Genomic DNA, 56,033 nt, shown 5'->3' on the forward strand with positions numbered 1-56,033 from the left:
TGGGCGCTGCGCCTCAGCGCTCCACCCCGACCTCGCGCATCAGCCCCGCGATCGGATGCTCGCCCAGCCCCTTGGCCGCGCCCAGGCGATCGCTGTCGGCCTTGTTCTGCGAGAGCTTGAAGGTCCCCTGCAGGCGCTCGACGAACAGGCGTCCGCCCTGGATACCGCGCAGCAGGGCCTCGAACTTGCCGGGCTTCATCTTGTGGCGGGTCCAGGGGGCCTTGGGTGCAAGACGAGCCTCCTCCTGGGCCGACAGGTCGTCGAGCAGCGCGATCAGCTCGGCCTCGTTCAGCGGCGCCACCGAGCCCTCGGCCTCGACGGAGAGATAGTTCCAGGTCGGCACCTGATCAGGGCTCTCGTACCAGTCGGGGCTGACATAGGCGTCGGGGCCGGTCGCCAGGGCGATGGCCGGAAAGCCTTGCGTCAGGTACGGCGTCAGGACGTTGCCGCGCGACAGGTGGAAGTCGAGCGCGATCTCGCCGTCCAGCTCGCGGATCACGATCGGCGATTGGGCCACGAACGGCCGGCCGCCCACGGAGGCGGCGATGGTCACGAACGGATGGGCCCGCAGGAAATCGAGCAGGACCGCGCGGTCCTCGACGCGGAAAGCCGGGGCCGGATGCATCAGTCGGCCGCCGCCCGCAGCAGGCCCACGAGGCGCGCCCGGGTCTCGCCGTCAGCGATACCGTCGAAGCGGCTCTGCAGCCAGTGGCGCTGGAAGGCGGAGACGACGGTGGTCGTCCATTCGTCGTACTGGCCGCTGGGCGCACAGTCGTAGCCCAAGCGCGTCAGCCCCGCCTGCAGCGCAAAGACGCCGGTCCCCTCCTCGCCCTGGCCCAGCGGCGCGCCGGGCGAGGGCGCAGGCTCGATCCACAGGCCATGGCCGCTTTCGGCGAGGCGCTTCCAGGGGAAAAGCTCGCCCGGATCGATCTTGCGGGCGGGCGCGACGTCGGAGTGGCCGAGAATACGGCTGTCGGGGATCATCCAGCGCGAGCGGATATCGGCCAAAAGGTTGATCACCGCGGCGATCTGGGCCTCCGGGAACGGGCGATAGCCGAACTCGTGGCCGGGATTGACGATCTCGATCCCGACCGAGGCCGAGTTGATGTCCTTGACGCCCTTCCAGAAGGCCGCGCCGGCGTGCCAGGCCCGGCGTTCCTCGGCCACGAGGCGCACGATGCGGCCGTCCTCCTCGACGCAGTAGTGCGCGCTGACCTTGGCGTCCGGATCGCGCAGGCGCTCGATCGCCGCCTCGCCGGTCTCCATGCCCGTGTAGTGCAGGATCACCGTGTCGGGCACGGCCTTGCGGGCGTCGAAATTGGGCGACGGGGCCTCGATCAGGGACAGGCTCATTGCAGGCGGCTCCGCAGGGACGTCAGCAGGGGCATGACCTGATTCCGCCGCAGCGCGATGATCAGAACGCCCAGCAGCGCCAGGGCCGCGCCGATCCCCATCCGCAGATCGAAGTGGTCGTTGGTGACCACCACGCCCATGCCGATCGTGAAGAGCGGCGTCATCAGGGTCAGCGGCGCGATCAGATTGGCCTCATAGCGCTGGATCAGGCCGTAATAGGCCGTATGGGCCAGGATCGAAACCACCACCGCCGAGAAGACCACCGCCGCGACGAACGGCCAGCCTGCGGCAAAGCCCGCCGCCACCTGCCCCGGCTCCATGAAGGCGCTCATCGCCGCCAGCGGCCAGACCGAGGAAAAGCCGACCCAGGCCTGGAACTGCAGCGGTTTGACGCCTTCGATCTGCTTCATCATCACCGCGCCCAGCGAACCGGTGAAGGCGGCCGCGACGATCAGCCAAAGGCCCGCCGACAGCTCGATGCCTTTGGGGCTCCACATCACCACCACCGCGCCCAGCAAGGTGAGCGCGATGCCGAGGCCCCGGCGCCAGCGGATCTTCTCACCCAGGATCAGCACCGACAGCAGGGTCGTGAACGGCACCCCGACCTGGATCACCACCGAGGCGGCCGACGGCGAGGCGGTCTGGAAGCCCATGAACAGGAGGGCGAAATTGCCGCCGCCCATCAGAAGGCCGACCAGCACCATCCGCCAGGTCGGCCTGGGCGCGGGCAGCAGCCAGTGCAAGGTCAGCGCCGCCACCAGCGCAAAGCGCACGGCCGCATAGTACAGCGGCGGCACGCCCCAATGGGCGACCACCAGCTTGGAGATGATGTTGCTGCCCGCCCAGATCAGGCAGATCAGCACCAGAAGGCCAAAGTCGCGAAGGGACATGCAACACCGCTTAAGCCCCCGCCCCTTCCGTACGCAATCAAAACCCGCATCGCCGTCGACGGGTCCCGGTTGACGTTCGGTCAAAACGGTCGTTTGTTGGTGAACAGCGTTCACATAAGCCGCGTCGGGTCAACCGTCGGGCGCACGCGTTGGGACCACGCAAGCGCGCCGCGCTTGCCACAGGGGGCGGGACACATATGGCCATGCAACATGTCGACGTACTGATCGTGGGCGCGGGGCTTTCAGGGATCGGCGCAGCCTATCACCTGCAAAAGCACTGCCCGGGCAAGACCTACGCGATCCTCGAAGGGCGCGAGGCGATCGGCGGCACCTGGGACCTGTTCCGCTATCCGGGCATCCGCTCCGACAGCGACATGTACACCCTGGGCTACAGCTTCAAGCCGTGGAAGGCGGCCAAGGCCATCGCTGATGGCCCGTCGATCCTGGACTATGTCCGCGAGACCGCGCGCGAGCACGACATCGACCGCCACATCCGCTTCAAGCATCTGGTCAAGCGCGCCAGCTGGTCCACCGAAACCGCGACCTGGACGGTCGAGGCCGAACACGACGGCAAGCCGGTCACCTTCACCTGCCGCTTCCTGCACATGTGCGCGGGCTACTATCGCTATTCGGCCGGCTACACGCCGGACTTCGCCGGGACTGAGCGCTTCAAGGGCCGCATCGTCCATCCGCAGCACTGGCCCGAAGACCTCGACTACAGCGGCAAGAGGGTCGTGGTGATCGGCAGCGGCGCCACCGCCGTGACTCTGGTGCCCGAGATGGCCAAGACCGCCGCCCACGTCACCATGCTGCAGCGCTCGCCGACCTATGTGGTGTCGCGTCCGGCCGAGGACGGGATCGCCAACTGGCTGCGCTCGAAACTGCCGGCGATGACCGCCTACGGCATCACGCGGTGGAAGAACGTGCTGTTCCAGCTGTTCTTCTACAACCTGGCCCGCAAGAAGCCCGGGAAGGTCAAGGAACGCCTGCTCTCGATGGTCCGCGATCATCTGGGTCCCGACTACGACGTCGAGACCCACTTCACGCCGCGCTACAATCCCTGGGACCAGCGCCTGTGCCTGGTGCCCGACGCCGACCTGTTTGACGCCATCAAGAGCGGCGCGGCCTCGGTGGTCACCGACCACATCGAGACCTTCACCGAGACCGGCATCCAGCTGAAATCCGGCAAGACCCTGGACGCCGACGTCATCGTCACCGCCACGGGCCTGCAGCTCCAGTTGCTGAGCGGCATGGAGGTCGTGGTCGACGGCAAGGTCGCCGACCTGTCGCAGTCGATGAGCTACAAGGGCATGATGTTCAGCGACGTGCCGAACCTGGCCTCGGTGTTCGGCTACACCAACGCCAGCTGGACGCTGAAGGCCGACCTGACCAGCGAATATGTCTGCCGCCTGCTCAACCACATGGACCACACCGGCGCCGACTACTGCGTGCCGCGCCTCGACGGTGAGGTCGAGGCCGCGCCGTGGCTGGACTTCTCGTCGGGCTACATCACCCGCTCGATCGGCCACTTCCCCAAGCAGGGGACGCGCAAGCCCTGGAAGGTGCACCAGAACTATGCGCTGGACCTGATGACCCTGCGCATGGGCAAGGTCGAGGACGGCGTCATGCAGTTTGGCCGCAAGACCGGCGCGACGGCGAAGGCCAAGCCTGAGAAGGCCTTGGAACCGGCCTGATCTGAAACGCAAGGGGCGAAGGCATGGCTTTCGCCCCTCCGCCGGGATCGGATTGAGAGGCGAAAAGCCCTGAGATGATCGGTCCGTCCTCCTATCTCGGCTGGAAGATCGACTACGCCAACCCGCCCGGCGAGCCGGCCCTTCTGGACCCCGGCTCGATGCACTGGCGCGTCTACAAGAACCCGATCGCCCTGGCGGTCGGGGGCGTGGCGGCGGTGCTGCTGGAGTTCGCCGAGCCGCGCATCCGGTCGGGAGTCTGGGACCACTCGACCTTCAAGGCCGATTCGATCGGCCGCGCCATGCGCACCGGAACCGCCGCCCTGATCGGGGTGTATGGCCCGGCGTCAGCCGCGCGACGGGTCATCCAGGGCGTCACCCATATGCATGAGCGCGTGTCGGGTGAAACGCCGGGCGGCCAAGCCTATACGGCTCTGGACCCCGAGCTTTTAAACTGGGTCGCCGCCACGGCCGTCTATGGCTTCGTCAGCGCCTATGATCGGTTCGTCGCGCCGCTGACCGAGGCGGAAAAGACCCGCTTCTACGAAGAGGCCGCGCCTGTCGCCCGCCTCTATGGCGCGACGGACTCGCCAGGCTCGGAGGCCGAATTCATGGCGATGCTGCAGGCGCTGTCGCCACGCTTCGAGCCGCATCCGATCGTGGATGAGTTTCTGGAGACCATCGCGTCCGGCAAGGCCGCCCCGGTCGTCCCAAGGCCCCTGCATCGCGCGCTCGCGCGGGCCGCCGTCTCGCTCCTGCCGCCGATGGTGCGCGAGACGCTGGCGTTAGGGCGTGCGTACGACCTCACCGGGATGGACGCAGCCGCCCTGAAGACCGCCGGCAGGCTCGCCGACAGGATCGCCCTTCGCAGCGCCCCACCCTGCCAGGCCAGCATGCGCCTGGGGCTGCCGTATGACTTCCTCTATCAGAGCGAGGCGGAGCGAAGGCGGCTGCTCGAGGCCTCTCGGCAAGGGTAAGTTCCGCTCCCGTTGCAAGTGGAGAGGACTGGAAATGAAGAACAGAGGGTCCCTTCTCGCCGGTTCGTTGGCCTGAGGTTGACGCTAGGAATTACAAATGTAGCTTACAATACGACAATCAGGAGGTCGCGATGCCAGAGGCGCTCTGGAGTGTTTTCGAGAACGCGGCGGCCCCGCAAAGGATTGTCCTGGCCCTGCTCTATGCAGCGCCTCCGGCCACGCTTGTCTCCGCCGCGTTGGCGATCAGAACACGCAGGGAAGCCTGGCGACGAATTGTCGCTGAGTTACGGATCGTAGGTCCGGCGCTTGGCCTATTCATGGCCGGCCTGAACAGCTTCCACATGGGGCAAACCATACAGAAGCTCCCGTTCGACCCCACCCTCAAGCAAGTTACACCCGGCATCTTCGAGATAGCCACATTCGCAAGCCTCGGCGCGTTCGTAGGTCTCGTCGCCGTCGCCGCGCATGTAGCGGTCTCATTCAGTACGCCCGGAGAGCGGACTTATTGAACGCCGGCGTCGGGTGGTGAGGAGACCATGCTCCCTCTCCCACAGGGAGAGGGTTGGGGAGAGGGGTTACGGTGTTCGACAGGATCGCCCTCCGCAGCGCGTCGCAACGGCAGGGCGTTCTTGAGACTGGTCGGGCATGGACCGGCAAGCCCTCTAGATGAAAGTGGCCGCTCAAGCCTCTTGAGCGCGATCAGGCCGGCTTCATCCGCAGCACCGGATCATTGTTGGCGGCGTCTTGGTTCACGATCGTGTTGTGCCCGTGGATGAAGCGCCAGACCCCTTCCCTCTCGACCGCCAGCAGGGTCAGTCGATCATGCGCCCGAGGCATCTGGCGACCATCGGGCGTGACGTAGGCGTCCTGGATCAAGGTGACCACCGCCAGGGCCGAGCCGGGGGCGATGGTGCGCGCCTCAACGCTCACCAGCTCCTGCTTGCAGTCCTTGAAGATGGTCTTGAGGAACGCGGTGTGCGCGAAGACGATCTGATCGCGCCCCCGCCAATGCATGCCCACCACGTTCACCCACGAGCCGTCCGGCCAGAAGATCTCCGCGAACCGCTCCGGCGCATTGGTGTTCCAAGCGGTGAAATAGGCCTGGATCAGGGTCTGGATCGCGTCGGTTCCCTCGCCCGCCTTCACCGTCGTCGTCGTCATCGCCAATCCCCCCGCCATCAACATCGTGCGTCTATCGATCATGTCCGCGTCCTCGCCCGCCATGCCCGCACGCTAGGACGGCGCGACGGCGGCCGATTGTAATTTTCCGACACGCGGCGGGCCGAAACCCTCAGCTGGAGCCGCTCTCGCGCGCCGGCGCCAGGGACCGCGCCAGCCGCTGGGGCGTCTCGCCGGACAGCGCGCGAAACTCGTGGATCATGTGCGCCTGATCGACATAGCCGGCCGCATGGGCGATGGCGGCCCAGCCGGTGGCGTCCCCCAACTCGTGCAGCCGCAGAGCCTCCCGGAACCGCAGGATCCGCGCATAGCGCTTGGGCGCGACACCGACCGCCGCCGTGAAGCGCCGTTCGAACTGTCGCTCGCTCAGGTCGGTCAGCGCCGCCAGTTCAGCCACCCGGACACCGCCCGTCAGCCGCGTCATCTGGCGCGCCGCCCAGGCGATGGGGTCCTCTGGCGCGCCCGAGACCAGACGCCCTAGCCAGGCTTCCGCGATGGCGACACGATGGGTCATGTCCGGCGTCGCGGCGAGCCGCTCGCTAACCTCGCCGACACGCTCGCCCAGCACCGATCGCGCGTCGTGGGCCTGGTCGGTCAACACGGTCGTCGGATGGCCAAACAGGGCGCTGAAACCCGTCGGCGTGAACTGGATGGTGAAGAGATCAAGCTGACCGGTCAGCAGCACATCCACCCGGCGGTAGGTCTGGGGCCCTACGAGCACGGCGGGCGGCGCCGTATCGACCGCCCCGGTGGCCGCCTCGCGCACCCGGTAGCGATCGGCGAGATAGAATTCCAGAAAGTGCTCGGGCCGGGCCGGCAGCGGCCGAGGCACGATCAGCACGTCCAGCCGCTGCGATCGCGCCTCAAACGCTCGGACGAAGGGGGCGAGCCATGGACTGGGGCGGTGTCTCTGGACCGTGAACACCGCCCCGCGCCCCTACCCGCCCTTGCGCCGCACGAACCGCAGCGCTGTGTGCGTGCTCGAAAACCCGCAGACCTTGGTGTCCGAGAACCCCATGCCGCGCGCCGCGCCCAGGATGTCGGTGTCCTTCAGCGGCGCGCCCTTGCCCTTGCGCGAGACGACCCAGATCGCACCCTTGTCGGCCAGGGCGCCCTTCCAGTCGTCCATGCGGTCGAGATCGGCCAGGTCCTCGGCGGCCAGGAACAGGATGTCGATATCCTCGTCAGCGTCGGTCGGCTCCACGCGGGTCAAGAGCTCTTCAAGGAACGCCTCGTCCTCGACCCCGTCGATCACCACGGTCATGCCGGGCTTCACGCCCAGCTTGTCCAGCCGCGAGGGCGGGTTGAGGATCGCGTGGACCCACTTGTCGGCCTGGCCGGGTTCCAGGGTGAAGCGCGTGCCGTCGCTCAAGACCAGGTCGTCGTCCTCGGCGCGCACGTTCTTGAGGGCGTGGCCCTGATAGATGCCGCGCACCGCGCCGCGGAAGATCAGCTTGGGCGGCTCCCACAGAAGCTTGCCCTCGCTCTCGCCGTCGGACAGCTGGCCCCAGACGCCGCTCGCCTCCTTACCCATCCTCAGGCGCCCTTGAACACAGGGCTGCGCTTCTCGAGGATCGCGTCGACGCCTTCCATGTGGTCCTCGGTGTGGTGGGCGATGGCCTGGGCCGCCGCGCTCATCTCCATCAGGGTGTCATAGCTGGCGGTCTGGCCGTGCTTGAGCAGGCTCTTGGCCATGCGCAGGGCGTGCGGCGGTTGCTGGGCGATCCGCTCGGCCAGGGCCAGGGCCTCGCCCATCAGGTCGCCGGCCGGGACGGCCTTGCTGATCAGGCCCCACTCGGCGGCCTTGGCCGCATCGATGACGTCGCCGGTGAACAGAAGCTCGGCCGCGCGGCTCATGCCGATCGTGCGCGGCATCAGCCAGGCGCCGCCGTCGCCGGGGATCAGGCCCAGCTTCAGGAAGGTGACGCCGAACCTAGCGGTGTCGGCGGCGATGCGGATGTCGGTCATGCAGGCCACATCGCAGCCCAGGCCGATGGCTGCGCCGTTCACGGCCGCGATCGACGGAACTTCCAGGCCATAGATGGCGCGGACGATGCGGTGGATGTTCTTGCGGTAGCCGTCGCGCACCTTGACGCCGTTGCCGCCGAACGCGCCTTCGCGGGCCTTCATCGCCTTGACGTCGCCGCCGGCCGAGAAGGCTTTTCCCGCGCCGGTCAGGATCACGCAGCGGATGTCCTGGTCGTCATTGATCGCCTCGCAGGCCGCCGCCACCTGATCGCCATCCCCCGGCGCGCCCAAAGCGTTCATTGCATCTGGCCGATTCAGAGTAAGGATAGCGATGTGACCGCGCTTTTCGGTGAGGATCAGAGACAAAGGGACGCTCCTGCCAAGGCTTATTTTCCCATTCCTTAGCCTGTTTTGGGCCAGAACACAGCCAAGCAAGCCATGACAACGATGGCATCTTCTCACATCACGAAAATGCGACTGGCGCGCGGGCGCGAGCCGACATTCAAATAAGTCTTGGGACGAGAAAGAAGGCTACGGCGATGACCGAGCTCGAAAAGGCCCGACACGTGCTGATCATCGAGGATGAAATCCTCGTCGCGTTCGAGGTCGAAGCCCTCCTGGCGGAACAGGGCTTCACCAGTTTCGACATCGCCGACAGCCCCGGCGACGCGCTGGCCCTTGCCCTGGCCAATCCCCCCGATCTGATCACGGCGGACTACCGCATTGTGGGCGGGACAGGCGTGGAGGCTGTCGAGGCGATCCAGCGGCGGCTCGGGCATATTCCGGTGGTGTATGTGACGGGCAACGCCGATCAGGTTCGAGACGGTCTCAAGCCCGTGGTCGACAAGCCGATCTCGCCGCGCCATCTGGCCGAAGCCTGCGCGCGAGCGTTCGCCGCCTGAGATGGCCACCGCCGCGTCACGCGCCTGAGACAGGCCCACGGGAGGACGCGATGCACCAGATCACCACCGTCGAGGCGCTTGAAGCTCTGTACCAGCCAGCGCCTGTTCCAGCCTCGACCGTGAAGGTCAGCGACCATATCACAGCGCACTACGCCGCGCTGATCCAGGCCTCGCCGTTCGTGGCCCTGGCCACCGTCGGCCCTGAAGGCCTGGACTGCAGCCCGCGCGGCGACCTGCCCGGCTTTGTCCGCATCGCCCATCCGCGCACGCTGATGTTGCCCGACCGGCGCGGCAACAATCGCATCGATTCCCTGCGCAACATCGTCCGCGATCCGCGTGTCGCTTTGCTGTTCCTGATCCCTGGCTCGGGCACGACCTTTCGCGTCAACGGCCGCGCGGTGCTGAGCGCCGATCCCGCCCTGCTGGACAGCTTCGCCGTCGACGGCAAGCCGCCCCGCACGGTGACCGTCGTGACGGTTGAGGAAGCCTACTTCCAGTGCGCGCGGGCGATCGTGCGCTCGGGGCTTTGGAAACTTGAAAGCCAGGTGGATCCCCAGACCCTGCCGACGCCGGGCGCCATGCTGGCGGCCGTCACCGCCGGCGAGGTCGGCGGCGAGGCCTATGACCGTGAGTGGCCCGGCCGAGCGGCCAAGAGCCTCTGGTAGAGATCACCGCCAAATCGAGAGTGGGGACGCTTGCCATCGCACTCACGCGCAACCTACGGTGCAGGCGCTCAATGGGGAGCGCCCTCCTAGCGGGAATGACTATGAAGAAGCTGTTCGCGTCCGCCGCCATTGCGGCCCTTGTCGCCGCCTCGCCGGCGCTCGCCGCCGCGCCCGCCAAGGCCGTTGCGCCCAAGGCTGCAGCGAAGGTCACCGGCGCCATGGCCTCCGCCCTGCCGACCATCGACATCCCGCACACCACCTTCAAGCTCTCCAACGGCCTGACTGTCATCGTCCATGAGGACCGCAAGGCGCCGATCGTCGCGGTGAACATCTGGTACCATGTCGGCTCCAAGAACGAGCCGGCCGGCAAGACCGGTTTTGCGCACCTGTTCGAACACCTGATGTTCAACGGCTCGGAAAACTTCAACGACGACTGGTTCAAGGCGCTGGAGAAGCTGGGCGCCACGGACCTGAACGGGACGACCAACAAGGATCGGACCAACTATTTCCAGAACGTGCCGACGGCGGCGCTGGACCAGGTGCTTTGGCTGGAAAGCGACCGCATGGGCTGGCTCCTGAACGCCATCGACAAGGCCAAGCTGGATGAGCAGCGCGGGGTCGTCCAGAACGAGAAGCGCCAGGGCGAGAACCAGCCCTATGGCCAAGTCTGGAACGTCATCACCGAAAGCACCTACCCGAAGGATCACCCCTACGGTCACACCGTCATCGGCTCGATGGCCGATCTTGACGCCGCGTCGCTGGACGACGTGAAGACCTGGTTCAAGAACTACTACGGCCCCGCCAACGCCACGCTGGTGCTGGCCGGCGACATCTCGGTCGCCGAGGCCAAGGCCAAGGTCGAAAAGTATTTCGGCAATATCCCCTCGGGCCCGCCGGTGACCCGCCAGAAGGAATGGATCGCCAAGCGGACCGGCTCTCAGCGCGCCGAGATGCAAGACCGCGTGCCGCAGACGCGCATCTACAAGGTGTGGAACACGCCGGGCTTCGGCGCCGCCGACACCGACTATCTGGACCTGCTGAGCGACGTGCTGGTTTCGGACAAGACCTCGCGGCTCTACAAGCGCCTGGTCTTCACCGACCAGTCCGCCACCGCCGTCGGCGCCAGCGTCAGCCCCAGCGAGATCGGCGGCCAGTTCATCGTCACCCTGACCGTCAAGCCGGGCGGTGATCCGGCCGCGGTGGAAAAGGCGTTCGACGAAGAGTTCCAGCGCCTGCTGCGCGACGGCCCCACACCCGAAGAAGTCGCCAAGGTCCGCACCAACAGCCTGGCCAATGTTGTGCGCGGCGCCGAGCGGATCGGCGGCTTCGGCGGCAAGTCCGATCTCCTGGCCCAAAACCAGGTCTTTCTGGGCGACCCCGGCGCCTACAAGCACAGCCTCGAACGCGTCCGTAACGCCAAGCCGGCCGACTTGGTGGCGGCGGGTCGCAAATGGCTGACCGACGGCGACTTCACCCTGACGGTGTCGCCCTTCCCGAATTACAAGGTCGCGACCGCAGGCGCGGACCGCAAGGTCATGCCCGAGGTCGGCGCGCAGAAGCCCCCGAGCTTCGTCAAGCTGCACCGCGGGGCGCTGTCGAACGGCCTGAAGGTCGTCCTGGCCGAGCGTCGCGATACGCCGCAGGTCCAGTTCAGCCTGCTCTTCGACGCGGGTCAGGCGGCCGAGCCCGGCGGCAAGGCGGGCGTGTCGTCCCTGGCGGTCGGCATGATGACCGAGGGCACGACCAACCGCGACAACCTGACTCTCAGCCGCGAGCTGGCGCAGTTGGGCGCCGAGGTGCGCACCGGCAACGGCCTCGACACCTCGACCGTGTCGCTGAACACCCTGACCACCACCTTGGATCCGGCCCTGGCGCTGTATGCCGACATCCTGCGCAATCCGGCCTACACGCCGGACGATCTGACCCGCCGCAAGCGCCTGTCGATCGCCGGTATCCAGCAGACCAAGCAGAACCCGAACGCCATGGCCTCGCGGATCCTGCCGGTGCTGGCCTATGGCCCGTCCAGCCCCTATGGCGTGCTGTCCACCGAGGCCAGCGTCGGCGCCACTACGCGGGATGATCTGATCGCCTACCAGAAGGCCTGGCTGCAGCCCAAGGACGCCACCCTGATCATCGTCGGCGACACCACGCTGGAACAGATCATGCCGAAGCTGGAAGCGCAGCTCGGCGGCTGGACGGGCGCTCAGGCCAAGGCCAAGCCGCCCGTCACCGTCGCGCCGAACAAGGGCGCGGTCTATCTGATCGACAAGCCCGGCGCCCAGCAGTCGATGCTGATGGTCGGAAATCTGATCCCGCCGCGCGATCCGGCCGACGAAGCCGCGATCGACGTGATGAACACCCTGTTCGGCGGCGACTTCGTCTCGCGCCTGAACATGAACCTGCGTGAGGACAAGCATTGGTCCTACGGCGCCGGCAGCTTCGTGCGCGCCGCCCGCGGCACCCGCCTGTTCCAGGCCTACGCCCCGGTGCAGACCGACAAGACCGCCGAGTCGTTCGCCGAAGCCCGCAAGGAGCTTCTCGGGATCATCGGCGACAAGCCGATCACCGCCGCCGAACTGGCCAAGGCCCAGAACAGCCTGACCCTGTCCCTGCCCGGCACGTGGGAAACCTCCGCCGGCGTCGGCGGCTCGATCTCCGAGCTGGTCAACTTCAACCTGCCCGACAGCTATCCCGAAAACTATCCGCGCGACGTCCGCGCCGTCACCCTCGACACCGCCACCGCAGCGGCGAAGAAGGTGATCAAGCCCGACGAACTGGTCTGGGTGGTGGTCGGCGATCGGGCCAGCGTCGAGCCCAAGCTCAAGGCCATGGGCCTGGAGCTGCGGATCATCGACGCTGACGGCAATCCTGCGAAATAGAGCCTCAAGCGCCGCCGCTCCCGCACCCGGGAGCCGCGGCGCACCAGAGCCGGCTACTTCCCGGTCGCAAACCGCTTGAAGAAGCTGGTCGGGAGCCACTGCGGACGTTCGGGCGTATCGGCGATTTCGCGGATCAGCGTCGCCATATAGGCGTTGAAACGCACCGCCGTCGGCAGATCGAACGGCTGGGAGAGGTCGTCCTTGGGCCCATGGTAGCGCTCGGCGCGCCACTGGCGGTCGGCTGCGGCCTCAGGCGACCCTACCGGATGGGCCAGACGACCGGCGAGCGCCGGAACACCCGTGCGGATGAAGCTGTACTGATCCGAGCGCACGAAACTCAGCTGGTTGGGCGCGGGGTCGGGCATGACGGCAAAGCCCTGGCTGGCGGCTGCGCGGCGCGCGATCGGCCCCAGCGTCGACTCCTCCTCGCCCATGACGATGATGTTGCTGGCCGGACGCGAGGGCATGAACATGTCCATGTTCACGTTGGCGACGATGGCCTTCTTGTCCACGGTCGGCCGCTCGGCGAAGTACTGTGACCCCAGCAGGCCCTGCTCCTCGGCGGTGACCGCCAGGAAGATGATCGAGCGCTTGGGCGGCGCCCCGGCCTTCAGTGCGGCGGCCTGCTCGATCAGCGAGGCCACCCCGCTGGCGTTGTCCATCGCGCCGTTGTTGATCGCATCGCCGTCGATCGGCGCCCCGACGCCCAGGCCGTCCAGATGGGCGGTCAGGACGACGTATTCCTTGGACAGGAGGGGATCAGAGCCCGGCAGCATGGCCGCCACGTTCGGCGAGGTCGCCGGGGTGGTTTCCCGCGAGACCGTCGCCTTGACGCTTTGGTTCAGCGCAAAGCCCGGCAGCGCCTTGCCGGCGTCCGCCAGCACCAGCAGGTCTTCCAGCGTCCGTCCCGAGACCGAAAACAGCTTGCCGGCCTGGGCCGGGTTCATGGCGGCGGTGAAGAACTCGCCCTTCACCGGGTTCATCGCCGGATCGGCCAGCCGCATCTGAGGATCGCCCGCGCGCAGTTTCGACCGCGCCCAGGGAATCTCGACCTGTTTGGGGTTCTGGATCGTGATCAGCCCGATCGCGCCGGCCTTCTGCAGCGACTCCCAGCGGTCGCGCGCGGCATGGGCGCGCAGCGAGGCCGACACGCCCGACGGCCCGCCGCTGAGCACGACCGCGACCTTGCCGCGCAGATCAACGCCGGCGAAGTCGTCATGGCCGGCCTCCGGCATGTGCAGGCCATAGCCCACGAACACCAGCGGCGCCTCGGGCAGACTGGCGGGCTGTGCGATCCGGGCCGTCAGCACCAGATCCTCGCCCAGCACGAGCGGCGTCGGAACGCCGTCCTTCACCAGCGTCACGCTGGAACGCTCGGCCTGGATGCGCTGGACCGCGAACGACACCGGCTGCAGATAACCTTGGGTCCCAGCCGGCTTCAGGCCGTGCGCGGCGAAGCGCTCGGCGACATAGGCCGCGGCGCGGTCGAAACCCGGCGTTCCAGCCAGACGCCCTTCCATATTGTCGTCGGCCAGCACCTTGACGTGCGCCCACCACCGCTCGGTCGCGGAGGTCTCTGCGGCATGGACGAGGGACGCCGAACCGGCGGCGACAAGGGCGGCCAACACGGCCAGGCGATGCGATGAAAGCTTGATCATGGCGCTGACTTTCCAAAAGCGCGCCTGGTCTGGCAAGAGCCGCCGACCAAACAAAAGCGGCCCTGGGCTCCCCACCCAAGGCCGCTTGAAACACATCAGTCGCCCCGAAGGGCGCGCCAAATCAGCGCTTAGTCATCACGGTGGACGCGTTCGCGACGCTCGTGGCGTTCCTGGGCCTCGACGCTCATGGTCGCCGTCGGGCGAGCTTCCAGTCGGGCCAGGCCGATCGGCTCGCCCGTCTCCTCGCAATAGCCATACGAGCCGTCCTCGACGCGGCGCAGGGCCTGGTCGATCTTGGAGATCAGCTTGCGTTGACGATCACGGGTACGGAGCTCAAGAGCCCGGTCGGTTTCCGAGGACGCACGATCGGCCAGATCGGCGTGATTCTCGGTTTCTTTCTGGAGATGGGAAACCGTCTCGCGAGATTCGCGGAGGATCTCTTCCTTCCAGGCCAGCAGCTTTTGCTTGAAATACTCAAGCTGCCGGTCGTTCATAAAAGGCTCGTCCTCGGAAGGACGATAGTCGGATTTCTCTACTAGAACTGTGGCCGTCTGCATAACGCCTCACGCCCCAATGAACTCAGCCCTCGAAGGCCGGGTGCTTATACCAAAAGGTGAGCCGCGTTCAATGAACCTCGCGTGACCGGCGCGTTCACGCGCGCGGTTTCGCTCACCGGGCTCAAAATCGCGGCGATGACACGGGTAGAACGCGCGAACGGACCGAGCGTGGCGGAGAGACCGGACGGTGCGGGTCTCCGCCCAAGCCATGCTATCCGGCCCTGGCCTGCAGCTTGGCCAGTTCGACGGCGGCGCGGGTCTCGATCTCGTTCAAGACCCCTTCCAGGCGGGGATCGTCAGTGGCCTCGCGCTGTTCGCGGATGGCGCGCGACAGGCGATCCAGCGTGGCGTGGGAGATGTCGCCGTCGATCAGGGCGATCCGAACCTCGCCCAGAATGTCGAGAATATTGTCGGCGCGACGGACCGCGCGCTTGCGGCGCTCCAAAGGACCGCCGACCGAGCCCGCAGCCTGCAGCGCGAGCAGCGCGTCGACCGATCCGACGCCGGTCAGCCCACCGACCGAGGCGGTGCTGGCCGCGCCGCTGGCGGCGTTGACCGAGGGCAGCGAAAAGCCCGACGAACCACCGGCCGGCTTGGCCCGCGACGCGCCAGTCGCCGAGACACCCCCCGTGCTGGAAACCTTCATCCGACAGCTCCAAAAGCCACGCGCGCGAGTCACTGACCTCGCCACACACATCACTATCAGTCCCGGCGCTTGAAGTATGGTTAATGCCGGGCAGAATCTGCCGTGAGGCGCCGGCGCGCCCCCGGCCTTGTCCGGAATCCCTTGAGTCACAAGGGCTTGGACACGCTCATAAAACTGGCCCGCTTCTGGCATGGGGCGGCGCGGGGACGTCTCCCCGCCACGGGACAGCCATGCCGCGTTCACTCTTTCGCACCGTTCTGACCGCCCTGGTCGCCGCCTCCTGCCTGATCGCCGCGCCGGCTCTGGCCAAGTCGCGGATCAAGGACATCGTCTCCTTCGAGGGCGTTCGCGAGAACCAGTTGATCGGCTACGGCATCGTCGTGGGCCTCAACGGCACCGGCGACAGCCTGCGCAACGCGCCGATGACCAAGCAGAGCCTCGAGGCCATGCTGGAGCGGCAGGGCGTCAACGTGCGCGACAACAACCTGAACACCAAGAACACCGCCGCCGTCATGGTCACGGCCAACCTGCCGCCGTTCTCGGCTTCGGGCTCGAAGGTCGACGTCACCGTCTCGACCCTGGGCGACGCCAAGAGCCTCTTGGGCGGCACCCTGCTGGTCACCAGCCTGCAGGGCGCGGACGGCCAGACCTATGCGGTCGCTCAAGGCACGGTGCAAACTGGTTCGGTCTCGGCCGGTGGCGCCTCGGGCAGCTCGGTGACCAAGGGCGTGCCGACGGCCGGCCGCATCGCCGGCGGCGGCGTCATCGAGCGCGAGACCGGCTTCCAGATGGTCAATATGGACATCATGCGCCTGACCCTGCGCAATCCGGACTTCACCACCGCCCGCCGCGTCGCCGACGCCATCAACGCCAAGTTCCCCGGCTGCGCCCAGGCCCAGAACCCCACGATCATCGCCACCCGCCCGCCGCCCGGCATGGACATGATCAGCTTCATGACCAACATCGAGAACCTGATGGTCGAGCCCGACGGTCCGGCCAAGGTGGTGATCGACGAGGTGGCCGGCGTCATCGTCATGGGCGACGACGTGCGCATCAGCCAGGTCGCCATCGCCCAGGGCAACCTGACGATCACCGTGCAGGAGAACCCGGCCGTCAGCCAGCCGGCGCCGTTCAGCCAGGGCCAGACCGCTGTCGTTCCGCAGTCGACCGTCAATGTCGAGGAAGAGAAGGGCAAGCAGCTTCTCACGCTTGGCGGCGCGCCGTCGCTGAAGGGCCTGATCGGCGGTCTCAACGCCCTGGGCGTGACGCCGCGCGACATGATTTCGATCCTGCAGGCGGTGAAGGCCGCCGGCGCCCTGCAAGCCGATATCGAGGTGATGTGATGAGCGTCCTCTCCGCCCTGACCAGCCTGACCCCGCGCATCGACGCCGCCGCAACCACCGCCAAACAGCTGGTGATGTCGGCCGAGGAAAAGGCCAAGCGCGCCCAGATCGCCGACACCGCCAAGACCTTCGAGGCCTCGTTCCTGTCGGTGATGACCCAGCAGATGTTCGAAGGGGTGAAGACCTCCGCGCCCTTCGGCGGCGGCAACGGCGAGGCGATGTTCAAGTCGATCCTCACCGACGCGATGTCCAAGGAAATCAGCAAGGCCGGCGGCGTGGGCCTGGCGTCCACCATCCAGCGCGAAATGCTGAAACTTCAGGGCCTGAAGGAGTAAAGTCATGGCCATCGCCGCCGTCGACGCCAACGATCGCGTCCACCAACTGATCCTTCTGACCGAGCGCCTGACCGATCTGATCGCCAAGCAGGCCGTCGCGTTCGAGACCCACCGTCCGCATGAGGCGGCCAAGTACGTCGAGGAGACCTCGAAGCTGGCCAACCTCTATCGGCACGAGTCGATGCGGGTGCGGGCCAATGTTGGACTGGTCGAGAGCGCGCGCCTGGAGCTTCGCCAACGCCTGATGCGGGCCACCGAGGCCTTTGACGCGGTCCTGGCGCGCCAGTCCCGCGCGGTCGAAGCCGCCAAGATCGTCACCGAGGGCCTGGTTCATGCCATCGCCCAGGAAGTCGCCAGCCAGCGCGCCGCACCGGCCACCACCTATGGCGCCGGCGGCATGGTCAATGACCGCCCACAGCACGGCGCGGCGATCACCCTGAACCGCAAGGCTTAAGGCTAGATCAGCGTGAACACGGCGGCGTCACGCACGGCGCCCTCGACGTCGCCGTAGTCAGCGACCGCATGGCGCGCCACCACGGACAGCCGATCGACCGGCAGCGGCGCGCGCCAGGGATCCCCGATCAGCACGGCGACGCCGGCCGTGCGGCACCGGCGCAGAAACGCCTCCGTCCGCGCCGCCAGGTCAGGGGCGTAGAAGAGGTCGCCGACCAGCACCAGATCGACCTCGGGCGGCTCTCCGTCCAAGGGGTCGGCCCGGATAATCCGCACGGCGACACCATTGGCTGCGGCGTTGAGGCGGGTCGCCGCGACGGCGTAAGGATCGACATCGATCGCCGTAACCTCCGCCGCGCCCGCCAGAGCCGCGGCGATCGCCACCAGTCCAGACCCCGCGCCCAGATCGAGCACGGTCCGGCCAGCCACCGTTTCGGGTCGATCCAGGACGTGTCGCGCCAGCACCAGTCCCCCGCCCCACGGCCGGGCCCAATAGGGCGAGCCGAAATCGGCGTCGGCCTTGGCCAGCCGTGAGAGACCGCTGCGCGGTCCGGCGCGATGCAGCCGCACCTCCGGAACGCCGGGTGTCGGTTCCAGGGGCAGATGTTCGCGAATGAATACGTCGAGGTCCAAGGTCTGGACTAAGGGCCTAGTCCCGGCCGGCGATCAACCGCTTCTTGCGGCGATGCAGACTGGCGGCGGCCACGACCAGAACCAGCGGAACCAGACCCGACAGTACGATCTCGGCGCCGCCCGGCCAGCCGTGCAGCCAGGGCTTCAGGAGGTAGCCCAGCAGACCCAGCACGTAGTAGCCGACCGCAAAGATCGACAGCCCCTCGACCAGTCCCTGCAGCTTGGTCTGCAACTGCAGGCTGGCGTCCATGCCGCGCAGGGTTTCCTGGTTCTGGCGGTCCTGGGCCAGGCCAAGCTTGGTGCGCAGAAGGTCGCCGCTGCGCGCGATCCGCACAGACAGATCATCGAGACGCCGATCAGCCGCCTCCCGCGTCCGCATGGCGGGCAAGAGGCGACGGGCGATGAACTCGCTCATGGTCGAATGCCCGGGCACGCGGCGTTCGCGCAGCGCCTCCAGCCGATCCAGCGTCAGGCGGTGATAGGACTCCGTCGCCCCGCGCCGGAACTGGTTCTTGGCGGCCCGCAGCTCGACCTCGGCCGACAGGGCCAGCAGCTGGTCAAGAACCGCCTGGCTGTCCTCGCCGGTCGCCAGCCCGCTGGTGATCGACGCCAGCCGCCCCTCGGCGCCGTCCAGCCAGGCCAGTAACTCGCGCGCCGGAGGGAAGCCGATCAGGGCCAGCTTTCGATAGTTGCCGATCTCCAGCAGGGTCTGGACCAGCCGCGAGACCTCGTCATGAGCCAGACTGTGATTGGCGACATGGATGCGACCCGTGCCGCCCTCGCGCAGGCGGAAATCCGTCCAGATCCGCGCCGCCCCGTCGAACACCTCGCACGAGACGCAGCGATGCAGGTCTATGTGACGCCCCAAAGCGACCTCGGAGGGCGACTGCGCCTCTGGCGCGGACACCGAGATTTCAACCCCGCGAAAGACTTCGCCCGGTGCGCCGTAGAGCCAGAAGAAGGTCTCGGCCGGCTGGGCCTCGAACCCCAGCTCGCTTCCCAGCGGCCCAAAGGCGAACCAGGTCCAGGTCGAGAACTCCTGGTGACGCTCCCACAGCCAGCCGCCGCCGTCATCGGCGATCAGCGCCCGTCCGAGGCCCGGATCCTGCCCCGGCGCGAACAACGCCACAAAGGCGGCCTCGGCGGCGCGCTCGTCCGCATCCACGAGGAACCCCCACTGACGCAGCCGGACCGGCGCGCGATCCAGCGGCAGCGCCCTCAGGTGCATCAGCTCGCTTAGCGCCACCCTCAGCGGATGATCTCGACCGCCGTCCATCTCGCCCTCGCCCTGCGTCGCGGATCATCGAGTCTTGCACGATGTTACCGGTCACATAGACTTAGCCAACATCGCTCGCCGCGTCACCCCCTTTGAGCACGATCCACCGTTCGATACCGATCGCCTCCAGGAAGTCAGCGTCGTGACTGACGACCAGAAGCGCGCCGTCATAGGCCAAAAGCGCTGCTTCGATCGCCGCAATCGAGGCGAGATCCAGGTGATTGGTCGGCTCGTCCAGGATCAGCAGTTGCGGCGGCGTGGCGGCGCAGAGCACGCAGGCCAGGCCGGCTCGCAGGCGCTCGCCGCCGCTCAAGGTTCCCGCCGTCTGATGCGCCGCCGTGTTGCGGAACAGGAAGCGCGCCAGGGCCACATGCGCGTCGTTGACGCTGGCGGCCGGGTTCAGTCGCCGGAAGTTCTCCAGGATCGTCTCGTCGTCCCTCAGCAGGGCGGCACGCTGGTCGAGCAGGGCCGCCGGCGCGCCGAGCCGCACCGAACCGCACGTCGGTGCGAGCTCGCCGGTGATCAAGCCGATCAGCGTGCTCTTCCCCGCACCATTGGGGCCGCTCAGCGCCAGACGCTCGGGCCCGCAGATCCGCATGGACAACCCATCGATCACCCGCCGACCGCCAGGCCAGGCGAAGCCGACATCGTCCAGCGTCAGCACCGTCCGCCCCTCGGGCAAACCGCTGGCGGGCAGCGTGAAGCCCAGCGCCAGCGCCCGCTCCACCCGGGCCTCGGCGGTGGCCCTGGCCGCCTGCGCCTGGGCTGTGAGCTTCTCTGCGAGCTTGACCTCCTTGGCGCCGCTGGTCTCCGCGCGCTCGGCCATCGCGCCGAGCAGGATCTTCGGCGTCCCGCCCCGGTCGGCAAAACGGCGTCCTGCCGCGTCGCGGCGCGCCTTCCTCTCCCGCGCGACCTGGGCCTCGCGGGCGACGCGCCGGACCTCGCGCTCGGCATGGTCGAGATCGCGCTGGGCGGCCTCGGCCTCCAAAGCCTTGCGCTCGGCATAGAGGTCATAGCCGCCGCCATAGGACCGCGCGCCCAGCGACGAGAGCTCGACGATCCGGTCCATGCCGCGCAGCAGAGCGCGGTCGTGGCTGACCACCACCGCCCCACCCCGCCAGCGCGACAGCAACCGGGCGACCACCTCGCGCGCTTCGGCGTCCAGATTGTTGGTCGGCTCGTCCAGCAGCAGGACGTCCGGCGCGGCGACCAGCAGGCGGGCCAGCCCCGCGCGCGTCGCCTGGCCGCCCGATAGCGATGCGGCAGGTCGTTCGAGGTCGAGATCGCCAAGGCCCACATCAGCCAAGGCTTGGTCTAGGCGTCCGGGCAGGTCCCAGTCGGCCTCGACGAAATCGTCCTCGTCAGCCTCGCCGCGCTCGATCCGCGACAAGCGGTCCCAAGCCGGCCCAGAGCCCAACAGGTCGACCAGACGTGTCAGGCTGGACAGGTCGGGGATCTGCGCCAGAACGCCGACCGCGCCCGCCCTGGCGATAGTTCCAGACCTGGGGGCGCGCGCGCCGGCGATCAGCGCCAGCAAGGTGCTCTTGCCCACGCCGTTACGCCCAACGAGACCGATCCGCTCGGCCCCGATCGCGAGGTTCAGATTTTCGAAGAGAAGCCGGCCGTCAGGCGTGGCGGCGGCGACAGAATCCAGGGTGATGAAGGACATGCAAGCCCACGGTCAGGGAAACGGGAAGGACGAAGCGGTCTTCCGTCTTGCTGATCATGGGAGCCTCCATCGAATGCTTAGGGGGCGGTTTCTACGCCCGCGAACCGGGTTCGACAAGCGTGGCGGCGGGTCGGCCTAGCTCGGCGACATGGTATTCAGGACGTAGAGCAATGAGCCGATGCCGCCGATGAACACCAGCATGTCGATGACGATGGAGCGCGGCTTTGGGACCCGCAAGGCGTCGAACGCCTCGTGCTTGGCTTCCTGCTTTCCGCTTTCAGCGGCCTTCTTGGCCATGATCGGCTCCCTCGGCGCGTCGGGATTTGTCCCGAGCCTGGCGGATGAAGCACGCCCAGCCTGAAGAACCCGCTTCCAAACAGGGTTGAGGGATTGCGAACAGGCCCTAGCAGCGCTCCCTTACTTCCTGGGCGCTTCGCTCGCGACGCCATCGGTCAAGACGTTGCAGAGTTTCATTTGATCAGAAAGGACGGCCTTGGCGATGGCGTCACCTTTCTGGAAGCTTGGAACAACCGCATTCGCAAAACGAAAGCGGGCGTCCGCCAAACTCTTGCGATCAACCTCGCCCCGCGCCTGCAAGATTTCGAACGTTCGCAGCAGCGACGGCGTGTAGAGCACGTTCGGAGGCGTAAAGAGCGGCGGGTATAGAAACTGCGGCGCCCCTTCACCCGGCGCGATAATCGTACTGGCCGTGACGTCTGGATCGGTCAGCAGGAAGCGCGTGACGTCACAGGCGGCCAACGCCTCCGCCCAGTTCTGGGCCTTGTTTAGGTCCAGCACGTTTAGGGCGGACTGCTCTTCGGCGATCGCAGGCGACACAAGGGCCGCGGACGTCGCGAGAACAAGGAGCAGGCGACAACTCATGGGCGCATCTTGCAGCGAAAGCCTACCCTGGCAACAGTGATGTTGCGCCCATTCGCTCAGAGGCTACGCACCGCTATCAAGGCTTGGCAAAGCGCCTTGCTGACATCTGCTGTCAGCAAGGCAGCGGCTTGAGCACGCGCGACATTTGTTCGCATCTTGTTCTTGTGTTAATCGGCGCGCTGAGCCCTACATATAGCCGCTGCGCCGCGCCCACCCGCGCGGTCCAACGTTCCGGAAAACATGGCTGAGCAACTGAACTTCATCCGCGTTCGCGGCGCCCGTGAGCACAATCTGAAAGACGTCAGCGTCGACATCCCGCGCGGCGAGCTGGTCGTGCTGACCGGCCTGTCGGGCTCGGGCAAGTCGTCCCTGGCGTTCGACACGATCTACGCCGAGGGCCAGCGCCGTTACGTGGAGAGCCTGTCGGCCTATGCCCGCCAGTTCCTGGAGCTGATGAGCAAGCCGGACGTGGATCTGATCGAGGGCCTGTCGCCGGCGATCTCGATCGAGCAGAAGACCACCAGCCGCAACCCGCGCTCGACCGTCGGCACGGTGACCGAGATCCACGACTATATGCGTCTGCTGTGGGCGCGGGTCGGGACCCCCTACTCGCCCGCCACGGGCCTGCCGATCGAGAGCCAGACCATCAGCCAGATGGTCGACAAGATCACCGCCCTGCCCGAAGGCACGCGCCTCTACCTGCTGGCCCCCGTCGTTCGCGACCGCAAGGGCGAGTACAAGAAAGAGATCGCCGAGTGGCAGAAGGCCGGCTTCCAGCGGCTGAAGATCGACGGGCAGTACTACCCGATCGAGGACGCCCCGGCGCTGGACAAGAAGTTCAAGCACGACATCGACGTGGTCGTGGACCGCGTGGTGACCAAGCCCGACATGGAGCAGCGCCTGGCCGACTCGATCGAGCAGGCCTTGCGTCTGGCCGACGGCCTGGCCGTCGCCGAATTCGCCACGCTGGAAGAGGGCGAGACCGAGCCCAGGCGCATCCTGTTCTCCGAACGCTTCGCCTGCCCGGTCAGTGGCTTCACGATCGCCGAGATCGAGCCGCGGCTGTTCTCGTTCAACAATCCGGCCGGCGCCTGCCCGGTCTGCGACGGCCTGGGCGCGAAGCTGGCCTTCGACGCCGATCTCGTCATCCCGGACAAGGACCGCACCCTGCACGGCGGCGCGGTCGCGCCTTGGGCGAAAGGTCCTTCCCCGCTCTACACCCAGACCCTGCAGGCCCTGGCGCGGCACTACGGTTTCTCGATGGACGAGCCGTGGCACAAGCTGTCGGCCGACGCCCGCGACGTGGTGCTGAACGGCTCCAAGGGCCAGAAGATCAAGTTCGTCTATGACGACAACGCCCGCAAATACGAGGTCGAAAAGCCGTTCGAAGGCGTGCTGCCGAACCTAGAGCGCCGCTGGCGTGAAACCGACAGCAGCTGGGTGCGCGAGGAGCTGGGCCGCTTCCAGTCCGACACCCCTTGCGAGAGCTGCCACGGCAAGCGCCTGAAGCCCGAGGCCCTGGCGGTGAAGGTGTCCGGCATGGACATCGCCGAGGTGTCGATGATGGCCATCCGCCCGGCTCGCGACTGGTTCGCCGGCCTGGAAGGCAAGCTCTCCGACAAGCAGATGGAAATCGCCCGGCGGATCCTGAAGGAGATCAACGACCGCCTACGGTTCCTGGTCGATGTGGGCCTCGACTATCTGAACATGTCGCGCGGCTCGGGCACGCTGTCGGGCGGCGAGAGCCAGCGCATCCGCCTGGCCAGCCAGATCGGCTCAGGCCTCACGGGGGTTCTCTACGTGCTGGATGAGCCGTCGATCGGCCTGCACCAGCGCGACAACACCCGCCTCCTGACCTCGCTGCAGGGCCTGCGGGACCTGGGCAATTCGGTGCTGGTGGTCGAGCACGACGAGGAAGCCATCCTCACCGCCGACTATGTGATCGACATGGGCCCGGCCGCCGGCGTCCACGGCGGCGAGATCGTCGCCCAGGGCAAGCCCGCCGAGATCATGGCCAACCCCAACAGCGTCACCGGCCAGTACCTCACCGGCGCCCGCGAGATCGAGGTGCCCGAACAGCGCCGGCCGTTCAGCAAGAAGAAGATGCTGCGCGTCGTCGGCGCCACCGGCAACAACCTGAAAGGCGTCACGGCCGAGATCCCCGTGGGCACCTTCACCTGCATCACCGGGGTATCGGGCGGCGGCAAGTCGACCTTCACGATCGAGACCCTGTACAAGGCCGCCGCGCGCCGTCTGAACAACGCCAGCGACGCCCCCGCCCCGCACGAGCGGATCGAGGGCCTGGAGCACTTCGACAAGGTCATCGACATCGACCAGAGCCCGATCGGCCGCACCCCGCGCTCGAACCCTGCGACCTATACCGGCGCGTTCGGCCCGATCCGCGACTGGTTCGCCGGCCTGCCGGAAAGCAAGGCGCGCGGCTATGGTCCGGGGCGCTTCAGCTTCAACGTCAAGGGCGGCCGCTGCGAGGCCTGTCAGGGCGACGGTGTCATCAAGATCGAGATGCACTTCCTGCCCGACGTCTACGTCACCTGCGATATCTGCAAGGGCAAGCGCTACAACCGCGAAACGCTCGACGTGGTCTTCAAGGGCAAGACGATCGCCGACGTGCTGGACATGACCGTCGAAGAGGCCGCCGACTTCTTCAAGGCGGTGCCGCCGATCCGCGACAAGATGGAGACGCTGAAACGCGTCGGCCTCAGCTACATCAAGGTCGGCCAACAGGCGACGACCCTGTCGGGCGGCGAGGCCCAGCGTGTGAAGCTGTCCAAGGAGCTGTCCAAGCGCGCCACCGGCCGCACGCTCTACATCCTCGACGAGCCGACCACCGGCCTGCACTTTGAAGACACCAAGAAGCTCCTGGAGGTGCTGCACGAGCTGGCCGACCAGGGCAACACCGTGGTCGTCATCGAGCACAATCTCGACGTGGTGAAGACCGCCGACTGGCTGCTGGACTTCGGTCCCGAGGGCGGCGACGGCGGCGGCGAGATCGTCGCGGTCGGCTCGCCCCAGGACGTGGCCAAGGTCGAGGCCAGCTGGACCGGCCGCTACCTGAAGGAGCTGCTGGACCGCCACGAGGAGCGCCGCAAGGCGCGGGTGGCGGCGCTGAAGGCCAAGCGGGCTTAAGGCGGCTCAGCAGGCTGGCGCGGCTTAGAGCCTGTCTGGTTTAGATGGAGTCATCTAAACTAGATAAACAGGCTCTAAAATCAAACATTTAGAGCCCTTTCAAACGCTTTAGATGATTCCATCTAAAGCTAAAGGGCTCTAGCCGCCCCAGCCTTCCGAGGCCGTCTGGCCGCCCGTCATTTCACGATAGATGGTCGGCGCCGGCGACAGCATGATCAGGGCGCTGAGCACCGCCATGAAGCCCGAGAACAACTGCTGGACGATGCCCGACGGGGTGAAATAGCTGCTGAGCGAGGTGGTGTCGGCGCGCAGGGCCCCGCCGGCCGCCGAGAAGTCGCCGGTGACGATGGCGACGGCGGCATAGACGATGATGACGATCAGCAACCACACGATCATGCTCATCACGACCGCCACCAGATAGGCCCCGAGCAGCGACCAGAAGGCCCCCTTGGTCACCGACATCGAGCGGAAGAAGACGATCTCGCCCTTGTCGAAGGTCATGGCGCTGGCCAGCGACAGACGGACCAGCAGGTAGATCGCCCCCAGGATAGCGCCCAGCAGCACGAGCACGCCCAGCAAGCCGCCGCCCACGGCGCTCAGCACGCCGGTGAGCAACGCCCCCCCGAAGAACACCGCCATCAGCAGCAGGCCCGTCAGCACCGAGACCGCGATCTGAAGGAGCTCGTCCTTGCCCACGCGAAGAAACGCGAAACGATTGTCGTCGCGACGCTGGATCATGCGGTTGAGCGCCGCCAGGGTGACCCCTTGAACGACGAGGTTGTAGGGCAGCGTCCACAGCAGCGTCGGGATCATCTGATCAGCGAGCTTGGTCATTTCCTCGGGGCTGGCGCCGTCCGGATTGCTCATCAGGGTCATCGCCGCTTCCATCTGCGCCCCGAAGAAATGGATCGTCAGGGCGTTGGCGATGATGGACACCACGGTCATCACCGCGATCCAGATTCCGACCGTCTTCAGATTCTCCCGCACCAGCCGGAAACCGGAAAAGGCCGCGTCGGAGGCCGAGAACTTCGCCATGACTTGCTCGTGGAATAATGGGACCCAGGTTCGCCCCTAGGCCTAACAAGGTTCGCGGCGGTTCAACAGGGCGTCCCGCGCGAAATCGACAACGGGCGCCTTGCGTCCAATCCGTCCACCTCTAACGTTCGTTTGAACGGCCCGCTGGACGAGGCCGAGGGAGGCCTGATGAAACTCTATGGCGAAGCCATGCCCGCGCCCAATCCGCGACGGGTGCGTATCTTCCTGGCGGAAAAGGGCGTGGAGGTTCCGGAGATCCGGATCGGCATGATGCAGGGCGGGCACAAAAGCCCCGAACACCTGGCGCGCAACAGCCTGGGCCAGGTCCCGGTGCTGGAACTGGACGATGGAACCACGATCAGCGAGACGATCGCCATCTGCCGCTATTTCGAGGTGCTGCATCCCGATCCGCCGCTGTTCGGCGTCAGTGCGCTTGAGCAGGCCCAGATCGAGATGTGGACCCGGCGCATGGAGTTTCGCCTGATGGTTCCGATCGGCATGTTCTGGCGCCACGCCCACCCGCTGACCGCGCGCCTGCTGAAGCAGAACGTCGAGTTCGGGGAATCCAACCGCGAGGTCGTCGAGAAGGGGCAACTCTGGCTGGATCGCGAGCTGTCCGACGGTCGTCCCTACCTGACCGGCGACACCTATACGATCGCCGACATCGCCGGGCAGACCGCCCTGGACTTCGCCGACTTCACCGGCCTGTCGACGCCGGCCGAGGCCAAGCACGTCCTGGCCTGGCGCGAGCGGATGGCCGCGCGGCCGAGCGCGTCGGCCTAGAAGGCTTAGGCGTGCAGGCCCGCGTCGATCTCGTCCTGGTTCAACTGGGCGAAGGCGCGGGCCGGGGCGGCCACCAGGATCACCGTCTGCAGGGTCAGGAAGACCGGGGCCAACAGCATATTGGCCAGCAGGCTGAGGATCAGCCACGAATTGCTGGCCGCCAGTCCGCTGGCGCCCAGATTGACCGCCGCCGTCAGCCACTTGCCGATCACGCCCGCCACGGCCGCGCCCAGCAGGGACAAGAGAATCCAGATCGCGATGGTCAGCACGAACATGCCCAGCAGCCGCCAGAACTGTCCGTGGGTCTGGATCCAGGCGGCGCGGATATCGATGTGGTGATGGGAGAAGGCGTGGGGCCCCAGCAGCGACAGGCGCACGGCCACCCATAGCGAGAAGCCGATCACCGACAGGGCGCCCAGGAAGGCGAACCAGGCGGCCGCCGCGCCAGACAGCAGCGAGGAGCCCAGCACCACCACCCCCGACGGGATGATCGTGCACAGCAGCGCCGTGGCCCAGGTGATCAGCGACACGATCAGCAGCTGAATCTCTTCCTTGCCCAGCCGCAGATAGGCGAAGCGATCGTTGGTCGGCTCCAGCACCGAACGGATGATCGCCGCCTGCAGCACAGCGCCCAGCAGCAGGGCCAGGGCGACCAGCAGCACCATCGCGCCGCCCAGATTCATCACCAGGTCCAGCAACTCGCGCGGGTCGGCCGAAGAGCCGCGCCCCGCCAGGACTTGCCGTCCCTCATCGCCCAGGCCGATCTTCACCAGCAGGCCCAGGATCGGCAGCATGACCAGCGAGAACGCGGCCCACGCCAGCGCGGTCAGCGGCCGGCGGCGCATGGTCTGCAGACCTTCGAGAGCGGCGTCGACAGGGCGAACAGACATTACGGCGTCCTACTGTGCCGCGCTGTGGCGGTAAAAATGGGCGAGCGCGCCGGTCCAGGCGGGCATCGCGTAGAAATAGGTGCAGGCCGCCATCACGGCGGCCACGACCGGACCTTGGCCGGGCGCGACACTCAACAAGGCGCTCAGCACGATCACCGGGATCGAGATCGCAAGGCCGATCACCAGGAGGATATGCGTCCGGCCCCGCGTGAGCGAGAAGGCGCTCAGCACGCGCACCCCGGCCTGATCGACCGTGGCGGGCGCCGACAGAGACAGGCGCAGCCCCAGCCAGATCAGGATGAACAGGCTCGCCAGCGGCACGATCGCCACAATCAGACCAGCCGGCCCGGCCTGGGCGAACGCCGCGCGCCAAGCCTCGGTGGTCGACGGATCGAAATTCGGCGCGGCGGTTCGCGCCACGCCCAGCGCCACGCCCCCGACGATCACCAGAAGGATCGAGCCGATCAGGGCGAACAGACCAAGGATCATCAACTGGGCGGCCAGAAGTCGCCACTCGTCCCGCCCCCAACGCAGCCCCTTGAAGCCGGCCGCGCGGCCGAACGCGCGACGGAACAGCGCCCCTTGGGCGACGATCCCAGCGACCAGAGCGATCACGAAGCGCGCGCCGGACGGCAGTGAACTGGCGGCGACGCTGAGCATCGCCGCCAGCGCGAGCGCGCCCCAGCAGTCGCGAACCGCGCCACCCACGTCGGAAAGGCCCGTACGCAGGGTCGCGCTGACTCCCGCCGATCCTTCCGTCATCCCGTCATGTCCCTCAGGCGCGGCGCTCATCCCGACCGGGGACGAGTCGCCGCTATCCCTGACAATCTAGGGTCTCGCCGCGCGTCTGGCGATGGCGCCGCGCGGCGAACGCTGGATTTCGAGCAACCGTAACGCTCGCGCCACGGCGGCGTCAGGTCTCCGAGGTGAGCGCGCGATGCGCCGCCGCCCAAGGCGCGAAGAAGATCGTGTGCACCACCGCGCTGAACAGCGTGGCCAAGGCGCCGATCACCGCCAGCCAGGGCCACACCTCCCGCAGGATGGTCAGAGGCGGCCGCGCCATGAACGCCTCGAAGCCGCCCCCGCCGTGCAAGGCCACGATCGACCCGCCGGCGGCGAAGATCGTCCCCAGCATCACAGTCGTCACGAGGATCTCCACGCCGATGATGAAGACGATGAGCAGCAAGGCCATGCCCAGAAGCCGCCAGCCCTGACCCTTGGTCAGGCTCCAGGACTCAAAGAGCCGGAACTGGTTGTCGACGAAGGTCATCGGCGCGGCCATCGACAGGCGCAGCGCCAGCCAGACCAGGACAATGACGGCGATCGCCGCGCCTCCCAGGGCCGTGCCCACCGCCGCCATCATGCCGTTCTCGCCGCCGCTGAAGCCCGCCACCGCCGCGAGGACCCCGATCACCATGGCCACCACGAGCCCGACGATCATCAGGAGGACTTGCTCGACCAAGAAGAGGAGCGTCAGCCACATCTCGCGCGCGCCCAAACGCAAATAGGCCCACGACGACTGGGCTGGAGTGAGAACCGCGCGGAAAACCGCCGCGCAGAACACCGCCTGCACGAAGGTGGACCACAGCCAGAACAAGAGATTGGCCGCCGTCATACCCGACTGCGCCTGCATCATCTGGCGCATGACCTCGGGGTCAGGCGCGCCCTCCTTCTGGGTCATAGCCAGTTGCACAAACTGCTGAAACTGCGGCCCCAGCGCCAGAAAGGTCAGGATCGCCGGGATGACCATCCCCACGGCCAGGGCCAGCGCCCAGCCCACCACCGCCAAAGGCTTGCGACCAATGACGCCGAAGCCGGCTGTCGCCGCCTCGGTCACGGAAAACCTCGCCATGTCCCCTCCCCATGCTCGCCAGGCGCGCAGGGCCCGGCCCAGGATCATGAGCCTACACGAGGTTTCGCCAAACGACAGCCGGGGGTATAGGGCGCGCCATGACCACGAACTCGACCTATCAGCCTGTCCACGTCATTGGCGGGGGCCTCGCCGGTTCCGAAGCCGCCTGGCAGATCGCCCAGAGCGGCGTGCCCGTCATCCTGCACGAGATGCGCAAGGACGACGCCAGCGGCAAAGTCATCACCGACGCGCACCAGACCGACGGCCTGGCCGAGATGGTGTGCTCCAACTCGTTCCGCTCGGACGACTGGCAGTTCAACGCCGTGGGCCTGCTGCACGCCGAGATGCGCAAGCTAGGCAGCCTGATCATGGCCTGCGCCGACCAGCACCAGGTGCCGGCCGGGGGCGCCCTGGCTGTCGACCGCGACGGCTTCTCCGCCGAGGTCACCAAGCGCCTGTCGCAGCATCCGCTGGTCACCATCGTCCGCGAGGAGATCGCGGGCCTGCCGCCTGCCCCTGATGGAAAGAATGGGTGGGACAACGTCATCGTCGCCACCGGTCCCCTCACCTCGCCGGCGCTCGCCCAGGCGGTCCTGGACCTGACCGGCGAAGGCCAGCTCAGCTTCTTCGACGCCATCGCGCCGATCATCCATTTTGAGTCCATCAACATGGACATCGCCTGGCGCCAGTCGCGCTACGACAAGGAAGGTCCTGGCGGCGATGCGGCCGCCTACATCAACTGCCCGATGAACAAGGAGCAGTACGAGGCCTTCATCGACGCCCTGCTGGCCGGCCCCAAGTCCGAGTTCAAGGAGTGGGAGAACGTCCCCTATTTCGACGGCTGCCTGCCGATCGAGGTGATGGCCGAGCGCGGCCGCGAGACCCTGCGTCACGGTCCGATGAAGCCTGTGGGCCTGACCAATCCGCGCGATCCGCTGGTCAAGGCCTACGCCATCGTCCAGCTGCGCCAGGACAACGCCCTGGGCACGCTGTGGAACATGGTCGGCTTCCAGACAAAGCTGAAACACGGCGTCCAGGCCGAGACCTTCCGGATGATTCCGGGCCTGGAAGACGCCCAGTTCGCCCGCCTGGGCGGCCTGCACCGCAACACCTTCATCAACTCGCCCAAGCTACTGGACAAGTCGCTGCGGATGAAAGCCATGCCGCGCCTGCGGTTCGCGGGCCAGGTCACCGGCGTCGAAGGCTATGTCGAGAGCGCGGCCATGGGCCTTCTGACTGGCCGCTTCGCCGCCGCCGACCGCAAGGGCGCGCCGATCGACGCCCCGCCGCCGACCACCGCCCTGGGGGCTCTCGTCGAGCACATCACCGGCGGCCATCTGGAGGCCGGCAACGGTCCTGGCAGCTTCCAGCCGATGAACATCAACTATGGCCTGCTGCCGCCGCTCGAAGCGCCGAAGGTCGACGAAGATGGCAAGAAGATCCCGCTGAAGGAACGCGGCCGCGCCAAGAAGCGGCTGATGAGCCTGCGCGCGCTGAAGGATCTGGACGCCTGGATGGCCTGAGGGGCGTTCAGGATTCAGCCGGGCGGCGCAGGCCGCGCGTGGCCTTGTCCTGCGGATAGTAGCGGAAGCCCTTGAGGACGATCTTGATGGCTTCCCAGTGGATCGCCACCAGGATGCCGGCGACTTGCCAGGGGTGGCCCAGCAAGGCCTTGAGGATGGCGCCGTCCGTAAGGCTTCGGCGTTCGCCGGCGAAGGTGGCGGACAGGATGACGCCAGCCTCGTCCAGCACGTCTACGCCCACGCTGACCGCTTCGGCCGGCGGCCTGGTCTCGAAGTCATAGCGCAGGTTCATCGGCAGGAAGGGCGAGACATAGAACGCCTTGCCCGCCTCCTGCTCCACCCAGCCGTCGAGGCCCAGGCGCGCGGGCATCACATAGTCGTGGCGCTGGCCGAAGGTGTTGCGCACCGCATGGACGGTGGCCACCAGACGATCCTGCGCATCGTGGCAGAAGAAGACGGTGAGCGGATTGAACCCCTTGCCCAGGATGCGCGGCATGGTCAGCACGCGGATGGACGCAACCCTTTCGGCCAGGCCATGGGCCGCCAGCTTGGCCAGAATCTCGTCCTTCAGCGACGCCTTGGGATCGTCGAGGTGATCGCGATCGTGAAAGCCGATCAGGTTCCAGGCCTTGCGCGAGAACAGGCGAAGCCGCGCGCTCAGCGCCTCGACCTCGTCGAGGTCGAGCAACAGCATGAAGACGCCATAGCGCAGGTGATGGCGCTTGGGGCGGGTCCGGTCGTGGACGACGTGGCCCGCATAGAGCGCCGAGCGGGAGGTCACGCAACCAACTCGCGGTCAGCGGCCTGATCGGCCACGTCCAGGACGATGCGGCCCGACGGGTTGGGCACCAGCCAGGGACGACGCACACCGCCCAGTTGTTCAGCGACCGCAAGACCCGCCTGCAGGCCATCCTCGTGGAAGCCCGATCCGAAATAGGCCCCGCAGAACCAGGTGCGCCGACGCCCCTGCAGCGACCACAGCCGGCGCTGGGCCAGCATGGCCGGGCCATCGAACAGCGGGTGCTCATAGACCTGATCGTGCATCAGGCCCGCGGGATCCTGCATCGGGTTCAGCGACAGGAAGTAGGGCCGCTCGACACCCAGAGGCTGGAGAATGTTCATCCAGTAGGTGACGCCGCCCTCGCCGTCCTCGCCGCGACGACCGACGTGGTTCCAGCTGGCCCATGCGCCCCGGCGACGCGGCATCAGGGCCGGGTCGCTGTGCAGCACCGCGCGGTTACGGCTGTAGCGGAAAGCTCCCAAGAGCTCGCGTTCCTCGGCGCTCGGCGCGGCCAGCATCGACAGAGCCTGGTCGGCGTGGGCGCCGATCACCACATGATCGAACGCGCGGGTCTCGCCGGTCGCATCCTCGATCTTTACGCCGTCGGGACCGCGATGGATCGCCTTGACGGGCCGCCCGGTCAGGATCGGCCCCGACACGCCGGCGGCCAACTTTTCGACGTAGCGCGCCGAGCCGCCGACAACGGTGCGCCATATCGGACGCTTGTCGATCGGCAGCATCAGGCCGTGGTTGTCGAAGAACCGCAGCAGCGCCGCCGCCGGAAACTCGCGGATATCCCGCATCGAAGCCGACCAGATCGCGGCGGCCTGCGGCAGCAGGTGGTCTTCCTGAAACGCGCGCCCGAAACCCTGGCGACGCAGATAGTCGTCGAGCCGGCAGAGGCCGCCCTGCTCCAGGTCCGCCGGGATGTTGCGGCCCTCACGATAGAAGCGCACCACGTCCAGCAGCATCTTGATGAAGCGCGGGTTGGCGACGTTGCGCTTTTGGGCCAGCAGCTTGGTGCTGGAATACTCCAGCGCGCCGCCGTCCAGCGAGACGCCGAACGACATGTCGGTCTCGGTCGTCTCGACGCCGATATGTCGGAACAGGGCCGTGAGGTTGGGATAGTTCGGCTCGTTGTAGACGATGAAGCCGGTGTCGACGGCCACGCCCTCGGCGATGATGGTGTTGGCGTGCCCGCCCAGTCGGTCGTCCGCCTCGTACAGCGTCACGTCGTGCCGGTGGGACAGGAGCCAAGCCGCGGAAAGACCTGAGACGCCAGCGCCGATCACGGCGATGGATTGGCGAGGAACAACGTTGGCCAAGACTCTCTCCCAAAGCGCCAGGGCGACGCTTGCCAAGAGTTACGCATCATCGTGACGAACGGACGCATCCGAACGGCTTGCCGGCGCGTAACCTTCCCGAACCATCTCGGAGGACGACCCATGAGCCTGGTGAAGACCGCGATCCACGCCTTCGAGGACGCGCCCATGCCCGACCTCGTGTCGCGCGCCGCCATCGACTTCCTGGTGGGCGACGCCCGTCGCCGCCTGCAGCAGGCGCCGGCCAACGCGACCCTGGCCTTCGCCAAGGAGATGGAGACGCGACCGATCGCGACCCATACGGCGAACGCCAACGAGCAGCACTATGAACTGCCCGCGCCGTTCTTCGAGGCGGTCCTGGGCCCGAACCTGAAGTACTCCAGCGGCCTCTATCCGCCCGGCGCCGTTACGTTGGCCGAGGGTGAGGCTGCGGCCCTGCGCGAGACCGCCGAACACGCGGACCTGCGCGATGGACAATCGGTCCTGGAGCTGGGTTGCGGCTGGGGTTCGCTGTCCCTGTGGATGGCCTCGCGATGCCCCAACTCGACCATCACCTCGGTGTCGAACTCGGCCTCGCAGCGCGCCTTTATCGAAGCGCGCGCGGCGCAGATGGGCCTGACCAACCTGAAGGTCATCACCGCCGATATGAACGACTTCCAGACCGATCAGCGCTTCGATCGTGTGGTGTCGGTCGAGATGTTCGAGCACATGTCCAACTGGCGCGCCCTGCTGACCCGCGTGCGCGACTGGCTGGAGCCGGACGGCCTGCTGTTCCTGCACGTGTTCACGCACAAGAACACGCCCTACCGCTTCGAGGTCGACGATCCGGCCGACTGGATCGCCCAGTACTTCTTCAGCGGCGGCGTGATGCCCAGCCACGACCTGCCCCAGCAGTTCCCCGACCTCTTCGCCGTCGAACAGGACTGGCGCTGGAGCGGCGAGCACTACGCCCGCACCGCCCGCCAGTGGCTGGAAAACTTCGACGCCCGCCGCGCCACCATCGATCCGATCCTGGCCGAGGTCTATGGCAAGCACGCCACCGTCTGGCGCCGTCGCTGGCGCCTGTTCTTCCTGGCCACCGCCGGCCTGTTCGGCCATCGCGGCGGTGAGGAATGGGGCGTCAGCCACTATCGGATGCGCCCGGTCCAGGCGGAGACAGCCCAATGATCCAGTTCGCCGTCGCCTATGTCGGGACCGCCCTGGCGATGCTGGTCCTCGACATCATCTGGCTGACCCAGATGGTCAACCGGCTCTACCAGCCTCGCATCGGCGAGTTGCTGGCTGAAAAGCCGTCGATGCCACCAGCGGTGATCTTCTATCTTCTGTACGTGACCGGCATCGTCGTTCTGGCGGTCCTGCCGGCGCTGCGCGAGGGCGGTTGGAAGCGCCTGCTGGTCCACGCCGCCGTCTTCGGTCTCGTCGCCTATGCCACCTATGACCTGACCAACCAGGCGACGCTGAAGACCTGGTCGACGACGATCACCGTGGTCGACATGGCCTGGGGCACGTTCATCACCACGGTCTCGGCCTCCGCCGGCTTCGCCGCCGCGCGCTGGTTCGCGGCGCGCTGACCACCGCCCCTCCCCTTTCATAAGTAAGTGATTTATGACTTATGAGCAGGCGCCCGCTTCGCGGTGTGGCGCTTGCGCGGGCGCCTGAGTCGGTTGTCGACCCTGGCGGCTCGCAAAAGGGGACTTGGTCGCTCCGCCTGCTAGGGTGATGCGATCAAGGGCGCGGAGCGAACGTGGCGGACGGTGTCGACATCGGGGTGAGGGCCAAGGCGCGTTGCGACGCCCTGGGGTCGCCGCCTTACAGTGAGATCGACGGCCAACTGACCCGCCGCTTCCTGACGGCCGCCCACGGCGCTGCGCTGGACGCCCTCGCGGGATGGATGGCTGAAGCCGGCATGCGCGTGCGCCGAGACGCCGCCGCCAACCTGATCGGCCGCTACGAGGGTGAGACGCCCGACGCGCCCGCCCTGATCATCGGCTCGCACATCGACAGCGTCCGCAACGGCGGCCGCTATGACGGGCCGCTGGGGATCATGCTGGGGATCGACGTGGTCGAGGCGCTGCATCGCGCCGGCCGCCGCCTGCACTTCGCGATCGAGGTCGTGGCGTTCGGCGACGAGGAAGGCTCGCGCTTCCCCGCCTCGATGAGCTGCAGCCGCGCGATCGCCGGAACCCTGGACGCCACCGCCCTGGAGATGAAGGACGCCGAAGGGATCACAGTCGCTGAAGCCTTGACCGCGTTCGGCGGCGATCCGGCCAACATCGCTTCGGCCGCTCGCCGTCCCGAGGAGGTGCTCGCCTTCCTGGAAGCCCATATCGAGCAAGGCCCGGTGCTGGAGGCCGAAGGCCTGGCCCTGGGCGTCGTCACCGCCATCGCCGCCCAGAAGCGCTTGATGGTGCGGATCACGGGCATGGCCGGCCATGCCGGCACGACGCCGATGGCCTTGCGCAAGGACCCCGGCCCCGCCGCCGCCGAGGCCATCCTGGCCCTGGAGCGGATCTGCCGCGCCGGAACCGACGGTCTGGTCGGCACGGTGGGACGCATGACCGCCCTGCCCGGCGCCTTCAACGTCATCCCCGGCGCGATTGAGTTCTCGATGGATATCCGCGCCGAGACCTCGGCCACCCGCGACGCCGCCGTCGAGGCGATCACCGCTGAGATCCACGCCATCGCCGCCGCGCGAGACCTCTCCGCCACCGTCACCCTGATGCAGGCCTTGGCCGAGAGCCCCTGCGATCCGTCGCTGATGGGCTTGCTGGACGAGAGCCTCGCCGATCTTGGCCTGCCCGCCCGCCGCCTGCCCTCGGGCGCCGGTCACGACGCCATGGTGATGGCCGCGCTTTGCCCCACCGCCATGCTGTTCATCCGCTGCGAAGGCGGGATCAGCCACAACCCGGCCGAAGCCGTCACCGAGGCCGACTGCGCCCTGGCGGCCAAGGCGATGCTGGGGTTCGTGGAGAAGCTGGCCGCCAATCCCTTGCGTCCTTCGAGGCCGCTACGCGGCGCCTCAGGATGAGGGCTTCTGTTCGCCCCACCTTCCTCATCCTGAGGTGCGCGCCGCAGGCGAGCCTCGAAGGACGCACAGTGACCACCGCCAAGACCATGCCATGACCGACACCTTCAACGAACTCGACCACCCCGCCCGCCTGCTGATGGGGCCTGGCCCGATCAACGTGCACCCACGCGTGCTGCGGGCGATGTCGGTGCAGCTCTTGGGCCAGTTCGACCCAGAGTTCACCGGTTACATGAACGAGGTGATGGCGCTGTATCGCGGCGTCTTCCAGACACAGAACCGCTGGACCTTCACGATCGACGGCACCTCCCGCGCCGGCATCGAGGCGGCGCTGGTCTCGACCCTTCAGCCCGGCGACGACGTCGTGGTGGTCAATGCCGGGCGCTTTGGCCTGCTGCTGGCCGAGATCGCCGAGCGCTGCGACGCCAAGGTCACCTTCGTCGAGGCCCCCTGGGGAACCGTGGTCGATCCGCAGGCGGTCGAGGACGCGGTGAAGCGCGTGAAGCCGCGTCTGGTGGCCTGCGTCCACGGCGACACCTCGACCACTATGGCCCAGCCGCTGGCCGAGATCGGCGCGATCTGCCGCGCGCACGGGGCGCTGATGTATGTCGACGCCACCGCCACCCTGTCGGGCATGGACGTTCCCGTCGACGCCTGGGGCGCCGACATTGTCACCGCCGGCCTGCAGAAGTGCCTGGGCGGTCCCTCCGGCTCGGCCCCGATCACGATCAGCGACCAGGCCGCCGAGCACATCTTCTCGCGTCGTCACGTCGAGAAGGGTCTGGCCGGAACCGGCGGCGCGGCGGGCGCCGGCCGGCGCATCGCCTCCAACTACTTCGATCTGGCGATGATCATGGACTACTGGTCCGAAAAGCGCCTGAACCACCACACCGAGTGCGCGCCGATGCTGTTCGCCGCTCGCGAATGCGCGCGGCTGGTGCTGGAGGAAGGCCTGCCGGCGCGCTTCGACCGCCACGCCAAGGCCGGCGCGGCCATGACCGCCGGGCTCGAAGCGATGGGCCTCTCCATCTATGGCGACAAGGCTCACAAGATGACCAACGTCACCGGCATCTGGGTCCCGGACGGCGTCGACTACGACCGGGTCAAGGCGCGGATGCGCACCGACTTCGAGATCGAGATCGGCTCGGCCTTCGGGCCGCTGACCGGCAAGATCTGGCGCATCGGGACCATGGGCGTGAACGCCCGCAAGCACGCGGTGCTGCAGACGCTCGCGGCCTTCGAGGCGGTGCTGCGCTGGGAGGGCTTCAGCGCTCCGGCCGGCGCGGGGGTGGATGCGGCGGCGAAGGTGTACGGATGAGGGCGTCGTTCAAAATCCTCCCCCCAGCGGGGGAGGTGTCGGCGCAGCCGACGGAGGGGGAAGTTCTGCTGCCCCTTCCCCTTCCCCCTCCGGCGCTTCGCGCCACCTCCCCCGCTGGGGGGAGGATTTGATGACCTACCCCCGCGACCTCATCGGCTACGGCGAGCATCCGCCGCACGCGCGGTGGCCGAACGGCGCCCGCGTGGCCGTGCAGTTCGTCCTGAACTACGAGGAAGGCGCCGAGCGCTCGATCCTGCATGGCGATCCGGTCTCCGAGTTCTTCCTGTCGGAGATGGTCGGCGCCCAGCCGATCCAGGGCATGCGCAACATGTCGATGGAGAGCCTGTACGAATACGGCTCGCGCGCCGGCTTCTGGCGCATCCGTCGGCTGTTCGACGAGTTCGACCTGCCGCTGACCGTGTTCGGGGTCGCCCAGGCCATGGAGCGCCATCCCGACGCCGTCGAGGCGATGATGCAATCGGGCTGGGAGATCGCCAGCCACGGCTATCGCTGGATCGACTATCAGCACGTCTCGCCCGACCAGGAGCTGGAGCACATCCAGCAGGCCATCGAGATTCAGAAACGCCTGACCGGCGAGCGCCCTCTGGGCTGGTACCAGGGCCGCACGAGCCCCAACACCGCGCGGCTCATCGCCGAAGAAGGCGGCTTTCTCTACGACGCCGACAGCTATGCCGACGACCTGCCCTACTGGGACGACCAGCACGGCCGGGCTCAGCTGATCACGCCCTACACCCTGGAAGCCAACGACATGCGCTTCACGGCCGCCCAGGGGTTCAACACCGGCGAGCAGTTCTTCACCTATCTGCGCGACGCCTTCGACGCCCTCTATCTGGAGGGCGAGACCGCGCCGAAGATGATGAGCGTGGGCCTGCACTGCCGCGTGGTCGGCAAGCCTGGGCGGATCGGGGCGCTGCGGCGGTTCCTGGAGCATGTGGTCAGCCACGACAAGGTCTGGGTGGCCAGGCGCATCGACATCGCGCGGCACTGGATCGCGACGCATCCGTATGGGGGGAGCGGCCAGTGATCCCCAGTCCCCAAAGCCCGTCATCCCGCGACTTGTTCGCGGGACCCATGGTTCAACTTTCGCGTGAGAGCGAGATCATCACCCCACCTGCGTCGGACAGATGGGTCCCGCGAACAAGTCGCGGGATGACGGGGTTTGAAGAGGTGAACGCATGAGTTCAGCGCCTCCCCTCTCGTTGAAGCTCCTCAACAGCATGAACCAGACCGGCTTCACCACCGCCCTGCACTTCGCCTTCGAGCTCTCGCCCTGGGTGGTCGAGCGCGCCTGGGACGCCCGCCCCTTCGCGTCCGTCGAGGCGATGCACGCGGCGATGATGGCCGTGCTCGACGCGGCGAGCACCGCCGACAAGCTGGCGCTCATCCGCGCTCACCCGGAACTGGCCGGCAAGGCTGCGATCGCCAAGCAACTGACCGCCGAGAGCAACGCTGAACAGGCCAGCGCGGGGCTCGACAAGCTGACGCCCGACGAGTTCGCGCGCTTCCATACGCTGAACGCCGCCTACAACACGCGCTTTGGCTTTCCCTTCATCATCTGCGTGCGCCTGAACGACAAGGCCTCGATCCTGACGGCCATGGCCGCGCGCCTTTCCCATGACGAGGCGAGCGAGATCGCGCAGGCCATCACCCAGATCGGCCTGATCTCCAAGCTTCGCCTGCTCGACGCGGTGACCCACTGATGGACTACGATTTCGCCGGTTGGATCGGCATGGCGCTGCGCTGGCTGCACGTGGTGGCGGGCGTGGCCTGGATCGGCGCGTCGTTCTATTTCGTCTGGCTGGACAACAATCTTCGCGATCCCAAACCCACTGAAAATGGCCCGCCCAAGGACGGCGTGAAGGGCGAGCTGTGGGCCGTGCACGGCGGCGGCTTCTACCATTCGCAGAAGTACCTGAACGCGCCGGCGCACATGCCCGAACACCTGCACTGGTTCAAATGGGAGGCCTACACCACCTGGCTGTCGGGCTTTGCGCTGCTGATCGTGCTCTACTACTGGCAGGCGGGCGTCTATCTGATCGACCCGGTCAAGCACGCCTTCAGCCAAGCCCAGGCGGTCGGCGTGGGCCTAGCCTTCATCTTCGGTGGCCTGCTGACGTACGAGGTCCTGTGTCGCTCACCGCTGGGCCAGAACGGCAGGCTGTTCGGCGTGGTGTGGTTCGCGATCCTGACGGCGGCGACCTGGGCGTTGACGCAGCTGTTCTCCGATCGCGGCGCCTTCATCCATGTGGGCGCGATCATCGGCACCTGCATGGTCGGCAACGTGTTCCTGGTCATCATCCCCAACCAGCGCAAGATCGTCGCCGCCATGCTGGCCGGTCAGCCGGTGGACCCGCGCCTAGGGGCGATGGGCAAGCAGCGCTCGGTGCACAACACCCACATGACCCTGCCGGTCATCTTCATCATGATCAGCAACCACTATCCGGCCGTCTCGGGGCATCCCAAGGCCTGGCTCCTGCTGGCCATGATCAGCGCCGGCGCGATCGCCATCCGCTACTTCTTCATCCAGCGCCACTTCGGAAAGATCCGGCACGAGTTCCTGTTCTACGGCGCCATGCTGATCTTCGGCGCCACGGCCATCGCTTCGATGAAGCCCAAGGACAAGGTCGAGATCAGCGGCGAGGTGTCCTTCGCCACCGCGCAGGGAATCATCCAGAAGCACTGCGTGGCCTGCCACGCCGCGACGCCCACCCACGCCAGCTTCTCCGCCCCGCCCTTGGGCGCGACCTTCGACACGCCTGAGCAGATCCGGACCTACGCACCAAAAATCAACGAACGCGCGGTCCTCTCGACCAGCATGCCCCTTGGCAACGAGACCGGCATGACCGATGAGGAGCGCGCCCAGCTGGGCGCCTGGATCAAACAGGGAGCCAACATCCCGTGACCGACGCCGTCCTGGACGCGCAAGCCGACGCCGCCCTCGGGTCCGCAGACGGCGCGCCGCGCAAGCGCAACGCCGAGCGCACCCGCAAGGCGATCCTCGCCGCGGCCCTCAAGGAGTTCGCCCAAGCCGGCTTCGCCGGGGCCCGGATCGAGAAGATCGTCAAGGCCGCCAAGTGCAACATCCGGATGCTGTACCACTACTTCGGGGACAAGAAGGGCCTGTACATGGCCGTCCTCGAAAGCGCCTATATGGACCTGCGGGCCCGCGAGGCCGAGCTGAAGATCGACTTTGAAAAGCCGCTGGACGGGTTCCTCGAGCTGCAGCGCTTCACCTTCGACTATTTCGAGAAGAACCCGCGCTTTGAGGGCCTGCTGCGCAACGAAAACCTGCAGCACGGCAAGTTCGCCGCCCAGTCGCGGGTGGTCACCGAGACGGCCTTCCCGCTGCGCCGCACGATCGAGGGGCTGATCGAGAGCGGCCAGCGTCAGGGGATTTTCGGGCCCGACCTCGACCCGGTGCAGATCTATGTGACCATCGCGGCCATGAGCCGCTTCCACCTGGCCAACGGCTATTCGCTGTCGGCGACGCTGAACACCGACATGAGCGCCCCCGAATGGCGCCGGGCGCGGCTGGACCACGCCCTGGCGCTGCTGGAAGGCTATCTGACGCGCGGCGCGCCCAAGCGCTAGTTGGCGGCGGGGGCCTTCAGCGGCGGACCGCTGAACTCAGCCTCGATCTCGACCTGCACCTCGTCGCCGACGCCCATGGTCGTGCCCGGCGCCGGAAGACCGTAGGCGATCCCGAAGTCCGACCGCTTGAAAGCGCCCTTGGCCGAGAAGCCGATCCGCGCGTTCGGGTCCATCGGATGGCCGGCATAGCCGCCGTTATAGGTGACCTCCAGCGTCACCGGCTTGGTGACGCCGTGCAGGGTGAGATCGCCCTTGACCTTGCCGGTGTCCGGGCCCGTGGTCTCGACCTTGGTCGACTTGAAGGTGATGGCCGGATAGGCGCCGGCGTTCAGCCACTGCGGGCCGGTCAGGTCCTTCTGGAACCCGGGCGGCGGCGCGGGCAGCGTCAAAGACGTGGGATCGATCGTCGCCTCCAGCGCACTGGCGGCGGCGTTGGCCTGGTCGAACCGCAGCTTGGCGTCGAAGTCGGCGAAGCTGGCCGTGTAGTTCGAAAAGCCCAGATGGCTGACCTTGAACACCAACGAGGCGTGGGTCTTGTCCAGCGTGTATTCGCCGGCGGGGATATCGGCCTTGGGCGGCTTGAGCGCAGCGGCGGCCGGCGCAGCGGGCGCCTCAGCCGGCTTCTCAGCGGGTTGCGGCGAGCAGGCGGCGAGCGCCAGCAGCGCCGCGATCGGCAGGAGCGGTTTCATGAAGTTCCCTCAAAGAACCCTACCCCGCGCCAGACATCCCAGCGCGGCCGCCGGCCCCCACGCCGACAAGACATCAACGTAGGGGCGATTTGGAGGTTGCAGGAAGGGGTCTTGTCAGGAGCCCTCGCTAGATAAAGTTCGTGGCGTCGATCGAGGCGAGGCCTACGCCCGCCAGCTTGACCACGTTCTCCATGCCCGCGCTGTTGGCCGTGGTCCCGGCGACGAAGACATAGACGTCCGCGCCCACCTGTACGGCGGTGTAGTACTTCATCGCGGCGCCCGACGAGACGCCGGAGACCGCTAGCGCCTGCGCCTCGCCGAAGGTCGAGGCCGTCATTTCGCGATAGGTCGCAGGCGTGGAGCCAGCCCCGAAGTCGAGGCGGTCGATAGCCTCAAAGTCGGTGATCACGTCGAGGTTGCCGCTCGTGTTGTCGAGAGCGACCGAGTCGCCCACCGCGAACTTGAAGGTGTCAGCGCTTGCGCCGCCGGTGAGCAGATCGCGCCCGCCGCCACCAATCAGCAGGTCATCATCGTACTCGCCTTCCAGGGCGTTCGCGCCAGCGTTCCCGATCAGGACATCGGCGTAGACCGACCCCCTGAGCCCTTCAATATTGATAAGCGTATCAATCCCGGCGCTGCGCGTGTCCTGAGCGACGCCAGCCTTGGTGAGATCAACCCAAACGCCCCCTGGCGCGCTACGGTAGGTCGCGAAGTCGAAACCCTCCCCACCGTCGATGACGTCGTTGCCGGTGAGCCCTTCGATGCGGTTGTCGTCCGCATTAGCGATCAGCACATCGTTACCGTGGCCGCCGATCAGGTTTTCGATCCCCCTGACTTCAACCTTGAAGCCTGGGGCGATCTCTTGAGCAATCACGATCCGCAGATCGACCTTTACATCGGCATAGGTGAAGGTTTGCAATGCGTCGACGCCGTCGCCGCCATCGACATAGTTCGAGCCACCGCTGACGGACAGCTGATCATCACCGCCACCGCCGATCAGAATGTCGCTCAAACTCCCGATCAGGAAATCATCACCCTCGCCGCCTTCGAGAACGTCCCCGCCGCCTTCGGCTCTCAGCACGTCATTGCCAGCATCGCCATAGAGATAGTTCTCAGCCATGTTGCCGATGATGAAGTCGGCGTAGATCGAACCCGTCACCAGCTCGATCGACGACAGCGTGTCGCTGATGGAGGTGTCGCCAAAGCGGCTGGTGGCGATATTGCGCGACAGATCGACCTCGACCCCGACCGCGCTCATCGCATAGTCGATCGTGTCGAAGCCCTCGCCACCGTCGATGACGTTCACCCCGGCGCCGCCGGCGAAGAAGTCATCGCCCGCGCCGCCGTAGAGCTTGTCGTCGCCCGCATCGCCCCAGATGTAGTTGCTGCCGGCGTCGCCGGTCAGCACGTCGGCGAACTTGCTGCCCCAGAGGTTTTCGACCCCGCTCAGCGTGTCCTTGCCCGCGCCGATCGTGTCCTGCGCCGTGGTCTTGGTCAGGTCGACCGTCACACCGGCCGTGGCGTCTTCGTACGAGGACCAGTCGCCGCCCGCGCCACCCTTGATCACGTCGTCGCCCGCGCCGCCGACCAGCCAGTCATCGCCGTCGCCACCGTCCAGCGTGTCGTTTCCGGCCGAGCCCCACAAGGTGTCGTGGCCCTTGCCGCCGGTGATGCTGTCGGCGCCCGCGCCGCCGGTGATCATGTTGTCGCCGGCATTGCCGATCAGCGTATCGTTGAAGGCCGAGCCGTAGAGGTTCTCGATGCTCGTCAGCCGGTCGGTCCCGCCGCCGCCGGTGTTCTGGGCGCCGCTGAGGTTGAGATCGACCTTCACGCCGGCCGTGGCGTCCTCATAGGCCGCCCAGTCCGAGCCGGCGCCGCCGTCCAGCGTGTCATTGCCGGGACCGCCCAGCATGTAGTCGTCGCCGTCGCCGCCTTGCAGGACGTCATTGCCCTCGTGACCGGCGATGGCGTCGTCGCCCGCACCGCCGCGCAGCGTGTCATTGCCCCCAAAGCCGTAGATGACGTCATCCTCGGCGCCGCCGATCAAGGTGTCAGCGCCTTGCGTACCGTTCAGATCCATCACCCACTCCCCCAAGATCACACTGCAACTTCAGCGTGACCTAGCGAGTGCAAGTCGCGGGCCGTACGACTTTCAGCCAAAGCGGGAATATTAAGGGTAAATCGTGACGCGTGTCGGGCCGGCTGTCTCGCTTTGGCACGCAAAGGCCTGTGAAATAAGGGTTTCAGCGCGGTCGCGTCGTCGCCCAGCTCAAAGCCGCGACTGGCCAGTCCATGATTTCGGCGCGATCCAGTCCCACACGCAAAGATCGAGCGCCTCTAGAACAGCAGCCCCTTACTCAGCAGCGCATGGACGCCCTTCTCGCCGTTGACGGTCTGGGTGACGCGGAAATCCACGGCCAGCGAGCAGAATTGATAGGCCTGCACCCGGGTCAGGTTCGACCGCGCGGTGATGAAGTCGATGGTCTGGCGCAGGGCCTGCTTCATGGCCAGGTCCAGGTCCTCGTGGAAGCCCATCAGGACATAGTGCGTGGGCGTCTCGGCGCGCGGCCAGGCGAAGGGCGCGATGTCCGCAGCCCCATTGGCCTTCTTGTGCAGCACGAAGGTGAAGGTCCCGGTCAGGCCCATCTCCAGGGCGTTGACGCAGACCTCGCCGTCGCCCTGCCGGCCATGGCCGTCGCCGACCGAGAAGTTCGCCCCCGGGACCCAGACGGGTAGATAGAGGGTCGAGCCGGCGACCAGCTCCTTGTTGTCCATATTGCCGCCGTGCTCGCGTGGTTCGCGGCTGGAGAGACGCCCATACTTCGCCGGCGGGGCTACGCCCATGGTCCCGAAGAACGGCGCGAGAGGCAGCTCGGGGCCCCATTCGGGCTTGCAGACCCCGCGCTGGGCGTCGACGGCGATGTGGCTGACATAGCGCTCGGGGAAGTCCTCGGGCAGGGTCCCGGCCAGCGGACGCACGGCGCAATAGCCCCAGTCGTTATTGGGCTCGATCGCCTCGATCCGCACCTCCAGAATGTCGCCGGGCTCGGCGCCGGCGATGGCGATGGGGCCGGTGAGAATATGCGGTCCGATCCTCGGCGGGTTGCTGTCATGGATCGCCTGCAGCGCCGAAGGTATGGCGTAGGGCGAGCCGGCCGGCGGCATCACCTCGACACCGCCCGAGACGCAATCGACCGTGACGCTGTCGCCCGAGTTCACGGTCAGCACGGGATCGAAGCCCGCGTCGAACATGCCGAAGCGAACGGTCTCAGGGGTGGAAGTCAGTCGGTGATGCGCCATCAAGTAAGTTCCTTCTTACAAGCGCATCTGAGCCGAACCGTGGGCGGGGGCTAAGGGCAAGCGACGACGTCCCGCCGCTTGGCGCGGACCTGCCTTCCAGGCGAGCGATCCGCCGCGCAAATGACGCGGGCTTGGGCGGATGCGGCTGGCGGGAACAGCGGGACTGGCGCGTCCGGCGAACCCGGGTGTATGAAGTTTTTTCTTACTTATGGAGTCCGCCCATGGCGCTCGATGCGGAGACGACAGCCTTTCTGGCCCTCGACGACTTCGAGATGGCCGCCTGGGCGCCGCGCCGCGCCGCCGAGCGGGGCGTCGAACTGCCCGCCCCCGCCTTGCCGGGCGTGATCGACAACCTCGTCCTGCTGAAGAGCCAGACCGCGCTGTTTGTCGCCGCGCTCGGCGAGGCGGCCGGCGAGGCCCCGGAGACGTTCCAGCCGTGAGCTTCTGCAGCGTCGTCGAGATCGCCGGCGAGGTCCGCGCCGGCCGCGTCACCGCACGCGCGGTGACTGAAGCCACCCTCTCGCGCATCCAACGCCTGGACGGCGGCATCAACGCCTTCACCGCCGTCACCGCCGAGCGCGCGCTCGCCGCCGCCGAAGCCGTCGACGCCGATCTCGCGGCGGGACGTCCTGTCGGCCCCTTGGCCGGCGTGCCCTTCGCGGTGAAGAACCTGTTCGACCTCGAGGGCCTGCCCACCCTGGCCGGATCGAAGATCCGCCGCGCCGCCGCGCCGCCCGCGCATGACGCGACCCTGGTCCAGCGTCTGACCGCCGCCGGCGCTGTTCTGGTCGGCGCGCTGAACATGGACGAGTTCGCCTACGGCTTCGTCACCGAGAACGCCCACGATGGGCCCGTGCGCAATCCGCACGATCCGACGCGGATCGCCGGCGGCTCGTCGGGCGGCTCGGCGGCGGCCGTCGCGGCGGGTCTGGTCCCGCTCACCCTGGGCTCGGACACCAACGGCTCGATCCGCATCCCGGCGGGGCTATGCGGGGTGTTCGGCCTCAAGCCCACCTATGGCCGCCTGTCGCGCCAGGGGGTTTTCCCCTTCGTCGAGAGCCTGGACCATGTCGGCCCCTTCGCGCGCTCGGTCGAGGATCTGGCCCTGGCCTACGATGTCCTGCAAGGGCCAGACCCGTCGGGCGACCCGATTTGCATCCGCGACGCCGAACCGCTGGCGGGTCGCCTCGACGCCCTGGCCGAGCAGCCCTTGCGTGTCGGCGTGCTGGGCGGCTGGTTTCAGCAAGGCGCCTTTCCGGAGGTGCTGGCGGCGCTAGGCCGGGTCGCCGACGCGCTGGAGGCGCGGGATGAGGTCACCCTTCAGAACGCCCAGGCCGCCCGCGCCGCCGCCTTCTGCCTGACGGCGTTCGAGGGTGGCGAGCTGCATCACGAGGATCTGGCCAGGCGCGCCATGGACTATGACCCCGCCGTCCGCGACCGCCTGCTGGCCGGCGCCCTGCTGCCCGCCGGCGTGGCTGAGGCCGCCAAGCGCTTCCGCACGATCTTCCGCGACGAGGTTCGCGAGGTCTTCCAGCGCTACGATATCCTGTTGGCTCCAGCGTCAGTGTGCCCCGCCCCGCCGATCGGCCAGGCGACCATGGAGATGGACGGGGTTCCGGTATCCGTGCGCAAGAACCTCGGGGCTTTCACCCAGCCCATCAGCTATGTGGGCCTGCCGGTGTTGGCCGCGCCGGTGAACCGTCCGGGCCAGTTGCCGATCGGCGTGCAGATCATCGCCCCGCCCTGGCGCGAGGACCTGGCCTTCGCCGCCGCACTTCGCCTGCAACGCGCCGGCGTGGTCGCCGCCCATCCGCCGACGGGGGCGCTATGATCGTCAACGATCCCGCCGTGCTGGCCGAGGTCACCGCCCTCGTCGACGCCTACGAAGTCGCGCTGATGGCCAACGACGTGGAAACGCTGGACGCCGCCTTCTGGGCCTCGCCGCACACGGTGCGGCTGGGCGTGGCCGAGAACCTCTGGGGCTTTGACGAGATCGCCGCCTTCCGCGTCGGCCGGGCCGGCGGCTCGCCGCCGCGCACCCGTCTGCGGACCGAGATCACCACCTTCGGGTCGGACGTCGCCGTCGCCCATGTCGAATTCCGCCGCGACGACACCGGCAGGATCGGCCGCCAGAGCCAGACCTGGATCCGCACCGCCGACGGCTGGAAGGTCGCCTCGGCCCATGTCTCCCTGATGCAGGAGAGCGCCGATCAACGGCTCGCCTCCTCTAACGAAAAGCGCTAGAGCCCTCGAATGACGACCCCGACCAAGATCATCTTCGACACCGATCCCGGCATCGACGACGCGATGGCCCTGCTGTTCATCGAGGCGAGCCCCGCCCTCGACCTGATCGCGGTGACGACCATCTTCGGCAACGCCGATATCGAGACCACCACCCGCAACGCGCTGTACCTGAAGGACCGCTTCGGCCTGACGGCCCCGATCTACAAGGGCACGGACAAGCCGCTGACGCGTCCGCGCAACCCCTCGCCCACCTTCGTGCATGGCGTGAACGGTCTGGGCGATGTGGAGCTGACGGGCCTTGTTCCCGCTCAGCCGGAAGCCAAGCCCGCCCATCAGGCGATCACCGACCTGGCCCGCCAGTATCCGGGCGAAGTGGTGCTGTGCGCCGTTGGTCCCCTGACCAACCTGGCCTTGGCCCTGCAGGCCGATCCGGAGGTCGCCACTCTCTTGAAGTCGGTGGTGATCATGGGCGGCGCGTTCGGCGTGGCCGGTAAGCCGGGCAATGTCACGCCTGTGGCCGAGGCCAATATCTGGAACGATCCGGAAGCCGCCGACCAGGTGTTCACCGCCCCCTGGAACCTGACCGCCGTCAGCCTGGACGTGACGACCCAGGTCGTGATGTCGCCCGACTATATGGACGCCCTGGCGGCCGGCGGCAGCGACGCCTGCGGTTTCCTGAACGCCATCTCCAAGCCCTATGCGGCCTTCTATGGCGAGCGGGACGGCGTGGTCGGCTGCTGCGTGCACGATGCGGCGGCGGTGGCCTATGTGATCGATCCGAGCTTGTTCACGGTGCGTCGCGGTTCGGTGCGCGTGGTCACCGAAGGCATCGCGCTTGGCCAGACCTGCCAGAAGGCCGAGGGCGAGCTGTTCGGCCCCAGCGCCTGGGACGACCAGCCGATCCAGGCCGCGACCGTGGCCGTCGACGGCGCGCGACTGCTGACGCTGTACGCACAGACGATGGCGGCGAAGTACGGTTGATTGAAAATCCTCCCCCTAGCGGGGGAGGTGTCGGCTCGAAGAGACGACGGAGGGGGAAGAGGCAAGCGTTCAGACGCTTCCCCCTCCGGTCGCGTCGCGACCACCTCCCCCGCTAGGGGGAGGATTGCTTTACGCCCGCCGCCACCGCTCCACGCCCGCCAGGTACGTCCGGGCCACCACCCGATCATCCCCCAGCACCGTCAGCGCAAAGAGCTTGTCGGCCAGGCTCTTGCCCCCCGCCAGCCGCCGCGCGATCAGCGGCGTCGCCGCCAGATCCAGCACCAGGAAATCAGCCTCCTTGCCCGGCGCGAGGTTGCCGATCTTGTCATCGAGGTCCAGCGCCCGCGCCCCGCCCAGGGTGGCCAGATACAAGGCCTGGAACGGGTCCAGCGCATCGCCGCGTAGCTGGCCGACCTTGTAGGCCTCGCCCAGGGTGTGGAGGATCGAGAAGGTGGTGCCGGCGCCCACATCGGTGCCCATACCGACCTTCACGCCGTGCGAGCAGGCCTCCTCCAGCGGGAAGAGGCCCGAGCCCAGGAACAGGTTCGAGGTCGGACAGAAGGCCACCGCCCCGCCCTTGGCCGCCAGGCGCCGGAACGCGTCGCCCTTCAGGTGGACGCAGTGGGCGAAGACCGAGCGCTGGCGCAGCAGACCAAAGCGGTCATAGACGTCCAGATAGTCCTTGGCCTTGGGAAACAGCCGCGCCGTCTCCTTGATCTCGTGCAGGTTCTCCGACAGGTGCGTCTGCATCCAGACGTCGGGGTGCTCGGCCAGGATCTCGCCGGCCATGGCCAGTTGGGCGTCGCTGCAGCTGATCGCAAAGCGCGGCGTCACCGCATAGCCAAGGCGCCCCTTGCCGTGCCAGTCGGCGATCAGGGCCTGCATGTCCTCGCGGCTGCTCTCGACGGTGTCGGTCAGGCCGTCCGGCGCGTTGCGGTCCATCAGCGACTTGCCGGCGATCAGCCGCATGTCGCGCGCATAGGCCTCGGCGAACAGGGCGTCGACCGAGACCTTGTGCACCGAGCCGAACACCAGCGCCGTCGTGGTGCCGTTGCGCAGCAGCTCGTCCAGAAAGAAGGCGGCGGTGTCGGCCGCGTGCTTGGGATCGGCGAACGCCGCCTCGGCCGGGAAGGTGTGCTGCTCCAGCCAGTCCAGCAACTGCTTGCCATGGGCGGCGATGACGTCGACCTGCGGGAAGTGGATGTGGGTGTCCACAAAGCCCGGCGTGATCAGATGGCCGGTCAGGTCCTCAAGCTCGGCGCCGCCCAGCCAGGGGGCGAGCTCGGCATAGGCCCCGCAGCCGACCACGCGGCCGTCCTCGACCAGCAACAGGCCGTCCTCGTGGAAGGCGACCGCGCCGTCCGCCGCCTTGGCGGGATCGTCCAGCAGGTGGAGGATCGAGGCTCTAAACGCTTGCACTGGACATCTCGTCGTTACGAATGCGCGCCGCTTCCTGGCGCATCAGGAGATCGGCGGCGACCGACACGGCGATAACTTCGGGCGCCTTGCTCTTCAGGTGCGGCAGGCCGATCGGACAGGTCAGGCGCGTCAGCACGGCTTCCGAGAAACCATCATCGCGCAACCGTTTCATGAACCGGGCGCGCTTGGTCTTCGAGCCGATGACCCCGAAATAGGAAAAGCCGCCGCCCGCCAGCCCGGCCGACACCAGGGCGTAGTCCAGGGCGTGATCATGGGTCAGGATCAGGCCATAGGCGTCCGCCCCCGCGCCCATTGCCTTGGCGGCCAGTTCGGCGGGCTCCAGCACGGTGACGCCGCCGATCTCGGCGGTCTCGGGGCGGCTGTCGTACCAGGAAAGGCGGAACGGCAGCGGCTCGAACGCCCGGGCGATCGCCTGGCCCACATGGCCGGCGCCGAACAGCAAGAGCGCCGGACGCGGCGCGTCGGCGCGTTCGACCAGCACATCGCCCAGTTCCGGCCGCGCGCCGCGCGCGGTGGCGGGCGCACCCGCCAGCGACACCAGCGGACCGTCGGCCTCGGTGGAGAGGATCGGCGCGATGGTCTTGGTCAGCAGCCCCGGCTCGAACCGGGTGCGGACCTCAAACGGTTGAGCCGCGTCCATGCGCTTGGCCGCGTCGGTCAGCCAGTCGCGGCTGTTGTCGTTCAGGCGCTCGAGGAACAGCCGCACCCGGCCGCCGCAGCACTGGGCCAGCAGCGGCCCCAGCGGATAGTCCTGGATCGCGAAATGCGCCTGGCCACCGTCCAGCATGCGTCGCGCCTGGTCCGCGACGCGGTACTCAAGATTGCCGCCGCCGATCGTACCCGCCTGCCCGCCGCGCCAGACGACCATCTTGGTCCCGGCCTCACGCGGGGCCGAGCCCTCGGTGGCCAGCACGGTGACCAGGGCCGCCTCGTCACGGGCGTCGAGGCGGGCGAGCGCGGCGCGGGCCCAGTTGCTCATGATCCCTCTCCTTTAGGGAGAGGGGTAGGGGTGAGGGGTTTCAGCGGATGACGGCGTAACCCCTCACCCTCCCACCGCTTCGCGGCGGGCCCCTCCCTCTCCCTATGGAAGAGGGATTCAGACATCACGCGCCCGCCTCCGCACATCCTCGCACGCCATCAGGATCGCCTCGGGCGTCGCCGGCGCGTCGAGCTGGGGGAACACCTTGTGATCCCCGACGCTGGCCACCGCATGGGTGATCGCCGAATGGACCGAGATCGCCAGCATCAGCGGCGGCTCGCCCACGGCCTTGGAGCGGTGCACCGTGGCCTCGACATTGCGCCCGGCCTTCCAGAGCCGCACGTCCAGATGGGCCGGACGGTCGCCGCAGGTGGGGATCTTGTAGGTCGAGGGCGCGTGGGTGCGCAGGCGCCCTTGGGCGTCGAACACCAGCTCCTCGGTGGTCAGCCAGCCCATGCCCTGGATGAAGCCGCCCTCGATCTGGCCCAGGTCCAGGGCCGGGTTCAGCGACTTGCCCACATCGTGCAGGATGTCGGCGCGGGTGACCTTCATTTCGCCGGTCAGGGTGTCGATCAGCACCTCGCTGCAGGCCGCGCCATAGGCGAAATAATAGAACGGCCGGCCCGTATGGGTGGCGCGATCGTAGTGGATCTTGGGCGTGGCGTAGAAGCCGGTGGCCGACAGCGAGATCCGCGCCAGATAGGCCTGGCGAACGAAGGCCTCGAACGCCAGGGTCTGGCCGCCCACCCGCACGCCGTCGGGCGTGAAGGCGACGTCGGCCTGGGCCACGCCCCACTTGGCGGCCGCGAAGTCCACCAAGCGCGCCTTGATCGTCTCGGCTGCGTTGAGGGCCGCCATGCCGTTCAGGTCCGCGCCCGACGAGGCGGCGGTGGCCGAGGTGTTGGGCACCTTGTCGGTGACGGTCGAGGTGATCTTCACCCGCGCGATATCCACCTGGAACGCCTGGGCGACGATCTGGGCGACCTTGGTGTTCAGCCCCTGCCCCATCTCGGTCCCGCCGTGGTTCAGCATGATCGAGCCGTCGGCATAGAGATGGATCAAAGCCCCGGCCTGGTTCAGGTGCGTGGTGGTGAACGAGACGCCGAACTTCACCGGCGTCAGGGCTATGCCCTTCTTCAGCACCGTACTGGCCCTGTTGAACGCCTCGATCTCGCGACGGCGAGCGGCGTAGTCGCACGAGGCCGCCAGTTCCTCGATCAGCTGCGGGGCGACATTGTCCTCGACCACCTGATGATAGGGCGTCAGGTTGCGGCCCTCGCCGCCATAGAGGTTGCGCCGACGCAACTCCAAGGGGTCCAGGCCAAGGTCGGCGGCGACCGCGTCCATGATCCGCTCGATCGCCAGCATGCCCTGCGGCCCGCCGAAGCCTCGGAACGCGGTGTTCGAGACCGTATGGGTGCGGAACCGGTGCGACAGGATTTCGACCGCCGGCAGGTAGTAGGCGTTGTCGGCGTGGAACATCGCCCGGTCGTTGATCGCCGGCGAAAGATCGGTCGTGGCCCCGCAGCGCGACGACAGCGCCAGCGATAGACTCGTCAGCCGCCCCTCTTCGTCGAAGCCGACGTCATACACGGCCTCGAAGTCATGCCGCTTGCCGGTCATGACCATGTCTTCGTCGCGATCCGGACGCGCCTTGGCTGGACGACCGGTCTTCACCGCCACCAGAGCGGCCGTTGCGGCGAACAGCGAGGCTTGCGTCTCCTTGCCGCCAAAGCCCCCGCCCATGCGGCGCACCTCGACCGTCACACAGTGGTCGGGCTTGCCCAGCACGCGGGCGATCAGGTGCTGCACCTCGGTGGGATGCTGGGTGGACGACCAGACGTGAACGTCGCCGTCCTCGCGCGGCGTCGCCAGGGCGATCTGGCCTTCGAGATAGAAGTGATCCTGACCGCCGATCGCGAACTTGCCTTGCACGCGACGGGGAGAAGCTGCGAGCGCGGCCTGGGCGTCGCCCCGCGCCATGCGCTGGCTGGCCTCAATGGTCAGGTCAATGGCGCGGGCGGCGGCGATGTCGATCGCGGCGGGCAGGTCTTCGTATTCCACCACGGCCTTGGCGGCGGCGGCGCGGGCGGCGGCCAGCGAGGTCGCGGCCACCGCAAACAGGCTTTGGCCGACGCAGTAGACCTCGCCGTCCGCGAACAGTCGGTCGTCATGGATGACAGGGCTGACGTCGTTCTCGCCCGGGATGTCCTCAGCCGAGATCACCAGCACCACGCCCGGCGCGGCGCGGACCGCCGACAGGTCCATCCGGGTGATCCTGGCATGCGCCCGGTCGCTGAGCCCGAAGGCCACGTGCAGCAGACCGACAGGCTCGGGCATGTCGTCGATATAGACGGCGGACCCGGCCACATGTCGGGCGGCGCTGTCGTGCGGCAAGGCGGCGTGAACGCCCTGCGGAGGCGCCTTGGTCGGCGCGGCGGCGGCGGAGTCAGCCATGGGCGCTCTCCGGCGTGACACGGGCCTCGACGCCTTCCGTCTCCAGGAACACCTTGCGCAGCATGTTGCGGGCGGCCAAGGCGCGATAGGCGGCCGAGGCGCGCATGTCGCTCATCGGCGTGTAGTCGGTGTCGAGCGCGGCCATGGCCGCCTCGATCGTCGCCTCGGTCCATGGCTGGCCGGTCAAGGTCGCCTCGCAGGCCAGGGCGCGCTTGGGCGTACCGGCCATGCCGCCGAACGCGATGCGGGCGTCGGTCACCACGCCCCCTTCGATGGCCAGCGAGAACGCCCCGCACACCGCCGAAATGTCCTGGTCGAAGCGCTTGGACAGCTTGAAGACCTTGAACAGGCGACCCGCGTCCAGGCGCGGTGCGAACACCGCCTCGACGAGTTCGCCTGGCCGCCGGTCCTGCTGGCCGTAGGCGAGGAAGAAGTCCTCCAGCGCCAGCTCGCGGCGCTCGGGACCACGCCGCAGCACCAGCCGCGCGCCCGCCGCGATCAGGGCCGGCGGCATGTCGCCGATGGGCGAGCCGTTGGCGATGTTGCCGCCGATCGTGCCGCTGTTGCGCACCTGGGTCGAGCCCAGGCGACGCATCATCAAGCCCAGATCCGGATAGAGCGCAGAGATCGCATCGAGGGCGTCGACATAGCGCACGCCGGCGCCGATGCGCAGGCCCTCCGGCGTTTCCTCCAGCGTCTTGAGCTCAGCCACCTCGGAAAGGCTGATCAGGGTCGGCAGCGCGCGTCGCTGCTTGGTGACCCACAGGCCGACATCCGTCGCACCGGCGACGATCGTCGCATCGGGATGCGCCAGATAGGCTTCAGCCAATTCTTCGAGCGAACGCGGCGCCAGCCAGGTGCGGGTGACGCCGTGGATCTCATCCTCGAAGGTGAGGCGCAGCATGGTCTCGTCACTCACGGCCGACAGATCGACCGCCGGCGGCGCTTCAGCCTCGACACCCTGGGCGACCTCGATGATCGGGCCATAGCCGGTGCAGCGACATAGATTGCCGGCCAGCACTTCGCCTACCGGCGCGTCCGCGCCCTTGGCTCCGACCGCGCGGCTGTAGAGCGACATGACGATACCGGGCGTGCAGAAGCCGCACTGCGAACCATGCTTGTCGACCATGGCCTGCTGCACCGGGTGCAGGGCCTGGTCACACCCGGCCCTGGCGCCCAGGCTCTCCACCGTCATCAGCGCCTTGCCGTGCAGCATGGGCAGAAACTGGATGCAGCTGTTGACCGCCCGCCAGGCGACGCCGTCCCCGTCAGCCTCGCCGACCAGCACCGTGCAGGACCCGCAGTCGCCCTCGGCGCAACCTTCCTTGGTCCCCGTGCGGCGCATCGGCCCACGCAGATGCTCCAGCAGGGTCGTGGTTGGATTGGCGCCACGGACCTCTTGGACCTCGCCGTCCAGCCAGAAGCGGATCACCCCGCCCATCAGCTGCCCCGATAGGTGGAATAGCCGTAGGGCGATACCAGCAGCGGCACGTGCCAATGCTGGTCCAGGTTCGAGACCGCGAAGTCGATCACCACGACATCGAGGAACGGCGGATCGCTGACGGGCAGGCCCGACGCCTTGAAGTGGTCGCCGATCGCGAACTCGAGGCGATAGCCACCGACCGCCAGGTCCTCGCCGGCGACAAGCCGCGCCCGGCCGTCAGCGTCGGTGCGGAGCTCCGCCAGCCATTGCGTCTGCTCGCCGTCACGGCGCGACACCCGGACCCCGACGCCCGCCGCCGGTTTCCCGGACGCTTGATCGAGGATGTGTGTCGTCAGTCCGCTCATGCGCCGTCCCCTGATTATCCCGTCGAGCGATGCTCGGTCGCTCCGGACGCCCTGTCCAGCGCCTTGCCCGGCCTGGCGGCTCTGGAAGGCGGAGCGCCAAGATTGGGGGCGGCGGGCGCCCGAAGCAGAGGCAATATATAATAGTTTTATTACTTAGCAGACCCGAAATCGCCGCCGCGCTCGCCGCCCAATTGGTACCGCTACCAAGAAAAAACACAGATCGGGCGGCGAAGGGTTGGAATTGCCGCGCCAACACCGCTAGCAAGGCTCGTGACGCTTCGCGCTCAGACGAGGCAGGATAACCGCGCCGCGCAGGCCGCCCAGAGGAACGATCGATGGACGAGGATTTCCGCAAAGCCGCCCTGGACTATCACCGGCTGCCGCGGCCCGGGAAACTGGCGATCGAGGCCACCAAGCGGATGGCCACCCAGCGCGACCTCGCCCTCGCCTATTCTCCCGGCGTCGCCGCGCCTTGCATCGCCATCGCCGAGAACCCTGAGCTGGCGCGCGACTACACCGCGCGCGGCAATCTGGTGGCCGTGATCTCGAACGGCACCGCCGTGCTGGGCCTCGGTGACATCGGCCCGCTTGCCTCCAAGCCGGTGATGGAGGGCAAGGCCGTCCTCTTCAAGAAGTTCGCCGGCATCGACGTGTTCGACATCGAGGTCGACGCCAAGGATCCAGACCGCTTCATCGAGGTGGTGGCGGCGCTGGAGCCCACCTTCGGCGGGATCAATCTCGAGGACATCAAGGCCCCTGAATGCTTCATCATCGAGCGCAAGCTGCGCGAGCGGATGAACATCCCGGTCTTTCACGACGACCAGCACGGCACCGCCATCGTCTGCGCCGCGGCCGTTCGCAACGCCCTGCTCGTCCAGGGCAAGCAGCTCAAGGACGTCAAGCTGGTCACC

Annotated in this window: 55 protein-coding genes and 2 pseudogenes (1 of these 57 running past the window's edge); 26 read left to right on the plus strand and 31 right to left on the minus strand. The window is 67.4% G+C overall.

Annotated features, from left to right (window positions below; all coding sequences use genetic code 11):
* Positions 1-13: 13 nt before the first annotated feature.
* From CVUC_RS04905 to CVUC_RS04915, 3 genes are read right to left on the minus strand one after another with little or no spacing between them, the layout of a single operon-like run.
* On the minus strand, positions 14-625 hold the full coding sequence (locus CVUC_RS04905) for an FMN-binding negative transcriptional regulator (RefSeq protein ID WP_096033880.1): 612 nt from the start codon (positions 623-625) through the stop codon (positions 14-16).
* Positions 625-1,353: an N-acetylmuramoyl-L-alanine amidase gene (locus CVUC_RS04910; RefSeq protein WP_096033881.1), complete on the minus strand. Its 729-nt coding sequence runs from the start codon at positions 1,351-1,353 to the stop codon at positions 625-627. Before CVUC_RS04910 ends, CVUC_RS04905 begins: the two co-directional genes overlap by 1 nt.
* The gene (locus CVUC_RS04915) at positions 1,350-2,243 is read right to left on the minus strand and encodes a DMT family transporter (RefSeq protein ID WP_096033882.1); all 894 of its coding nucleotides are present in this window, start codon (positions 2,241-2,243) and stop codon (positions 1,350-1,352) included. Before CVUC_RS04915 ends, CVUC_RS04910 begins: the two co-directional genes overlap by 4 nt.
* A 197-nt stretch (positions 2,244-2,440) precedes the next feature.
* Here CVUC_RS04915 and CVUC_RS04920 point away from each other — a divergent pair, with 197 nt between their 5' ends.
* From CVUC_RS04920 to CVUC_RS20310, 4 genes and pseudogenes are all read left to right on the plus strand, one after another.
* Positions 2,441-3,937, plus strand: coding sequence for a flavin-containing monooxygenase (locus tag CVUC_RS04920; protein ID WP_096033883.1), 1,497 nt, complete (start codon positions 2,441-2,443; stop codon positions 3,935-3,937).
* A gap of 74 nt (positions 3,938-4,011) precedes the next feature.
* On the plus strand, positions 4,012-4,911 hold the full coding sequence (locus tag CVUC_RS04925) for an oxygenase MpaB family protein (RefSeq protein ID WP_096033884.1): 900 nt from the start codon (positions 4,012-4,014) through the stop codon (positions 4,909-4,911).
* Positions 4,912-5,042: 131 nt separating this feature from the next.
* Positions 5,043-5,420, plus strand: coding sequence for a hypothetical protein (locus tag CVUC_RS04930; RefSeq protein ID WP_096033885.1), 378 nt, complete (start codon positions 5,043-5,045; stop codon positions 5,418-5,420).
* Positions 5,416-5,502: pseudogene (locus CVUC_RS20310) on the plus strand (hypothetical protein); the annotation flags it as partial. The gene CVUC_RS04930 and the pseudogene CVUC_RS20310, both read left to right, overlap by 5 nt.
* A gap of 108 nt (positions 5,503-5,610) precedes the next feature.
* Here CVUC_RS20310 and CVUC_RS04935 read toward each other — a convergent pair.
* The 4 genes from CVUC_RS04935 to CVUC_RS04950 form a co-directional block, all read right to left on the minus strand.
* Complete coding sequence (locus CVUC_RS04935) at positions 5,611-6,135, minus strand: SgcJ/EcaC family oxidoreductase (protein ID WP_096033886.1); 525 nt, start codon at positions 6,133-6,135, stop codon at positions 5,611-5,613.
* Positions 6,136-6,202: 67 nt separating this feature from the next.
* A complete protein-coding gene (locus CVUC_RS04940) occupies positions 6,203-7,015 on the minus strand; it encodes a helix-turn-helix domain-containing protein (RefSeq protein ID WP_096033887.1) in 813 nt (270 codons plus the stop codon).
* 12 nt (positions 7,016-7,027) lie between these two features.
* A complete protein-coding gene (locus CVUC_RS04945) occupies positions 7,028-7,624 on the minus strand; it encodes a DUF3052 family protein (RefSeq protein WP_096033888.1) in 597 nt (198 codons plus the stop codon).
* Between the two features lie 2 nt (positions 7,625-7,626).
* Entirely contained in the window at positions 7,627-8,424 is a 798-nt protein-coding gene (locus tag CVUC_RS04950; RefSeq protein WP_010920431.1) for a crotonase/enoyl-CoA hydratase family protein, read from the minus strand.
* Between the two features lie 173 nt (positions 8,425-8,597).
* On the opposite strand from CVUC_RS04950, the gene CVUC_RS04955 reads away from it, so the two are divergent.
* The 3 genes from CVUC_RS04955 to CVUC_RS04965 all read left to right on the plus strand — a co-directional run bounded on the left by CVUC_RS04955 (position 8,598) and on the right by CVUC_RS04965 (position 12,504).
* A complete protein-coding gene (locus CVUC_RS04955; protein WP_010920432.1) occupies positions 8,598-8,960 on the plus strand; it encodes a response regulator in 363 nt (120 codons plus the stop codon).
* A 50-nt stretch (positions 8,961-9,010) separates the two neighbouring features.
* Positions 9,011-9,625 carry a pyridoxamine 5'-phosphate oxidase family protein gene (locus CVUC_RS04960; RefSeq protein ID WP_096033889.1) on the plus strand — a complete coding sequence of 205 codons (615 nt, stop codon included), beginning with the start codon at positions 9,011-9,013 and terminating at the stop codon, positions 9,623-9,625.
* A gap of 71 nt (positions 9,626-9,696) precedes the next feature.
* Positions 9,697-12,504, plus strand: coding sequence for a M16 family metallopeptidase (locus CVUC_RS04965; protein ID WP_096033890.1), 2,808 nt, complete (start codon positions 9,697-9,699; stop codon positions 12,502-12,504).
* A gap of 53 nt (positions 12,505-12,557) precedes the next feature.
* On the opposite strand, the gene CVUC_RS04970 is transcribed toward CVUC_RS04965, so the two are convergent.
* The 3 genes from CVUC_RS04970 to fliX all read right to left on the minus strand — a co-directional run bounded on the left by CVUC_RS04970 (position 12,558) and on the right by fliX (position 15,365).
* Positions 12,558-14,162 carry a M28 family metallopeptidase gene (locus CVUC_RS04970; RefSeq protein WP_164468172.1) on the minus strand — a complete coding sequence of 535 codons (1,605 nt, stop codon included), beginning with the start codon at positions 14,160-14,162 and terminating at the stop codon, positions 12,558-12,560.
* A gap of 128 nt (positions 14,163-14,290) precedes the next feature.
* The gene (dksA, locus tag CVUC_RS04975) at positions 14,291-14,719 is read right to left on the minus strand and encodes an RNA polymerase-binding protein DksA (protein ID WP_010920436.1); all 429 of its coding nucleotides are present in this window, start codon (positions 14,717-14,719) and stop codon (positions 14,291-14,293) included.
* Between the two features lie 211 nt (positions 14,720-14,930).
* On the minus strand, positions 14,931-15,365 hold the full coding sequence (gene fliX, locus CVUC_RS04980) for a flagellar assembly regulator FliX (RefSeq protein ID WP_010920437.1): 435 nt from the start codon (positions 15,363-15,365) through the stop codon (positions 14,931-14,933).
* Positions 15,366-15,595: 230 nt separating this feature from the next.
* Between fliX and CVUC_RS04985 the strand changes: the two genes are divergently transcribed.
* The 3 genes from CVUC_RS04985 to flbY are packed head-to-tail and all read left to right on the plus strand — an operon-like array spanning position 15,596 to position 17,497.
* Complete coding sequence (locus CVUC_RS04985) at positions 15,596-16,708, plus strand: flagellar basal body P-ring protein FlgI (RefSeq protein ID WP_010920438.1); 1,113 nt, start codon at positions 15,596-15,598, stop codon at positions 16,706-16,708.
* Complete coding sequence (locus CVUC_RS04990) at positions 16,708-17,043, plus strand: rod-binding protein (protein WP_096033891.1); 336 nt, start codon at positions 16,708-16,710, stop codon at positions 17,041-17,043. The genes CVUC_RS04985 and CVUC_RS04990 overlap by 1 nt, the downstream gene beginning before the upstream one ends.
* A 4-nt stretch (positions 17,044-17,047) precedes the next feature.
* A complete protein-coding gene (gene flbY, locus CVUC_RS04995; RefSeq protein WP_096033892.1) occupies positions 17,048-17,497 on the plus strand; it encodes a flagellar basal body protein FlbY in 450 nt (149 codons plus the stop codon).
* A gap of 2 nt (positions 17,498-17,499) precedes the next feature.
* Here flbY and CVUC_RS05000 read toward each other — a convergent pair whose 3' ends face one another.
* From CVUC_RS05000 to CVUC_RS05025, 6 genes are all read right to left on the minus strand, one after another.
* Positions 17,500-18,129: a class I SAM-dependent methyltransferase gene (locus tag CVUC_RS05000; RefSeq protein WP_096033893.1), complete on the minus strand. Its 630-nt coding sequence runs from the start codon at positions 18,127-18,129 to the stop codon at positions 17,500-17,502.
* 16 nt (positions 18,130-18,145) lie between these two features.
* Positions 18,146-19,405, minus strand: a complete 1,260-nt coding sequence (locus CVUC_RS05005; protein ID WP_096033894.1) for a DUF3422 domain-containing protein — start codon at positions 19,403-19,405, stop codon at positions 18,146-18,148.
* Positions 19,406-19,466: 61 nt separating this feature from the next.
* The gene (locus CVUC_RS05010) at positions 19,467-21,074 is read right to left on the minus strand and encodes an ABC-F family ATP-binding cassette domain-containing protein (RefSeq protein ID WP_096033895.1); all 1,608 of its coding nucleotides are present in this window, start codon (positions 21,072-21,074) and stop codon (positions 19,467-19,469) included.
* Positions 21,031-21,144, minus strand: coding sequence for a hypothetical protein (locus CVUC_RS05015; RefSeq protein ID WP_024265822.1), 114 nt, complete (start codon positions 21,142-21,144; stop codon positions 21,031-21,033). The genes CVUC_RS05010 and CVUC_RS05015 overlap by 44 nt, the downstream gene beginning before the upstream one ends.
* A 65-nt stretch (positions 21,145-21,209) precedes the next feature.
* On the minus strand, positions 21,210-21,371 hold the full coding sequence (locus CVUC_RS05020; protein WP_010920444.1) for a hypothetical protein: 162 nt from the start codon (positions 21,369-21,371) through the stop codon (positions 21,210-21,212).
* Between the two features lie 120 nt (positions 21,372-21,491).
* Positions 21,492-21,956, minus strand: a complete 465-nt coding sequence (locus CVUC_RS05025) for a hypothetical protein (protein ID WP_096033896.1) — start codon at positions 21,954-21,956, stop codon at positions 21,492-21,494.
* A 240-nt stretch (positions 21,957-22,196) separates the two neighbouring features.
* Between CVUC_RS05025 and uvrA the strand changes: the two genes are divergently transcribed.
* On the plus strand, positions 22,197-25,103 hold the full coding sequence (uvrA, locus tag CVUC_RS05030) for an excinuclease ABC subunit UvrA (protein ID WP_096033897.1): 2,907 nt from the start codon (positions 22,197-22,199) through the stop codon (positions 25,101-25,103).
* 138 nt (positions 25,104-25,241) lie between these two features.
* On the opposite strand, the gene CVUC_RS05035 is transcribed toward uvrA, so the two are convergent.
* On the minus strand, positions 25,242-26,138 hold the full coding sequence (locus CVUC_RS05035; RefSeq protein WP_010920447.1) for a hypothetical protein: 897 nt from the start codon (positions 26,136-26,138) through the stop codon (positions 25,242-25,244).
* A 168-nt stretch (positions 26,139-26,306) separates the two neighbouring features.
* On the opposite strand from CVUC_RS05035, the gene CVUC_RS05040 reads away from it, so the two are divergent.
* Positions 26,307-26,921, plus strand: coding sequence for a glutathione S-transferase family protein (locus CVUC_RS05040; RefSeq protein WP_096034799.1), 615 nt, complete (start codon positions 26,307-26,309; stop codon positions 26,919-26,921).
* Between the two features lie 5 nt (positions 26,922-26,926).
* On the opposite strand, the gene CVUC_RS05045 is transcribed toward CVUC_RS05040, so the two are convergent.
* The 3 genes from CVUC_RS05045 to CVUC_RS05055 all read right to left on the minus strand — a co-directional run bounded on the left by CVUC_RS05045 (position 26,927) and on the right by CVUC_RS05055 (position 29,663).
* A complete protein-coding gene (locus CVUC_RS05045; RefSeq protein WP_096033898.1) occupies positions 26,927-27,811 on the minus strand; it encodes a hypothetical protein in 885 nt (294 codons plus the stop codon).
* A 9-nt stretch (positions 27,812-27,820) separates the two neighbouring features.
* On the minus strand, positions 27,821-28,573 hold the full coding sequence (locus CVUC_RS05050) for a hypothetical protein (RefSeq protein ID WP_012640532.1): 753 nt from the start codon (positions 28,571-28,573) through the stop codon (positions 27,821-27,823).
* 151 nt (positions 28,574-28,724) lie between these two features.
* Complete coding sequence (locus CVUC_RS05055; RefSeq protein ID WP_096033899.1) at positions 28,725-29,663, minus strand: hypothetical protein; 939 nt, start codon at positions 29,661-29,663, stop codon at positions 28,725-28,727.
* Positions 29,664-29,761: 98 nt separating this feature from the next.
* Here CVUC_RS05055 and trmFO point away from each other — a divergent pair, with 98 nt between their 5' ends.
* A complete protein-coding gene (gene trmFO / locus CVUC_RS05060) occupies positions 29,762-31,186 on the plus strand; it encodes a methylenetetrahydrofolate--tRNA-(uracil(54)-C(5))-methyltransferase (FADH(2)-oxidizing) TrmFO (RefSeq protein ID WP_096033900.1) in 1,425 nt (474 codons plus the stop codon).
* A gap of 7 nt (positions 31,187-31,193) precedes the next feature.
* On the opposite strand, the gene CVUC_RS05065 is transcribed toward trmFO, so the two are convergent.
* Both CVUC_RS05065 and CVUC_RS05070 read right to left on the minus strand, forming a co-directional pair.
* Entirely contained in the window at positions 31,194-31,967 is a 774-nt protein-coding gene (locus CVUC_RS05065; RefSeq protein WP_096033901.1) for a DUF1365 domain-containing protein, read from the minus strand.
* Positions 31,964-33,292 (minus strand): NAD(P)/FAD-dependent oxidoreductase, encoded by a 1,329-nt coding sequence (locus CVUC_RS05070; protein WP_164468173.1) that lies wholly within the window; start codon positions 33,290-33,292, stop codon positions 31,964-31,966. The genes CVUC_RS05065 and CVUC_RS05070 overlap by 4 nt, the downstream gene beginning before the upstream one ends.
* A 120-nt stretch (positions 33,293-33,412) precedes the next feature.
* Here CVUC_RS05070 and CVUC_RS05075 point away from each other — a divergent pair, with 120 nt between their 5' ends.
* The 8 genes from CVUC_RS05075 to CVUC_RS05110 all read left to right on the plus strand — a co-directional run bounded on the left by CVUC_RS05075 (position 33,413) and on the right by CVUC_RS05110 (position 41,244).
* Positions 33,413-34,456 (plus strand): SAM-dependent methyltransferase, encoded by a 1,044-nt coding sequence (locus CVUC_RS05075; RefSeq protein WP_096033903.1) that lies wholly within the window; start codon positions 33,413-33,415, stop codon positions 34,454-34,456.
* Positions 34,453-34,860: a DUF2177 family protein gene (locus tag CVUC_RS05080; RefSeq protein ID WP_012640534.1), complete on the plus strand. Its 408-nt coding sequence runs from the start codon at positions 34,453-34,455 to the stop codon at positions 34,858-34,860. The genes CVUC_RS05075 and CVUC_RS05080 overlap by 4 nt, the downstream gene beginning before the upstream one ends.
* Positions 34,861-35,033: 173 nt before the next feature.
* Positions 35,034-36,317 carry an allantoate amidohydrolase gene (locus CVUC_RS05085; RefSeq protein ID WP_096033904.1) on the plus strand — a complete coding sequence of 428 codons (1,284 nt, stop codon included), beginning with the start codon at positions 35,034-35,036 and terminating at the stop codon, positions 36,315-36,317.
* Between the two features lie 34 nt (positions 36,318-36,351).
* Positions 36,352-37,632 (plus strand): pyridoxal-phosphate-dependent aminotransferase family protein, encoded by a 1,281-nt coding sequence (locus CVUC_RS05090; protein ID WP_164468175.1) that lies wholly within the window; start codon positions 36,352-36,354, stop codon positions 37,630-37,632.
* 130 nt (positions 37,633-37,762) lie between these two features.
* Positions 37,763-38,677: an allantoinase PuuE gene (puuE, locus tag CVUC_RS05095; protein ID WP_096033905.1), complete on the plus strand. Its 915-nt coding sequence runs from the start codon at positions 37,763-37,765 to the stop codon at positions 38,675-38,677.
* A 151-nt stretch (positions 38,678-38,828) separates the two neighbouring features.
* Positions 38,829-39,353, plus strand: coding sequence for a 2-oxo-4-hydroxy-4-carboxy-5-ureidoimidazoline decarboxylase (gene uraD / locus CVUC_RS05100; protein ID WP_096033906.1), 525 nt, complete (start codon positions 38,829-38,831; stop codon positions 39,351-39,353).
* Positions 39,353-40,555, plus strand: a complete 1,203-nt coding sequence (locus tag CVUC_RS05105) for a urate hydroxylase PuuD (protein ID WP_096033907.1) — start codon at positions 39,353-39,355, stop codon at positions 40,553-40,555. The genes uraD and CVUC_RS05105 overlap by 1 nt, the downstream gene beginning before the upstream one ends.
* Complete coding sequence (locus CVUC_RS05110; RefSeq protein ID WP_096033908.1) at positions 40,552-41,244, plus strand: TetR/AcrR family transcriptional regulator; 693 nt, start codon at positions 40,552-40,554, stop codon at positions 41,242-41,244. The genes CVUC_RS05105 and CVUC_RS05110 overlap by 4 nt, the downstream gene beginning before the upstream one ends.
* Here CVUC_RS05110 and CVUC_RS05115 read toward each other — a convergent pair.
* The 3 genes from CVUC_RS05115 to CVUC_RS05125 form a co-directional block, all read right to left on the minus strand.
* On the minus strand, positions 41,241-41,933 hold the full coding sequence (locus CVUC_RS05115; RefSeq protein WP_096033909.1) for a YceI family protein: 693 nt from the start codon (positions 41,931-41,933) through the stop codon (positions 41,241-41,243). The genes CVUC_RS05110 and CVUC_RS05115 overlap by 4 nt on opposite strands.
* Positions 41,934-42,060: 127 nt before the next feature.
* Complete coding sequence (locus tag CVUC_RS05120) at positions 42,061-44,013, minus strand: calcium-binding protein (protein ID WP_096033910.1); 1,953 nt, start codon at positions 44,011-44,013, stop codon at positions 42,061-42,063.
* Between the two features lie 257 nt (positions 44,014-44,270).
* A complete protein-coding gene (locus CVUC_RS05125; protein WP_164468177.1) occupies positions 44,271-45,236 on the minus strand; it encodes an acetamidase/formamidase family protein in 966 nt (321 codons plus the stop codon).
* 218 nt (positions 45,237-45,454) lie between these two features.
* Between CVUC_RS05125 and CVUC_RS05130 the strand changes: the two genes are divergently transcribed.
* The 4 genes from CVUC_RS05130 to CVUC_RS05145 are packed head-to-tail and all read left to right on the plus strand — an operon-like array spanning position 45,455 to position 48,458.
* Positions 45,455-45,673, plus strand: coding sequence for a hypothetical protein (locus CVUC_RS05130; protein ID WP_164468179.1), 219 nt, complete (start codon positions 45,455-45,457; stop codon positions 45,671-45,673).
* Positions 45,670-47,064 (plus strand): AtzE family amidohydrolase, encoded by a 1,395-nt coding sequence (locus CVUC_RS05135; RefSeq protein ID WP_096033912.1) that lies wholly within the window; start codon positions 45,670-45,672, stop codon positions 47,062-47,064. Before CVUC_RS05130 ends, CVUC_RS05135 begins: the two co-directional genes overlap by 4 nt.
* Positions 47,061-47,477: an oxalurate catabolism protein HpxZ gene (gene hpxZ, locus CVUC_RS05140; RefSeq protein ID WP_096033913.1), complete on the plus strand. Its 417-nt coding sequence runs from the start codon at positions 47,061-47,063 to the stop codon at positions 47,475-47,477. The genes CVUC_RS05135 and hpxZ overlap by 4 nt, the downstream gene beginning before the upstream one ends.
* Before the next feature lie 9 nt (positions 47,478-47,486).
* Positions 47,487-48,458 carry a nucleoside hydrolase gene (locus CVUC_RS05145; protein WP_096033914.1) on the plus strand — a complete coding sequence of 324 codons (972 nt, stop codon included), beginning with the start codon at positions 47,487-47,489 and terminating at the stop codon, positions 48,456-48,458.
* 129 nt (positions 48,459-48,587) lie between these two features.
* Here the strand turns inward: CVUC_RS05145 and guaD are convergent, their stop codons facing one another.
* The 6 genes and pseudogenes from guaD to uraH all read right to left on the minus strand — a co-directional run bounded on the left by guaD (position 48,588) and on the right by uraH (position 55,122).
* Positions 48,588-49,877: a guanine deaminase gene (gene guaD, locus CVUC_RS05150; protein WP_096033915.1), complete on the minus strand. Its 1,290-nt coding sequence runs from the start codon at positions 49,875-49,877 to the stop codon at positions 48,588-48,590.
* Complete coding sequence (gene xdhC, locus CVUC_RS05155; RefSeq protein ID WP_096033916.1) at positions 49,864-50,880, minus strand: xanthine dehydrogenase accessory protein XdhC; 1,017 nt, start codon at positions 50,878-50,880, stop codon at positions 49,864-49,866. Before xdhC ends, guaD begins: the two co-directional genes overlap by 14 nt.
* A 40-nt stretch (positions 50,881-50,920) precedes the next feature.
* Positions 50,921-50,995, minus strand: a pseudogene (locus CVUC_RS20790) (hypothetical protein); the annotation flags it as partial.
* The gene (gene xdhB, locus CVUC_RS05160; protein WP_096033917.1) at positions 50,995-53,334 is read right to left on the minus strand and encodes a xanthine dehydrogenase molybdopterin binding subunit; all 2,340 of its coding nucleotides are present in this window, start codon (positions 53,332-53,334) and stop codon (positions 50,995-50,997) included. The gene xdhB and the pseudogene CVUC_RS20790, both read right to left, overlap by 1 nt.
* Positions 53,327-54,775 (minus strand): xanthine dehydrogenase small subunit, encoded by a 1,449-nt coding sequence (gene xdhA, locus CVUC_RS05165; RefSeq protein WP_096033918.1) that lies wholly within the window; start codon positions 54,773-54,775, stop codon positions 53,327-53,329. The genes xdhB and xdhA overlap by 8 nt, the downstream gene beginning before the upstream one ends.
* Positions 54,775-55,122, minus strand: coding sequence for a hydroxyisourate hydrolase (uraH, locus tag CVUC_RS05170; protein ID WP_010920473.1), 348 nt, complete (start codon positions 55,120-55,122; stop codon positions 54,775-54,777). Before uraH ends, xdhA begins: the two co-directional genes overlap by 1 nt.
* 335 nt (positions 55,123-55,457) lie before the next feature.
* Here uraH and CVUC_RS05180 point away from each other — a divergent pair, with 335 nt between their 5' ends.
* Positions 55,458-56,033, plus strand: the start of a protein-coding gene (locus tag CVUC_RS05180; protein WP_096033919.1) for an NADP-dependent malic enzyme. 1,701 nt of this gene lie beyond the right edge of the window; 576 of the gene's 2,277 nt are visible here — the first part of the coding sequence; it begins with the start codon at positions 55,458-55,460; the stop codon falls past the right edge of the window.

This window comes from Caulobacter vibrioides (assembly GCF_002858865.1).
Taxonomy (GTDB): domain Bacteria; phylum Pseudomonadota; class Alphaproteobacteria; order Caulobacterales; family Caulobacteraceae; genus Caulobacter; species Caulobacter vibrioides.

Coding starts and splice junctions, on each gene's coding strand:
- CVUC_RS04905 (WP_096033880.1), bottom strand. CDS start 625: ATGCATCCGGCCCCGGCTTTCCGCGTCGAGGACCGCGCGGTCCTGCTC.
- CVUC_RS04910 (WP_096033881.1), bottom strand. CDS start 1,353: ATGAGCCTGTCCCTGATCGAGGCCCCGTCGCCCAATTTCGACGCCCGC.
- CVUC_RS04915 (WP_096033882.1), bottom strand. CDS start 2,243: ATGTCCCTTCGCGACTTTGGCCTTCTGGTGCTGATCTGCCTGATCTGG.
- CVUC_RS04920 (WP_096033883.1), top strand. CDS start 2,441: ATGGCCATGCAACATGTCGACGTACTGATCGTGGGCGCGGGGCTTTCA.
- CVUC_RS04925 (WP_096033884.1), top strand. CDS start 4,012: ATGATCGGTCCGTCCTCCTATCTCGGCTGGAAGATCGACTACGCCAAC.
- CVUC_RS04930 (WP_096033885.1), top strand. CDS start 5,043: ATGCCAGAGGCGCTCTGGAGTGTTTTCGAGAACGCGGCGGCCCCGCAA.
- CVUC_RS04935 (WP_096033886.1), bottom strand. CDS start 6,135: ATGGCGGGCGAGGACGCGGACATGATCGATAGACGCACGATGTTGATG.
- CVUC_RS04945 (WP_096033888.1), bottom strand. CDS start 7,624: ATGGGTAAGGAGGCGAGCGGCGTCTGGGGCCAGCTGTCCGACGGCGAG.
- CVUC_RS04955 (WP_010920432.1), top strand. CDS start 8,598: ATGACCGAGCTCGAAAAGGCCCGACACGTGCTGATCATCGAGGATGAA.
- CVUC_RS04960 (WP_096033889.1), top strand. CDS start 9,011: ATGCACCAGATCACCACCGTCGAGGCGCTTGAAGCTCTGTACCAGCCA.
- CVUC_RS04965 (WP_096033890.1), top strand. CDS start 9,697: ATGGGGAGCGCCCTCCTAGCGGGAATGACTATGAAGAAGCTGTTCGCG.
- CVUC_RS04970 (WP_164468172.1), bottom strand. CDS start 14,162: ATGATCAAGCTTTCATCGCATCGCCTGGCCGTGTTGGCCGCCCTTGTC.
- dksA (WP_010920436.1), bottom strand. CDS start 14,719: ATGCAGACGGCCACAGTTCTAGTAGAGAAATCCGACTATCGTCCTTCC.
- fliX (WP_010920437.1), bottom strand. CDS start 15,365: ATGAAGGTTTCCAGCACGGGGGGTGTCTCGGCGACTGGCGCGTCGCGG.
- CVUC_RS04985 (WP_010920438.1), top strand. CDS start 15,596: ATGCCGCGTTCACTCTTTCGCACCGTTCTGACCGCCCTGGTCGCCGCC.
- CVUC_RS04990 (WP_096033891.1), top strand. CDS start 16,708: ATGAGCGTCCTCTCCGCCCTGACCAGCCTGACCCCGCGCATCGACGCC.
- flbY (WP_096033892.1), top strand. CDS start 17,048: ATGGCCATCGCCGCCGTCGACGCCAACGATCGCGTCCACCAACTGATC.
- CVUC_RS05005 (WP_096033894.1), bottom strand. CDS start 19,405: ATGGACGGCGGTCGAGATCATCCGCTGAGGGTGGCGCTAAGCGAGCTG.
- CVUC_RS05010 (WP_096033895.1), bottom strand. CDS start 21,074: ATGTCCTTCATCACCCTGGATTCTGTCGCCGCCGCCACGCCTGACGGC.
- CVUC_RS05015 (WP_024265822.1), bottom strand. CDS start 21,144: ATGGAGGCTCCCATGATCAGCAAGACGGAAGACCGCTTCGTCCTTCCC.
- CVUC_RS05020 (WP_010920444.1), bottom strand. CDS start 21,371: ATGGCCAAGAAGGCCGCTGAAAGCGGAAAGCAGGAAGCCAAGCACGAG.
- CVUC_RS05025 (WP_096033896.1), bottom strand. CDS start 21,956: ATGAGTTGTCGCCTGCTCCTTGTTCTCGCGACGTCCGCGGCCCTTGTG.
- uvrA (WP_096033897.1), top strand. CDS start 22,197: ATGGCTGAGCAACTGAACTTCATCCGCGTTCGCGGCGCCCGTGAGCAC.
- CVUC_RS05035 (WP_010920447.1), bottom strand. CDS start 26,138: ATGGCGAAGTTCTCGGCCTCCGACGCGGCCTTTTCCGGTTTCCGGCTG.
- CVUC_RS05040 (WP_096034799.1), top strand. CDS start 26,307: ATGAAACTCTATGGCGAAGCCATGCCCGCGCCCAATCCGCGACGGGTG.
- CVUC_RS05045 (WP_096033898.1), bottom strand. CDS start 27,811: ATGTCTGTTCGCCCTGTCGACGCCGCTCTCGAAGGTCTGCAGACCATG.
- CVUC_RS05050 (WP_012640532.1), bottom strand. CDS start 28,573: ATGACGGAAGGATCGGCGGGAGTCAGCGCGACCCTGCGTACGGGCCTT.
- CVUC_RS05055 (WP_096033899.1), bottom strand. CDS start 29,663: ATGGCGAGGTTTTCCGTGACCGAGGCGGCGACAGCCGGCTTCGGCGTC.
- trmFO (WP_096033900.1), top strand. CDS start 29,762: ATGACCACGAACTCGACCTATCAGCCTGTCCACGTCATTGGCGGGGGC.
- CVUC_RS05075 (WP_096033903.1), top strand. CDS start 33,413: ATGAGCCTGGTGAAGACCGCGATCCACGCCTTCGAGGACGCGCCCATG.
- CVUC_RS05080 (WP_012640534.1), top strand. CDS start 34,453: ATGATCCAGTTCGCCGTCGCCTATGTCGGGACCGCCCTGGCGATGCTG.
- puuE (WP_096033905.1), top strand. CDS start 37,763: ATGACCTACCCCCGCGACCTCATCGGCTACGGCGAGCATCCGCCGCAC.
- uraD (WP_096033906.1), top strand. CDS start 38,829: ATGAGTTCAGCGCCTCCCCTCTCGTTGAAGCTCCTCAACAGCATGAAC.
- CVUC_RS05105 (WP_096033907.1), top strand. CDS start 39,353: ATGGACTACGATTTCGCCGGTTGGATCGGCATGGCGCTGCGCTGGCTG.
- CVUC_RS05115 (WP_096033909.1), bottom strand. CDS start 41,933: ATGAAACCGCTCCTGCCGATCGCGGCGCTGCTGGCGCTCGCCGCCTGC.
- CVUC_RS05120 (WP_096033910.1), bottom strand. CDS start 44,013: ATGGATCTGAACGGTACGCAAGGCGCTGACACCTTGATCGGCGGCGCC.
- CVUC_RS05130 (WP_164468179.1), top strand. CDS start 45,455: ATGGCGCTCGATGCGGAGACGACAGCCTTTCTGGCCCTCGACGACTTC.
- hpxZ (WP_096033913.1), top strand. CDS start 47,061: ATGATCGTCAACGATCCCGCCGTGCTGGCCGAGGTCACCGCCCTCGTC.
- CVUC_RS05145 (WP_096033914.1), top strand. CDS start 47,487: ATGACGACCCCGACCAAGATCATCTTCGACACCGATCCCGGCATCGAC.
- xdhB (WP_096033917.1), bottom strand. CDS start 53,334: ATGGCTGACTCCGCCGCCGCCGCGCCGACCAAGGCGCCTCCGCAGGGC.
- xdhA (WP_096033918.1), bottom strand. CDS start 54,775: ATGGGCGGGGTGATCCGCTTCTGGCTGGACGGCGAGGTCCAAGAGGTC.
- uraH (WP_010920473.1), bottom strand. CDS start 55,122: ATGAGCGGACTGACGACACACATCCTCGATCAAGCGTCCGGGAAACCG.